This window comes from Sorangium sp. So ce394 (assembly GCF_051474665.1).
GTDB lineage: Bacteria > Myxococcota_A > Polyangia > Polyangiales > Polyangiaceae > Sorangium > Sorangium cellulosum_D.
The window spans coordinates 11838189-11894696 of sequence record NZ_CP150339.1 but is presented as its reverse complement, the minus strand read 5'-3'; the positions used below and the strand labels follow the sequence as shown (position 1 = coordinate 11894696).

Sequence of the window (56508 nt, the reverse complement as noted above, 5' to 3'; positions counted from 1 at the left end):
TGATGAGCGGGTTGTTCATCGCGCTCGTCCAGTGCTCCTCGGACTTGATGCCGAGCAGCGCCGCGATCTCGGCGACCGGGTGCACCGGTCGCTCGTCGTCGTTGCACACGCCGTGCTGGCGGCTCGCGCCGTAGGGGAAGAGCGTCTCATCGGGCCCTCGGCACGCGCTCACCCACTCGTCCGATCTGCACAGGCGCTTGCCGGACGCCGCGCACGCCCGCTTGGCCTGCAGCCCGCTGATGTAGCCCTGAGGGATGACGCCCGGCCAGGACACGGCGCGGACGCGGCGCTCGTTGCCGTCGATCGGATCGAAGGGCGACCACGGGCGCTCGCCGCCGGGCGTCAGCTCGACCAGGGAACCCTCCCAGCGGTCGACGCACACGCGATCTTCGACGAGGGCCATCTCGGCCGGACAGCGCGCGCTGCTCGTCGACGAGGACGCCGCGGCGGCGCTGGTCTCGGGCTCCATCACGGACGCGATCGCGGCGCTGTCCTTGACGGTCGAGAGCGCGCTCTCCTTCGCCTTGAGGGGCCGGTCCACGACGATGGCGGCGGCGCCCTCGAACGACGCTCGCGCCACCACGCGCGGCGTGATCTGCTCGGCGGTCGTCGACCCCGGCGCGCAGCCGGCCGACGCGACCACAAGTCCGAGCAGGACACCGCCGCGGTATGCACGCGCCCGCGACGAACGCGGAAGGGAAGTCGCCAGACGCGGGCGGGAGAGGTCCTTGGCCACGGCGGAGCCGAGGATCCCTTCCCGCCATCTTTTTTGCAACCGAATAGCGCCCTCGGGGGACCCCCGAAGGCGCGTACGGGGGAGGGTGCGGGCGCCGCAGCGCTAGGGTGGGCGCAGGCTGGGAACGGGCCCAGAGGTCATCGGATGTGCGTTGAACGGTGGGGGAAAAGAACCGCGAGAGCAGAGAGGGCGCTGCGCGCGCCCTCGGTCCCGCCTTCGCGCGGGGACCTGTTCAGAAGCTCATGACGGTCTCGTAGCAGTCGCGGTAGGCCGCGCCGCAGGTGAGGTTCTCATCCGCCTCGTTGATGCACTCGACGAGCTCGTCCACGCCGGCGGCGCTGAAGGGGTTCAGATCGGCGGCGCACTGCCCCTCGTTGAACGACTCATCGCATTGGTCGGCGATCCCGTCGCAGGTCGTGAGCGCCTGGTTCGGGCAGGCGTTCTCGTACATCTCGGTGAGGCAATCCTGGGCGGGCTCGAGATCGCACGCGTACTGCACGCCGATGTCCGCCAGGCAGTCAACCAGATCCGCCGCGTGGCTCCGGGCGAACAGGAGGAAGGCGCGCTTGCAGAGCCTGTAGCCGATGGGCTCCTCGTTGCGGTCGTCGCCGCACTGGCTCGTCGCCCCCTGCGCCGGCGCGATGTTCAGCCGCTCACATGCGTCCGCCGTGACGCTGCTGTTCCCGGCCTCGATGCACGCCGCTGCGCCGCCCTCGCCGCCCTCGCCGCCTTCTCCTCCGTCGCCGCCCTGACCGCCTTCTCCTCCGTCGCCCCCCTGGCCGCCTTCGCCCCAGTCGCCGCCCTCGCCGCCCTCGCCTCCGCCGGCCGAGGAGCTGTGGGTGACGCCGGGGCCGGTCGTCTGCTCCGGGTCGTTGTCCGTGTCCGCCGAGGTCACGACGCAGCCGCCGACGACGGCGGGCAAGATCAAGGTAAGCGCGAAGAAAGAATGGCGATGACGAGCAAGCATGGTCACGTTGCCTCCTACAATGTCGGGGAAGAGTTCCGCTGCCAGGTACGTTCGACTCAGCCTGGGGCTCTCCTATTCCCCTCGCAATCCTGTTCTTCGCCCCGGTCGAGCCGCAGGACGTCGATGCGCCGCGGACGCACCGGGCGCTGCCCCGCTCAGTCCGCCCGGACAGCCTGTTTCAGAAGTGTTTCGTGTACGTCAAGAACAATTTTCGAGATCGTGAACGGCCGAGCGCCTCCCGGAGGCCGGCCCGCCGGCGAGGGCGGCGACCGGACGCGGGGGCGAGGCCCTCCCGACGCCCGTTCAGGAAAGGCTGAAAAACTGCTCAGGTCGCTCGGGCGCGGGAAACAAACTGAAAGGACGCGGAAGGATCGCGCTTGCGTACGGCGTCTCCCGCTGGTAATCACCGCGCTCCGTTTTCCCGGGCGATCGGGTGTCCTCCCGGTCTCCCAGTAGAAGAGCCGTAACGGCGCTTCGATCTCAGCTCAGCCCCTTCGGCCGCCGCGGGAACCCCCCCGGTGACGCGAAGGGGGTCCGCGTCGATGGACGCCGGGCTGAGACCGGAAGCGTACGACGGTGCAACCGGTTCGCAGCGAACCGAAACCCGGTACGGAGTCACTCCGCCCGCCGGTGTCGCGAGGTGTCTCGAATGGTAAGCAAAGCCAGTGCGATGTTTTCGCGGATCGCCCCGCGCAAGGCACGCATGATCGCCGATCTCGTCCGAGGTCGCGACGCGGACGAGGCGATCCAGCTGCTCTCGTTCACGCAGAAGAGCGGCGCCCCCGTCCTGCGGAAGATCATCGAGAGCGCGGTCGCGAACGCCCAGCAGGCGGGCGCGGACATCGACGCGCTCTTCATCAGCAAGGCCACCGTCGACAAGGGGCCGAACAAGTTCAACCGCCGCTGGCGGCCGCGTGCGATGGGTCGTGCGACCCGGATCACCAAGGGCGTGTCGCACATCGTCATCGAAGTCGACGAGAGAAAGTAAGTAGAGGACCTGCCGATATGGGACAGAAGACCCATCCGTATGGCTTCCGCGTCGGTGTCATCAAGACGTGGAGCAGCAAGTGGTACGAGGACGGCGCCGCGTATCAGAAGTGGCTCCACCAGGACATCCGCATCAAGCGCGCGATCAAGCAGTACCTCTACAACGCGAACATCGCCGGCGTGGAGATCGAGCGCGCCGCGAACCGCGCGAAGGTGATCGTCTTCACCGCCCGCCCCGGCATGGTGATCGGCAAGGGCGGCAAGGGGATCGAGACGCTGAAGAGCGGCAACGTCGGCACGGCTTCCAAGGGCGAGACCCTCTTCCCCGGCGTGTCCTCGTTCACCGACAACGAGGTGTTCATCGACGTGCAGGAGGTCCGGAAGGCCGAGACCAACGCGCAGCTCGTCGCCGAGAACATCGCGACGCAGCTCGAGCGCCGGATCGCGTTCCGCCGGGCGATGAAGAAGGCGGTCTCCACCGCGATGAAGTTCGGCGCGAAGGGCATCCGCGTCCGCTGCGCCGGCAGGCTCGGCGGCAGCGAGATGAGCCGCGTCGAGACCTACCGCGAGGGCCGGGTGCCGCTGCACACGCTGCGCGCCGACATCGAGTTCGGCCTCGCCGAGGCGAAGACGAAGGTCGGCATCATCGGCGTGAAGGTCTGGATGTTCAAGGGCGAGGTCCTGCAGCGTAAGGCGCGCCGGATCCAGTAGAGGGATTGCAGAATGCTGTCTCCGAAGCGAACCAAGTTCCGCAAGATGCAGAAGGGGAACAACCGCGGCCTCGCCATGACGGGCAGCGACGTCTCCTTCGGCGACTTTGCGCTCCAGTGCGTCGAGCCTGCCCGCGTCACCTCGCGGCAGATCGAGGCGGCTCGTATGGCGATCCAGCGGCACGTGAAGCGCGCGGGCAAGCTGTGGATCCGCATCTTCCCGGACCGCCCGGTGACGAAGAAGCCGCTCGAGGTCCGCATGGGTGGGGGCAAGGGCGCGCCCGAGGAGTGGTGCGCCGTCGTGAAGCCGGGCCGCGTGATGTACGAGATCAGCGGCGTGAGCGAGGAGATCGCGAAGGAGGCCTTCCGCCTCGCGTCGCACAAGCTCCCGATGCAGTGCAAGTTCCTCGTCCGCGGGCTGACGTGAGGGAAGCGATGAAGGCGAAGGATTTGCGTGAACGCACCACCGAGCACCTGCGCGAGCTCGAGAAGTCGCTGGCGGCGGGCCTGTTCGAGGCGCGGTTCAAGAATTTCACGAATCGGCTGAACGACACGGCGACGATCCGCAAGGCGAAGCGGGATCTCGCGCGGGTGAAGACGATCCTCACGCAGCGCGCGCGTGCCGAGGAGAAGGCGTAGCCATGGCGACGAAGAAGAAGGCAGAGAACCAGCAGCCGGTCGCTGCGGCGCCCGAGCTGGCAGCCGCCGCGCCTGCGCAGGCCGAGACCGAGGCGAAGGCGCACGGCTTCCGGCGCAAGCTGGTCGGCAAGGTGACCAGCGACAAGATGGACAAGACGGTCACCGTCGAGGTCATCCGGAACGCGCTCGACCCTGTGTACAAGAAGTACGTCCGTCAGCGGGAGCGCTACAAGGCGCACGACGAGACGAACCAGTACAAGGTGGGCGACCGCGTCGAGATCACGGAGCACAGGCCGATCTCCCGCGACAAGCGGTGGCTCGTGACCAAGCTCGTTGCCCGGCCGGTGGAGGAGTAGCGCCATGATCCAGGTGTCGACGCATCTCGAGGTCGCGGACAACTCCGGCGCCCGAATCGTGAAGTGCATCAAGGTGCTCGGCGGCTCGCGCCGCAAGTACGCCGCGCTCGGCGACATCATCGTCGTGTCGATCAAGGAGGCGCTGCCGGGGACCAAGGTGAAGAAGGGGGAGACGGCGCGCGCCGTCGTCGTCCGCACCGCCCGGGAGTACCTCCGCTCGGACGGCAGCTACATCAAGTTCGATGGGAACAGCGCGGTCCTCATCAACAAGGAGAAGGAGCCGATCGGCACCCGCATCTTCGGGCCGGTCGCTCGCGAGCTGCGCGCGAAGAAGTTCATGAAGATCATCTCGCTCGCGCCGGAGGTCCTCTGATGAAGCGCCTCAGGGTCGGTGACCTCGTGCAGGTCATCAGCGGCAAGGAGCAGGGGAAGCAGGGCCGCATCACCAAGATCCTCGCCGACGAGGAGCGCGTGGTGGTGGAGGGCCTGAACACGGTGACCCGCCACCAGCGGCCTACGCCGCGCAACCAAGAGGGCGGGAAGATCACCAAGGAGGCGCCGATTCACGCCTCCAAGGTCATGCCGGTCGATCCGGCGACGGGCAAGCCGACGCGCGTGAAGATCCGCGTCGGTGAGGACGGCAAGAAGACGCGCGTCGGCAAGAGCGGCAGCGCGATCGGTGTGGGCTAGCCATGGCGGACAAGAAGGACAAGGACAAGGCGGCCAAGGACGGCGGCAAGGGCAAGGACAAGGACAAGCCCAAGCCGCAGCAGGCCAAGCCGCAGGCGCCCGCCAAGAGCAAGGAAGCCAAGGGCGCGAAGGGGAAGGGCGCGGAGGCCGAGGCCGCCGAGCCGACCGAGGCGCGCCCGCGCGACCCGAACTACACCCCGCGGCTGCGCACGCACTACCAGAAGTCCGTGACCGCCGCGCTCTCGAAGCGGTTCGGCTACAAGAACCCGATGATGGTGCCCCGCCTGCAGAAGGTGGTGCTCAACATGGGGCTCGGCGCCGCGGTGCAGAACCCGAAGATCATCGACTCGGCGGTCGAGGACATGCGGGCGATCTCCGGCCAGAAGCCGGTGGTGACCCGGGCCCGGAAGTCGATCGCGACGTTCAAGCTGCGCGAGAACCTGCCCATCGGGGTGATGGTGACCCTGCGCGCCGAGCGGATGTGGGAGTTCGTGGATCGCCTGATCTCGTTCTCGCTGCCGCGCGTCCGCGACTTCAAGGGCGTCAGCCCGAAGGGGTTCGACGGCAAGGGCAACTTCACGATGGGCCTGCGCGAGCAGATCATCTTCCCCGAGATCGACTACGACAAGATCGACGTCGTGAAGGGGCTCAACATCTCGTTCGTGACCACGGCGAAGACGGACGAAGAAGGACGCGCGCTCCTCACCGAGCTTGGCATCCCGTTCCGGCATTGAGGGATTTTCGATGGCCCGTGCAAAAGAGTTTGCGAAGCTGAACCGTCCGCCGAAGTTTTCTACGCGGCACAAGAACCGTTGCAAGGTGTGCGGGCGCTCGCGCGCTTACTACCGCGACTTCGAGCTCTGCCGTGTCTGCCTTCGGTTGTTCGCGCTCCGTGGTGAGCTCCCTGGTGTGATCAAGGCCAGCTGGTGATTCTATGATGACCGATCCCATCGCCGACATGCTGACCCGCATTCGCAACGCGGCGCTCGCGCGGCACGACCGGACCGAGGTCCCCGCGAGCCGCATCAAAGCTGCGGTCGCGGAGATCCTCAAATCCGAGGGCTTCATCGCCGACGTGCGCGAGACCGAGGGCGAAGGTCCCAAGAAGCTGACGATCGTGCTCAAGTACGGGCGCGACCGCCAGAGCGCGATCGACGGCGTGCGCCGCGTCTCCCGCCCCGGGCGCCGCGTGTACGTGCGCCACGACAGGATCCCGCGCGTGTTCAGCGGGCTCGGGATCTCGATCCTGAGCACGTCCCGCGGGCTCATGAGCGACAGGGATGCGCGCCGCCTGAAGGTGGGCGGCGAGCTGCTCTGCGAGGTGTGGTGATGGAAGCTCAGGCGAACACAGCCCAGCCTGCGAAGGGCAACGCGAACGGTGACAGCCGGCTCGCGACCAAGACGTCGCGCGTCGGCAAGCGTCCGATCGATCTGCCGAAGGGGGTCACCGCGACCGTCAACGGCCGGAAGATCGACGTCAAGGGCCCGAAGGGGCAGCTCTCCCGCGCGATCACCGACAAGGTGGACATCAAGCTCGAGGGGGCCAGGCTGCACGTGAGCTCGGTGGCGCCGGGGCGCGACGGGTCGCGCCTCCAGGGGCTCACGCGGGCGCTCGTGGCCGCGATGGTGAAGGGCGTCGCCGAGGGGTACGAGCGGACGCTCGAGCTCAAGGGGACCGGCTACCGCGTCGAGCTCAAGGGCACGACGCTGAACTTCGCCCTCGGCTTCTCCCACCCCGTGACGTTCGCGGTGCCGACGGGCCTGACCGCGACGATCCCGGCGGACTCGAAGGGCACGGTCCTCGTCCTGACGGGCGCGGACAAGGAGCTCATCGGGCAGACGGCCGCGACGATCCGCGGCTTCAGGCCGCCGGAGCCGTACGGCGGCAAGGGCGTGCGGTACCGCGGCGAGCGCGTGCGAGAGAAGGCTGGCAAGGCCGGCAAGGGCGGCAAGAAGTAAAGGCGAGCAGCGGCGGCGACGCCGCTGCACCGAGGGACGAGACGGTCATGGGCATGAAAATCGTCGGTCGGGAGCGCCGGAAGCTCCGCATCCGCAAGAAGGTCGAGGGGACGCCGGAGCGCCCGCGCCTCAGCGTCTTCCGCAGCTCGAAGCACATCTACGCGCAGGTCATCGACGACGTGAGCGGCAAGACCCTCGCCCACGCTTCGACGCTGTCGAAGGATCTGAAGGGCGCGCTCGACGAGGACAACAAGGTCGAGGCGGCGAAGAAGGTCGGGGCGCTGATCGCGAAGATCTGCAAGGAGAAGCAGATCGACAAGGTGGTCTTCGACCGCAACGGCTATCTGTACCACGGGCGCGTCAGCGCCCTCGCCCAGGCGGCCCGCGAGGCAGGTCTCGATTTCTGACTCCCACAGCCGCTGCCCTGATGGTGAGGGCGGCGGGCGCGGTCAACTGCCGCGGCGGAGAACGTGATAGAGGACGGTTATGGCGTTCGATCATGTCGACGAAGAGAAGCTGAAAGAGCGAGTCATCCACATCAACCGCGTCGCCAAGGTCGTCAAGGGCGGCCGGCGTTTCAGCTTCTCGGCGCTGGTCGTGGTGGGCGACGAAGCGGGGCACGTGGGCGTCGGCCTGGGCAAGGCCAACGAGGTGCCGGAGGCCATCCGCAAGGGGAACGACCAGGCTCGCAAGAACCTGTTCCGCATCCCGCTCGACGGTGTGACCATCCCGCACGACTCGTTCGGTCACGTCGGGGCGGGCAAGGTCCTGCTGAAGCCGGCCAGCCCTGGGACGGGCGTCATCGCCGGCGGCGCGGTGCGCGCCGTCGTCGAGTCGGCGGGGATCCACGACGTGCTGTCGAAGTCGCTCGGCACGAGCAACCCGCACAACGTCGTGCACGCGACCGTCGCGGCGCTCCGCGGGCTCAAGAGCCCGGAGAGCGTCGCCGGGAAGCGGTCGATGCAGCTCGACTCGCTCGACTACCAGCGCCGCGGCGGCACGACCACCGCGGGCCGCCGGCGCGCGAGCGTGGCGCCCCCCGGGCCGGGCGGCGCGCAGGGCGGCGGCGGTGAAGGAGGCTCGCAGTGAAGCTCCGCGTACGTCAGAAGGTCAGCAACATCGGCCAGGTCGAGCACACCCGCAAGGTCATCAAGGGGCTCGGCCTGCGCGGGCCGGGGTCCGAGGTGGTCGTCGCGAACACGCCCTCGTTCCGTGGCATGGTGAAGAAGATCCTTCACCTGGTCGAGGTGGAGGAGGTCGCCGACGAGGCAGCCTCCCCGAGGTCCTGAGAAGCGAGATCGTCATCCCCGCGGAGTTGCCGCGTACGGAAGTGTGAAACATGGACATCCTCTCTAAGCTTCAAGCCCCTGAAGGCGCCGTAACCAAGAGGCTCCGCGTCGGCCGCGGCGTGGGGTCGGGCTTCGGCAAGACCTCTGGCCGCGGACAAAAAGGGCAGAAGGCGCGGGCGGGCGGCAACATCAACAAGAAGCACTTCCAGGGCGGGCAGACGCCGATCCAGCGCCGCCTCCCGAAGCGTGGCTTCCGGAATCCGCTCGCGGACATCGTCGCCAACGTCAACGTCGGCGCCCTCGAGGCGTTCGACGACGGCGCCCAGGTCGACGTGGCCGCGCTCCAGGCGAGCCGCCTCGTGCAGGGCCGGTTCGACGTCCTGAAGATCCTCGGCAGCGGCGAGCTCACGAAGAAGCTCACGGTGACCGCGCATCGCTTCTCCAAGGGAGCGATCGAGAAGATCGAGAAGGCGGGGGGCAAGGCGGTCGTGCTCGCGTCGCCCGCCTCCCAGGACAACTCGACGGACTCCTCGTCCTCGTAGCCAGCGCGCACGCGCCCCCACCAAGCCGGAGTCCAGGATCGCCTATGGCCAGCCTCGCGGGAATCACCAACTTCCACAAGATCCCCGAGCTCCGGCGACGCGTGATCTTCACCCTGGTGATGCTCGCGGTCTACCGGGTCGGCGTGTTCGTGACGACCCCGGGCGTCGACCGGAACGCGATGCGGCAGTACGTCGCGAAGCAGTCCGGGGGGCTCATCGGCTTCTTCAACATGTTCTCCGGCGGAGCGCTGGAGAACCTGTCGATCTTCGCCCTCGGGATCATGCCGTACATCTCGGCATCGATCATCATGCAGCTCATGGGCATGGTGTACAAGCCCATCGACGAGCTGCGAAAAGAGGGCGAGCAGGGGCGCCGCCGGCTCGATCAGTACACGCGGTACGGCACGGTCGCGCTCTCGCTGTTCCAGGCATTCTCGATCGCGAAGATGCTGGAGGGCCTGTCGAGCAGCGAGACGGGGGCCGGCATCGTGAACCACCCCGGCATCGGCTTCCAGCTGATGACGGTCATCACGCTGACGACCGGGACCGCGTTCCTGATGTGGATCGGCGAGCAGATCACCGAGCGCGGGGTCTCGAACGGCGTCTCGCTCCTGATCTTCGCGAGCATCATCACGAGCATCCCCGGGCAGATCGGCAACTACTTCGCCCAGAACGCCGGCGATCTCCAGCCGCTGACGATGGCCGCGATCGCCGCGTTCATCGTGTTCGTCATCGGGGTCATCGCGTTCTTCGAGAACGGCAGGCGCCAGATCCCGATCGTGTACTCGCGGCGCCAGGTCGGCCGCCGCGTGTACGGCGGGCAGACGGCGCACCTGCCGCTCAAGGTGAACACCGCCGGCACCATCCCCCCCATCTTCGCGTCGTCGCTGCTGATGTTCCCGCAGACGCTCGCGAACATGAACGTGCCCGGGGCCGACGCGCTCCAGGCGATCATCAACCGGGGGGACTGGGTCTTCAACACCGGCTACGCGCTGCTCATCATCTTCTTCTGCTTCTTCTACACGAACGTCACGTTCCAGCCGGTCGACGTCGCCGAGAACCTGAAGAAGCAGCAGGCAAACATCCCCGGGATCCGGCCAGGCAAGCAGACGGCGGACTACATCCACCGGGTGATCCAGCGGATCACCGTGGGCGGCGCGCTCTACGTCGCCGCGGTGTGCGTGGTCCCCTCGATCGTCGGCAACCTGCTGCGTGTCCCCTTCGGCTTCGGTGGGACGTCGCTCATGATCGTCGTGGGCGTCGCGCTCGACACGGTGAACCAGCTGGAGGCGCACCTGATCACGCGGAGCTACGAGGGGCTGACGGGCCCCGGTGCCACCCGCATCCGCGGCCGCAGGCTGCCGGAAGCGTGATGGAGGGCAAATGATCTTGGTTCTGGTGGGGCCTCCTGGAGCTGGGAAGGGTACGCAAGCGAAGCTGCTGTGCTCGCGCTTCGGTATCCCGCAGATCTCGACCGGCGACATGCTGCGCGAGGCCAAGCGTGCGGGCACGCTGGAGAAGCGTTACCTGGACATCATGGACTCGGGCGGGCTCCTGCCGGATGAGGCCGTCATCGGTCTCATCGCCCGACGAACGGTCGAGCCCGATTGTGGCAACGGTTTCCTCCTGGACGGATTTCCCAGGACGGTGCCCCAGGCGACCGCGCTCGACGAGCTCCTCGCCAGCCAGGGCGGCAAGCGGATTGATGCGGTGCTCCAGCTGGACGTTCCGCGCCCCCTGCTCGAGGAACGGCTAATCCATCGCCGGACTGACAAACGCAGTGGACAGATATATCATCTCGTTTATAATCCGCCGCCCCCCGGTGCGGAGCTAGAGCATCGGGCCGATGATCGGCCCGAGGCTGTTGCCAAGCGGCTCGATGCCTACGATGCGATGACGGCTGCCCTTCTCCCGTTTTACGAGCAGAAGCAGCTGCTGCATCGCGTCGACGGGGTCGGGAAGCCAGAAGAAGTCACGCACAGGGTGCTGTCGGCCGTCGGCCGATCGGGCTCGGGTGGAGAATGAGGCGTAGCAAACAAGCCAGACCGCCGAAGGAACCGAAGGGCGACAAGCTCGAGTTCGACGGCGTGGTTCAAGAGGCCCTGCCGAACGCCATGTTTCGCGTGAAGGCGGACAACGGCCTGGGCGTCCTCGCGACCATCAGCGGCCGGATGCGGCAGTACTACATCAAGATCCTGCCGGGCGACCGCGTGACCGTCGAGGTCTCGCCGTACGACCCGAGCCGAGGCCGGATCACGTACCGGCACAAGTAACGTAGTTTTTTGAGGAATCTGGAGGCTCCCCGTGAAGGTGCGCCCGAGCGTCAAGAAGATTTGCGACAAGTGCAAGGTGGTGCGGCGGCGTGGTGTCGTTCGGATCATCTGCGAGAACCCCCGCCACAAGCAGCGCCAGGGGAACTAGCTCTTTCGGCGGAAGCCCGCCCTCGTTTTGGTTTGGAGTAACCATGGCTCGTATCGCTGGTGTCGATCTCCCGCGTCGGAAGCATGTCGCCTTCGCCCTGCCGTACCTCTACGGCATCGGGCGGACTCTCGCGTTGCAGATCTGCGAGAAGACCAACATCGCGCCGAACAGGCGCGTCGAGGAGCTCAGCGACGCCGAGGTGAAGGCGATCCGCGACCTGCTCGATGCCGAGTACAAGGTCGAGGGCGACCTGCGGCGCGAGGTGCAGCTCAACATCAAGCGGCTCATGGACCTCGGCTGCTACCGCGGGCTCCGCCACCGGCGTGGCCTCCCGGCGAACGGGCAGAGGACGCACACGAACGCGCGCACCCGGAAGGGTCCGCGCAAGGGCATGTTGCAGCGGCGTCCGGCCGCTACGAAGTGACGAGCGGGGATTAGGACGCCATGGCGCAAGCGAAGACGGCTGCCACCACCACCAAGGCCAAGCAGAAGAAGAAGGTCAAGAAGAATGTCGCCGCGGGCATCGCGCACATTCAGTCGACCTTCAACAACACGGTCGTGACGATCACGGACATCAACGGCAACGCGATCGCGTGGTCGTCCGCTGGCGCTCGCGGCTTCAAGGGATCGCGAAAGTCGACGCCGTTCGCCGCGCAGCTCGCGGCGGAAGAGGCCGCGCGGCGGGCGCAGGAGCACGGGATGCGTTCGGTCGCCGTGTTCGTGAAGGGCCCGGGGGCCGGGCGCGAGAGCGCGCTCCGCGCGCTCCAGACCGCTGGCTTCAAGGTGACGCTGATCCGCGACGTCACGCCGATCCCCCACAACGGTTGCCGGCCGCCGAAGCGGCGCAGGGTTTGAGGTAATTCACGATGGCTCGCTACATTGGTCCGGTCTGCAAGCTCTGCCGCCGCGAGGGGATGAAGCTCTACCTCAAGGGAGAGCGGTGCTACTCCGAGAAGTGCGCGTACACGCGGCGCCCGTATCCGCCCGGCCAGCACGGCCAGGGGCGCATCAAGCTGAGCGAGTACGCGGTGCGCCTGCGCGAGAAGCAAAAGGTGCGGCGCATCTACGGCGTGCTCGAGCGGCAGTTCAGCGGGTACTTCCAGGAGGCCAACCGGCGCAAGGGCCGGACGGGCGAGGAGATGCTCGCGCTCCTGGAGCGGCGCCTGGACAACGTGGTGCACCGGATGGGCTTCGGCTCGTCGCGCGCCGAGGCACGCCAGCTCGTGCGGCACGGGCACGTGCACGTGAACGGCAAGCGGCTGGACATCCCGAGCTACGTGGTGCGGGCCGGCGATCGGATCGAGCTCACCGAGGGGGCGCGCAAGTTCAAGAGCGTCCTCGCGTCGGTCGGGGGCGCGGACAAGCGCCCGGTCGCGAGCTGGATCGACGTGGATCGCGCGGCGTTCACCGGCGCGATCAAGGGCGCCCCGATCCGCGAGGATCTGAACGAGCCCGAGATCCGCGAGCAGCTCGTCGTCGAGTACTACTCGCGCTGAGCGCGAGGGCGGCGCGGAGGAGGGCAGCGCCACGAGCGCACCTTGCGGGGTGCGCTCGTTCGTTGCCGGCTCCCCTCCGCGTCGTCGTCCTGCGCGCGGGCGCGCAGGCGCATGGAGCCAAGGATGCGGGCAGGAGGCGGCGCCGACCGGTCGAGTGCGGCCGCGGCGTGAGACCTCCGCGCAAACCTCATGAAGGAAGGAGATCGCCATGACGATGAACAACCCGAACCTCACGATGATCGCCCGGAACTGGCGCGATCTGATCCGGCCCAAGGGCATCTCGATCGACGCGGAGAGCGGGACCCAGTTCTACGCCAAGTTCACGTGTGAGCCCCTGGAGCGCGGCTTCGGGATCACGATCGGCAACTCGCTGCGCCGGGTGCTGCTCTCCTCCCTTCAGGGGGCGGCGGCGACGGCCATCCGCATCGAGGGCGCGCTGCACGAGTTCACCACCGTGCCGGACGTGGTCGAGGACGTCAGCGACATCATCCTCAACGTCAAGGAGGTCGTCTTCAAGGCGGCGACCCCGAAGACGTACTCGGTGCGGATCGACCGCGAGGGCCCCGGGCCCGTGTACGCGCGCGACATCCAGCTCGTGGACGGGCTGTCGGTGCTCAACCCCGACCACCTCATCGCCGTGCTCGACAAGAAGGGGCCGCTCTCGATGGAGCTCACGGTGAACGTGGGCCGCGGCTACGTGCCCGCCGAGCGGAACAAGACGCCGACGATGCCCATCGGGACGATCCCGATCGACGCGCTGTTCTCGCCGATCCGCAAGGTGAACTACACCGTGCAGAACGCCCGCGTCGGGCAGGTGACCGACTACGACAAGCTCACGCTCGAGGTCTGGACCAACGGCTCGGTCTCGCCGGCGGACGCGGTCGCCTTCGCCGCGAAGATCCTGAAGGAGCAGCTCTCCATCTGGGTCAACTTCGAGGAGAGCGAGGAGACGAGCTACCAGGCCGTGATGAGCGACGACGAGCCGCTCAACGAGAACCTGTTCCGCTCCGTCGAGGAGCTCGAGCTCAGCGTCCGCTCCGCGAACTGCTTGCAGAACGCGAACATCACGCTCATCGGCGAGCTGGTGCAGCGGACCGAGCAGGACATGCTCAAGACCAAGAACTTCGGTCGCAAGTCGCTGAAGGAAATCAAAGAGATCCTCGCGAACATGGGGCTCTCGCTCGGGATGAAGATCGACAACTGGCCGCAGCTCCTCGAGCGCTGGAAGGCGCAGCAGGCGCAGGCGTGAGTCGGTACTGAGGGAACGTCATGCGTCACAAGAAAGCGGGCAGGCAGTTTGGTCGGGACACCTCCAGCCGCAGGGCGATGCTTCGCAACCTGACGGCGAACCTGATCACCCACGAGCGGATCGAGACCACCGACGCCAAGGCGAAGGAGCTGCGGCGCGTGGCCGAGCGGCTCATCACCAAGGCGACTCGGCTCGGCAAGGTCGCGTACACCGCGCACGCGGAGCTCAGCCCTGGCGACAGGGCGCGCCGGCTGCACGCCGAGCGGCTCGTGGGCAGCTACATCCCTCGCTGGGGGGTCGCGACCGATGGCAAGAAGGTCGACATCATCGCGAAGGTGATGATCGATCTCTCGAAGCGGTTCGAGGGGCGGCCGGGTGGCTACACGCGGATCATCAAGCTCGGGCCGCGCCGCGGTGACAGCGCGCCGATGAGCCTCATCGAGTTCATCGACGCGCCGCCGGTGGCGGACGCGCCCGCGCAGGCGGCCGAGCCGGTCGCCGCGGCGGAGCCGGCCACCCCGGCGACGACCGCCGGCTGAGCCGGAGGCAAGCCGGCGCCCAGCGGCGCCGGCGCAGCTGCAGAGAGAACGCCGGGAGAGCCAGGAGCTCGCCCGGCGTTTCTGCGTTGTGCGCCCGGCGCGCGCGGCGGCCGTGGTGTCGCGAGCTCACCGCGGATGATTCGGGTGGGGCGTGACGCACCCCCCCCCATACGTTGTAAAATTCTGCTGTGGATGCGGGTTCGGGCGCGGACCGTGGCTCAGCGGCCGAGCGTTCCGGCTTCAGGTGCGCCGTCGTCTCGCGGCTCCGCCGGCTCGATCGGCTGGACGTGAGGGGCAGGGCTTGCCTCCGACGCGGAGGCGGACAGCGCCGGGTCGGACGACGCCGTGGCCTCGCTGTCCTGCCTCGGGGACAGCGCCGGGTCGGACGACGCCATGGCCTGCCGAGAAGGAGCGCTGTCCTGTCCCGGAGAGGGCGCCGGATCGGACGACGCCACGGCCTGCCGAGGAGGAGCGCTGTCCTGCCTCGAGGACGGCGCGGGCGCGGGAGGCGCCGGCGGCTGCGGCGCGGCGCTGGGCTGCGCTCGAGGCGGCTCTGCACCGAGAGACGCCGGCGGCTGCGGCGGAGCGGCGCTGGGCTGCTTCGCGGACGGCGCCGGATCGCTCCTGCGGCGGGCGATGAAGAACATCGCGAGCAGGGCCGCGAAGCCCACCGCGCCGGCGGCGATGTAGCGGTTCTTCTGGCTCTTCCGCTCGGCGACCTTGTCCCCGAGGGACGCGAGCGCCGCCCTCGCCCCGGCGTGGCCCGGATCGAGCTCGATCGCCCGCTCGAGCACGAACTTGTCCGGCGTGCCGCGATCGATGAGGAGCGCGCCCTCGAGGTACGCGATCTCCGCCTCGATCTTCGGCGCGTGCTCGCCGGTCGGGTCGAGGCGCAGCGCCTTGCGCAGCATCGCGAGCGCGTCCTCGCGCCGATCGGCCGGCATCGACCTCGCGCGCTCGACGTAGGGCCCCACCATCTCCTTGCGGCGCTCGAAGAGCGGCGCGCGGGCGAGCACCCGGTCGAACGCGTCGGTCGCATCGGCGAGCTTGCTCGCGCTCGCCGCGGCGACGCCCTCGTCCATCAGCTTGTACACCTCGGCGAGCCGCGCGCGATCGTACGTCGCGAAGAGCTCGCGCGCGATCCGGTCCCACGACCACTCGCGCGGCGGCTTGTCGCCGGTGAGGTTCAGGTACGCGTCGCGGAGCTGCCAGACGCCGGGCTCGCCGATCGCGGCGATCGCCTCGCGGGCGGCGTCGCGCAGCCGCGCGCGATCGCTGTTGCAGAAGCTCAGGATCACGCGCATGGCGTCCACGTCCCGGACGCGGCCGTAGGCGCGGAGCACGTCGGCGAGGATCTGCGTGTCGTTCGACGCGATCGCCTCGCCGGGGATCGCCCGGCCGAGCAGATCGAGCTGCTTGTTGGCCCACCGCTGGACGATCTTGGCGTCGTGCTGGCGCGCCTCGATCAGCGCGGGGACCGCCTTGTCGCGCAGCTTGGCGACCTGTCGCTGAAGATCGATGCGGAGCAGCTCGCCGAAGTAGGCGTGCAGCGCGATGAGCTCGCGGACCGCCGGCGTCGTGCCGTCGGCGGCGAGCATCCGCACCATCGCGAGCAGCTTCACGACGTCGCGCCACGCGCTGTCGCGCGGCCGCGGCGTGGCGAGCATGAAGTCCAGCCAGTCGCCCTCGGCGTCGTCCTTCTCGTCGCCGGCGCCCTTCTTCGCGCCCTTGTCGTCCTTCTTGGCGTCCTTGGCGTCGGCGCCCTTCTTCGCGCCCTTGTCGTCCTTGGCGTCCTTCTTGGCGTCGCCCGCCCCCTTCTTTGCGTCGCCCTTCTTGGCGTCCTTGGCGTCGGCGCCCTTCTTCGCGCCCTTGTCGTCCTTCGCCTCCGCGCCCTTCTTCTTGCCGTCGGGCGCGTCGTCGCCGCCCTTGTCGCCCTTCAGCGCCTTGCGCCCCTCCCGGCGCGCCTCGGCGAGCACGCGGGGCGCCGCGTCGCGATCGATCGAGCCGCGGATGTCCTGCACGCGGAGCCGCACCGCGTCGACGATGCCGGAGATCGGCTCGTCGAGCGCCGCGCGGGCGTTCTCCCGCGCGCGGGCGTCCTGCGACGTGATCTGGTCGAGCACGCGATCGAGCTCGCGGACCGCGGTGATGTCGGGCTCGGGGCGGGCGATCGGGGCGAGGCGCGGGAGCTCCGGGAGCGCCGACGAGGCCGGCGCGGCGGCGCCGGCGTCGCGATCCACGGCGGCGTGCGCCAGGGGCGGCGCGAGCGGCGCGGCCGCGACCAGGCTGAGCAGGACGAGCCACGCGCACCGCGGGCCGCCCCGCGGCGACCGCCGCGCGCCCGCGCTCCTCGGATCCGACGCGCCGCGTGCCAAGCGCCTCAATCCGTGATGCGAAAGTCGAAGAAGTCGCCCGAGAAGCCGCGCCACCGGACGTCGACGCGCTCGACGCGTGCCGCGCTCGGGCCGCGGTTCGCCCAGGCGATGAGCTCCTTGAGCTCGTCCTCCTCCCCCTCGGCGAGCACCTCGACGCTGCCGTCGGAGCGGTTTTTCACCCAGCCGGTGAGGCCGAGCCGCTTGGCCTCGCGCTGCGTGGAGGCACGAAAGAAGACGCCCTGGACGCGACCGCGGACGAACAGCTGAACCTGTTTGAGCCCCATGGAACCAGCTTGACTTAGCCGCGCGTTCCGAGGGAGGCAACTTCGGGGAGCGCCGGGGCGCCGCCGGCAGTTCGCCCCCGCCGTTCCGCGCGAGCGCGGCGCGGTCGACCCCGCGGCCGTGCCTCCCGGCGCGCATTGACAGAGCAGACGCGCTTGATAGAGTCGCCGCCCGATCGGCAAGCGCAGCCCGCCGATCGAGCGACATGAACGTGAGGGCGCCGGTTGCGTGGCGAGCCCTCTTCCCCCTGGCGACCCGCCGACATCGACGACATGCTCGGCCCCGCCTCGGGCCCGACCCGCTAGACCCCCCCAACAGAAACCATCGACCGACGGCCTCCACGCCCTTGACAGGGCGCGCGCTGTCGCATCCTGGAGCTTTCCGACTCATGCACCTCAGGGAACTGAAGCAGAAACCGATGGCCGAGCTCGTCCAGATGGCGAAGGGGCTCAACATCGAGGGCGCTGCCGGGCTGCGCAAGCAGGAGGTCATCTTCGCGCTCCTGCAGGCCCACGCGGCGCAGGACCAGCCGGTCTACGGCGAGGGCGTGCTCGAATGCCTGCCCGACGGCTTCGGCTTCCTCCGGGCGCCGGACTACAACTACCTGCCGGGCCCGGACGACATCTACGTCTCGCCGTCCCAGATCCGGCGCTTCAACCTCCGCACCGGCGACAGCGTGAGCGGCTCGATCCGGCCGCCCAAGGAGCGCGAGGCGTACTTCGCGCTGCTCAAGGTCGACAAGATCAACGGCGAGCCCCCCGAGGTCGCCCGCGACAAGATCCTCTTCGACAACCTGACGCCGCTCTACCCGCAGCAGAAGTTCAACATCGAGAACGGGACGAAGAGCTTCTCGACCCGCATCATCGACATGCTCTGCCCGATCGGCAAAGGGCAGCGCTGCCTCATCGTCTCGCCGCCCCGCGCCGGCAAGACGGTCCTGCTCCAGCAGATCGCCAACGCGATCTCCTCGAACCACCCGGACACCACGCTGATCGTGCTGCTCATCGACGAGCGCCCGGAAGAGGTGACCGACATGCAGCGCACCGTGAAGGGCGAGGTGATCAGCTCGACCTTCGACGAGCCGCCGACGCGGCACGTGCAGGTGGCCGAGATGGTGATCGAGAAGGCGAAGCGCCTCGTCGAGCACAAGCACGACGTCGTGATCCTGCTCGACTCGATCACCCGCCTGGCGCGCGCCTACAACACGGTCGTCCCCCCGAGCGGCAAGATCCTCTCCGGCGGCGTCGACTCGAACGCGCTGCACAAGCCGAAGCGGTTCTTCGGCGCCGCGCGCAACGTCGAGGAAGGCGGGTCGCTGACCATCGTCGCCACCGCGCTCGTCGACACGGGCTCGCGCATGGACGAGGTCATCTTCGAGGAGTTCAAGGGGACCGGCAACAGCGAGATCCACCTCGATCGCAAGCTGATGGAGAAGCGGATCTTCCCCTGCCTCGACATCAACAAGAGCGCGACCCGCAAGGAAGAGCTGCTCCTCCCGGAGTGGATCCTCCAGCGCGTGTGGCTGCTCCGCCAGCTCCTGCATCCCCTCAACGTCATCGACTCGATGGAATTCCTCCTGGACAAGGTGAGCCGCACCGAAACCAATCAGGAATTCCTCGAGAGCATGAACCAGTAGCGGCGCGTCGTAGGGGCGCTCCCGGCGGACGTCGGGAGCGCTCTCTTCCGCGCGAACGGGTCGCGCAGGGGACCGCGCGCGCGCTCCTCCGGCCGAAGTCGTGTTAGCGTCTGCTGGTGACCGCGAAGGCGGAACAACGCACGAAAGCGCTTCAGGCTCGGGTACAGGAGCTCGAGGCGCGCCTTGCCCAAGCTGACAAGACCGTGCAGGCGCTCCGGGACGTCGGGCTCGCGCTCGGCAGCACCCTGGATCTCGACCAGCTCCTCGCGCTCATCCTGAACAAGATCACCGAGCTGCTCGACGCGGACAGGGCGACCCTGTACCTGCTCGACGAGCAGCGCCAGCGGCTGTACTCGCGCATCGTCATCGGCGAGGAGGCGCGCGCGATCGAGCTGCCCGTCGGCGCCGGGATCGCCGGCCACGTCGCCAAGATCGGGCGCACCGTCCGCGTGAAGGACGCCTACCGCGATCGCCGGTTCCAGCGCGACTGGGACGAGGTGACCGGGTACCGCACCCGCTCGATCCTCGCCGCGCCGATGAAGAACCACGTCGGCCGGACCATCGGCGTCATCCAGGTGCTGAACAAGCATGGGGGAGCGGAGTTCTCGGTCCACGACGAGGAGCTCTTGAGCGCGCTGGCGACGCAGGCGGCCGTCTCGATCGACAACTCGCGGCTGTTCCTCTCGGTGATCCAGAAGAACACGCAGCTCGTCGAGACGAAGGAGCAGCTCGAGCACCGCGTGAGCGACCTCAAGCTGCTCTTCGAGCTCGAGAGCGCGATGGGCCGCGCGACCAACATGGAGGACCTGGCGCGCGCGGTCATCACGTCCGCCGGCAGGGCGTGCGAGGCGCGCGCGGGCGGCATGCTCGTCGACGAGATCGAGGGCGGGCTGGTGCTCTACTTCTTCGATCTCGACGCGCTCGATGACGGCGTCCCGCCGCCCCGCGCGCCCGGCGACGAGCCGGAGGGCGTCGTGGTCGCGGCCCCCCCGAGGCCGGCGGTGAAGCGCATCGCGATGCGCCGCGGCGACGGGCTGGTCGGGCGCGCCATGGTGCACAACGAGGCCGTGTTCTACTCGAGCGAGGGCGGGGGCGACGAGCTCGACGACATGGACATGACGGTCTCGCACCGGCTCGCCCAGATGCTCGGCGGGGAGCTGGAGTCCGCGATCGCCGTGCCCCTCGAGGGCGAGGACGCGGTGCCGATCGGCGCCATGGCGCTCTACAACTCCAGGAAGCCCCACGGCTTCTCGAAGGACGATCGGGCGCTCCTGCGGCTCGTGTCGGCGAACGCGTCGACCGCGCTGCGGCTGTTCCGCTCGCGCCTCGAGCGGGAGCAGAGCGAGCGGCTCACGACGATCGGGCGCCTGCTCTCGGGGGTGATGCACGACGTGCGCACGCCGCTCACGGTGATCAGCGGCTACGTCCAGCTCATGGCCAGCGCCCCCGACGCGGCGACGAGGGAGGAGCACGCGCGGCTGATCCTGAAGCAGTTCGACGTGATCAGCGCGATGCAGCGCGAGGTGCTGGAGTTCGCGCGCGGCGAGCGGAGCATCCTCGTGCGCAAGGTCTACCTGACCAAGTTCTTCGGCGACATCGAGAAGCAGCTGGAGCACGAGCTCGCCGGGACCGGCGTGGCGCTCTCCCTGCAGCTCGAGGACCGCGGGACGGCGCGGTTCGACGAGGCGAAGATGACGCGGCTCCTGCACAACCTCGTCCGCAACGCGGTCGAGGCGATGCGGCCGCGCGGGGGCACGGTGACCATCCGCGCCTACCGCGACGGGGGGGAACTCGCGATCAGCGTCGCCGACACCGGCAAGGGGATCCCGAAGGAGGTCCAGGGCCGGCTCTTCCAGTCGTTCGTCACGTCGGGCAAGCGCGGCGGCACCGGGCTCGGGCTCGCGATCGTGAAGAAGATCGTGGACGAGCACGCCGGGACGATCGCGGTCGAGTCGTCCGACAAGGGCGCGAAGTTCACGATCCGCCTGCCCCAGGAGAGCGCGTCGAGGCCTCCGGCCCCGGTGGAGGGGCAGCCCAAGCTGCCGCCGGCCGACGGCGGCCCGGCGCCCAAGGCGGGGGTGGAGCCCTCGCCGGTCGTGCACGAGGGCGTCCCTCGCCGCAGGCCGACAGGCTCATCGACGCCGGTGAACGAGCGCGGCAGGCGCTCGTCGAGCAACGGCTCGGACGCGTGACGCGCCCCCGCCGCTTGCGCGAGGCGCACCCGATGGAGAGACTCAACCGGTGTCCCAGCTCCGCCTGAAGCTCCTCGAGCCGCACCGGACGTCGCTCGAGAAGTGCGTCTACTGCCCCAAGCTCTCCCGCGCCGCCTGCCCCGTGTCGAACGTCGAGGCGAACGAGACGGTCACGCCGTGGGGCAAGATGTCGATGGCGTACTTCGCCGCGCGCGGCGACGTACCGCTCGACGCGCCCCACGCGGATCCCGCCTGGGCGTGCTCGGCCTGCTACGCGTGCCGCGAGCGCTGCGATCACAAGAACGAGGTGGCCACGGTGCTGACCGACGCGCGCGCCGAGCTCTTCGCGCGCGGCCTCGAGCCGGAGGGGGCGCGGCGCGTCGCGGCGCGCTTCCGGGCCCGCGAGGACGGCCGCGCCGGCGAGCGCGACGGGCAAGCCCAGCCGGACCCGGCCGCGGTGCAGGTGCTGGTCGGCTGCGGCTACGAGCGCCACGCGCCGGACGTGGCCCGCGACGCGCTCGAGGCGACCGAGGCGCTGACGGGCGCGCCGGTCCGCCCGGTGCGCGCGTGCTGCGGGCTGCCGCTCCTCTACGCCGGCGATCGGCCGGGCTTCGAGGCCGCCGCGCGTCGCCTCGCCGCCGAGGTCGCGGCGGGAGAGCGCTTCGTCGCGGTCGACCCCGGGTGCGCGCGCGCCGTCCGCGTCGAGTACGCGCGCGCGGGCGTGAGCGTGGAGAGCCCGGAGCTGTTCGTCGATCTCGCGCGGGCGTCGCTCGACCGGCTGCAGCGGTCGACGTCGGAGCGGCGGGTGCGCTACCACGACCCCTGCCAGCTCGGGCGCGGCCTCGACCGCTACGACGCGCCCCGGGAGATCCTCGCCCGCATCACGGGGCGGCCGCCCGAGGAGTTCATCCACCGCCGCGAGCACGCCGACTGCAGCGGCGGCGGCGGCCTCGTGCCCGCCACGCGCCCCGCCTCGTCCGCCGCCATCGCCGACGGCAGGATCGCGGAGCACCGCGCGCTCGGCGGCGGGCTGCTCGTGACCCACTGCGCGCAGAGCCTCCGGCGGTTCAGGACCCGGGGCGAGCCGGCGGAGGACCTCGCGAGCCTGGTCGCGCGGGCCGTCGCGCCGCGATGACCGCGCCGGGGCCTGCCGTGGACGAGGCGCGCGGCGGCGCCGCGGGCCAGGAGGGGCCGGCGCGCCACAAGCGGCGCACGGTCGCGGGGAGGCTCCTCGCGAGCTACCTCGTGGTGCTCGCCGCCTTCGCGCTGACGGTGGGCTGGAGCGTCCAGGCCCTGCGGGCGGCGTCGCGCGACGCCCAGCTGCTGCGCGCCGGGTACGTCCCGCTGCTGCTCCGCATCGGCGAGGTCCTGGCCGAGCAGAACGTCTTCAACGCCCAGCTCAACCACATCACCGCCGCGAAGAACCCCGGCGACGTGCGCGAGTGGCTCGAGACCGCCCGCCGGACCCGGCCGCTCGCCTTCTCGATCGTCAAGGACGCCGCCAGGGCGCTCGCCGGCGCCGACGAGGTGCAGGGCGGCGCGGGCGCCGGCGTCGGGCAGGCGGCCGGCTCGTCGGGCGTGCGCCGGTTCAGCGACGAGATCGCGGCCGAGGTGACGGCGATCGAGCGGCTCGTGGGCGCCAGCCCGGAGCGGTTCTCGCAGCTGTTCCAGGCGCTCTCCGTCGGCAACCGCGAGCTCGCGGAGCGCACGCGCGACGAGCTGGTCAAGCGCGAGGTCGAGGGCGCGCAGCGGCTCAGGGCCATCAAGAGCCGCGTCGAGGAGCAGATGGAGAGCCTCACCGTCGAGGCGCGGCGGCGGGAGGAGCGCTCGATGCACCTGCTGCTCGGGCTGGGCGTGCTGACGCTGCTCGTCGGCGCGGTGATGTCGCTGTACGCGCGGCGCGTGCTCGCCCCGCTCACCGCGGTCACCGAGCGGGCGAACGCGGTCGCGCGCGGCGACCTCACCCCGAAGCAGGTGCTCGCGACGAACGACGAGATCGGCGAGCTCGCGACGACGTTCGAGGGCATGGTCGCCGCCATCCGCCGCGCGCGCGCCGAGCTCGTGAACGCCGAGCGGCTCGCGGCGATCGGGAAGATGGCGGCGCACGTCACGCACGAGATCAGGAACCCGCTGTCGTCCATCGGGCTGAACCTCGAGCTGCTCGAGGAGGAGGTGGCGCGCGCCTCCGCCGCGGACATGCCCGACGCGGAGCTCAGGCCCGTGATGAAGGAGTCGGCGCAGCTCGTCGCCGCGATCCGGGCCGAGGTGGATCGCCTGTCGCGCATCGCGGAGCAGTACCTCAGCGTCGCCCGCCGCCCTCGCCCGCAGCTCGTGCCGGAGCGGGTGGACGACCTGGTGCAGGAGCTCGTGGCGTTCGTGCGGCCCGAGCTCGACCGCGCCGGCGTCGCGGTCCGCGTCGAGGTGGAGGAGGGGCCCGAGATCCTCCTCGACGAGTCGCAGCTCCGGCAGGCGCTCCTGAACCTGCTCCGCAACGCGCGCGAGGCGATGCCCAAGGGCGGCGAGATCGTGGTGAGCGTCAGGTTCTCGGGCGGGGCCGCGACCATCGCGGTCGACGACACGGGCCCCGGCGTGCCGGAGGAGCTGCGGGCGTCGATCTTCGACCCCTTCTTCACGACCAAGCAGCGCGGGACGGGGCTCGGGCTCGCGGTGACGCGGGACATCGTCGAGGCGCACGGCGGCGCGATCTCTTGCGAGCCGCGCGAGGCGGGGGGCACGCGGTTCCGGATCGTCCTGCCCGCCGGCGGCGCGCCGGCCCAGGGCCGCGCCGCGGAGGCGCACGCGGCGCTCTGAGCCGCGCCTGCCGCGGGGGCGCGCGCGGCGACGGCGGCGCGCAGGCCCGGCGCCGCGGCTACTTGGGCAGGTGCTCGAGGATGATCCCCATGGCGAGGAAGCCCACGACGGCGAACACGAGCGCCGCCAGCACGTAGAAGAGGGTCCGGAGCGTCCGCGCCGGGGGCGCGCGCGGCGGCTGCTCGAGCGGCCCCGGCTCGCCGGGGACAGGCAGCCCCGAGCTGACCGAGCCCAGGGTCGGCCGCGTGGGCCTGTAGACGAGCGTCGGACCCTGGCTGGTCGGCCCGGGCGAGCTGTCCTCGGAGAAGTCCGGGAGCGTCCGCGGCGACACGGGGGGCGACACGGCCGGGGGCGCGAGCTCCATGGCCGCGTTGTTCAGCACCATGGTGCCGTTCGGGCCGGTCCAGGGCATGGGCTGGTGCATGGGCTGGACCGCCGGCAGCCCGCCCGCCGCGTGAGAGGGACGCTGCCCCTCGCCCAGCGCGTGCGCCGGATCGCCGAGGAAGTGGTGGGCCGCGAGCGCAGGGTCGCTGGGCTGGCGCGCCGGGGCCTCCACCGGCGGATGCGCCCCTGGATCGGTGGCCGTGCGGATCAGGATGGGATCGGCCGGCGGCACCGGGAGCTTGAGCGCGCCCGAGGACGGGGGCTTGTAGGTCGGGTGCGGGGGCGGGAGGGGCGTGCCGGGCGCGTGGCCCGACGCGCCGCTGCCGGGCGCCCTGGAGCTGCGTGGGTTGACCGCCGGCTGGCTCGAGCCCTGCGCGGGCCGCAGCTCGCGCCACGCGGTGAGCCCCTCGAGCGCGCTCTGGAAGCGGTCCGCAGGCTCCCGCGCCAGCCCCTTCGCGAGGAACGCCTCGAGCCGCGGATCGACCGGCCCGTCCATCGCGTCCGCGAGCCTCCGCGCGTCGGTCTTCTGCTTCATCTCGACCATGATGAGCAGGTTGCGCGCCTGGTAAGGCAGCTGACCGCTCATCGACTGGTAGATCATCGTGGCGCAGGCGTAGATGTCCGCGCGGTGGTCGACCGTCTTCGCCTTGCCGATCTGCTCGGGCGGCATGAACGAGAACGTGCCGAGGCTCTGCCCCATCTCGGTGAGGGTCTCTCCTCCCATCTCCTTCGGCAGCTTGGAGATGCCGAAGTCGAGGATCTTGACCCGCGTGGACCCGTCGGGGCGCGCCTCGAGGTACACGTTCGACGGCTTCAGATCGCGGTGGATGATCCCGGCGCGGTGCGCGTCGGCGAGGCCCATCCAGACCTGCTCGATGATCGGGTGCAGCTCCTCGAACGCGATCGGCCCCGTCCGCTTCAGCCGATCGATCAGCGACTCGCCTTCGAGCAGCTCGAAGACGAGCACGATGCCGAGCTCGGGGTCCTCCTCGACGTCGAGGATCTCGGTGACGTGGTCGCTGTTGATGGAGCCCGCGGCGCGCGCCTCGCGCCGGAACCGCTCGACGGCGGACGACTTGGCCTTCGAGTCGGCGCGAAGGAGCTTGACCGCCACCTGGCGGCCGGTGCGGATGTTCTCCGCGGCGAACACCTCCCCCATCCCGCCACGGCCGAGCTGGCGGATGATGCGGTACCGGTTCGCAACGACGGTTCCAGCTTCGAGCTCCAAAAGCGCCTCGCCACAGATTATCCCCCGCGCCGACGCGGGCGATCAAATTCTCCGGCGCGAACGGGGTAAGTCGACCATGGGCGATGGGCCGCCGGCCGCGGGCCGCCGCGGCCTCGCCCCGGCAGAGGACGGCGAAAGAGCCGCAGAATCGAGCTCTTCCGTGGGCCCTCCGCCCCTCCGGTGATGCGCCAGCGCTCCCCCCTCACGCGCGGCGTCTCGCGCCGGTCGCGGGGGCACGGTCGCGCCCCCGCGCCGCCGCGGCGCTCACTCGTCTTCCTGCTGCCGGAGCTTCGCCACGACGCTCAGGTCCTCGAGCGTCGACGTGTCGCCGGTCATCTCGCGGCCGGCGGCGACGTCCTTCAGCAGCCGGCGCATGATCTTGCCGCTGCGGGTCTTCGGCAGCGCGTCCGCGAAGCGGATGGCGTCGGGGCGCGCGAACTTGCCGATCTCCTTGGCGACGTGCTCGCCGAGCTTCGCCTGGAGCTCCGGCCCGGCCGAGAACCCCGGCCGGAGCGAGACGAACACCACGAGCGCCTGCCCCTTGAGCTCGTCCGGTCGGCCGACCGCGGCCGCCTCGGCGACGGCGGGGTGAGAGACGAGCGCGCTCTCGATCTCGGCCGTCCCGATGCGGTGACCGGCCACGTTCAGCACGTCGTCGATGCGGCCGACGACCCAGTAATAGCCGTCCTCGTCGCGGCGAGCGCCGTCGCCGGTGAAGTAGCAGCCCTCGACGTCGCTGAAGTACTGCTTGCGGAAGCGCTCGTCGTCGCCCCACACGGTGCGCAGCATCGACGGCCACGGCGTCTTCAGGACGAGCAGCCCGCCCTCGCCCGCGGGGACCGGCTTGCCGTCCTTCGTGACGACCTCGGGCACGACGCCGAACATCGGCAGCCCGGTCGACCCCGGCTTCGACGGCGAGGCGCCGGGCAGCGTGGTCATCATGATCGCCCCCGTCTCCGTCTGCCACCAGGTGTCCACGATGGGGCAGCGGCCGCCGCCGATGGTCCGGTGGTACCAGATCCACGCCTCGGGGTTGATCGGCTCGCCGACCGAGCCGAGGAGCCGGAGGCTCGACAGATCGCTCTTCGCGGGCCACTCGTCGCCCTGCCGCATGAAGGCGCGGATGGCCGTGGGGGCGGTGTAGAGGATGGTGACGCCGTGCTTGTCGATGAGCCGCCAGAAGCGGCCCCAGTCGGGGAAGTTCGGCGCGCCCTCGTACATGAGGCACGTCGCGCCGTTCGAGAGCGGGCCGTACACGATGTAGCTGTGGCCCGTCACCCAGCCGACGTCGGCGGTGCACCAGTAGACGTCGTCGTCGCGCAGATCGAAGACGTACTTCGTCGTGACGTGCGCGCCGACCAGGTAGCCGGCGGTCGTGTGGAGCACCCCCTTGGGCTTCCCGGTCGAGCCGCTCGTGTAGAGGATGAACAGCGGGTGCTCGGCGTCGACGATGGTGGGCTCGCAGGAGGGCGCGGCCTGGGCGAGCAGGTCGTGCCAGAAGACGTCGCGGCCCTCGGTCATCTGCACCTCACAGCGCTCGCTGCCGAGGTGCTGGTACACGATGACGCGCGTCGCGCTCTTCGCCTCCGGCTGCGCGAGCGCCTTGTCGACGGTCGCCTTCAGCGGCACGACCTGCCCGCGCCGGTACGCGCCGTCCTGCGTGATGACGAGCTTGGCCTGGCTGTCGTGGATACGGTCGCGCAGCGCGTCCGCGGCGAAGCCGCCGAAGACCACCGTGTGCACCGCGCCGAGGCGCGCGCAGGCGAGCATCGCGACGGCGACCTCGGGGACCATGCCCATGTAGATCGCGACCCGATCCCCCTTCTCGATGCCGAGCTTCTTGAGCGCGTTCGCGAGCAGCAGCGTCTCGCGGTGGAGCTGGGCGTAGGTCAGCGTGCGCGTGGCGCCGTGCTCGCCCTCCCAGATGATCGCGGCCTTGTTCTTGGTGGCGGTCGTGAGGTGCCGGTCGAGGCAGCTCTCGGTGACGTTGAGGGTCGCGCCGACGAACCACTTGGCGTGCGGCAGGGACCAGTCGCTGGTGGTGGTCCACGGCGTGCGGAACACGAGATCGCCCGCCTCCCGGCGCCAGAACGCGTCCGGCTGCTCGATGCTCTCGCGGTAGAGCGCCTCGTAGGCCTCCCGCGCGCCGACGCGCGCACGACGCGAGAACTCGGCCGGCGGCTCGAACCGGCGCGTCTCCTTCAGCAACGACGTGATGGCATCCTGCGACATGGTCACCCCTGCGTTGGAGGGGACGGCGGAGGCCGACCCCCGATCGCTGTTCCCCCGCTGGAGAGGACGGCGAACCATCTACGACTCACCGCGAGGGCGTGCGAGGATACATCCGCCGAGCGGCAGAACAAGGACGGAACGGGCGGGCGCCCGGGCTCGGCCCGCTCACCAGAACGCGTAGCCGGCGTGCAGGCTGCCTCCCAGCTGCAGCAGCACGGAGGAGTAGAGGGGAATGTCGTCGTCGCCGTCCTTGTAGCTGATGCCGCGCGACGACTGGAAATAGCTGTCCAGCGAGAACCCGAGGAGCACGCCGCTGAGGTCCAGCTCGACGCCGACCTCGGAGAACACGAACGCGTTCACCCCCCGCGCGTGCTTGCACCGGCCGTCGCAGATGTCGCCGCCGGGCCCCTTGATGCTGTCGAAGCTCACGTCGTCGTAGGTGAGGCCGCCGCCGATCGAGCCCACGAAACGCCAGGTCTGCCCCGGGGTCATCAGGCGGACGTTCAGCCCGACGCGCGTCGACCCGAGCGTGTAGCTCGCGTTCGGGTAGCTGGGGTGATCCGACCCGGTGGCGATGTTCGCGTACTGGAACATCACGTCGAACGCCGCGGGGGTGTTCACGCGGTAACCCACCCGGATCGAGCCGGCGCCGCCGCTGTTCGCCTCCGGCAGCTGGAACCCGCGCGGGTGGCCGAGCGGCCAGAGCAGCGACGCCGCGCCGATCACGTAGTACCCCTGCGGCGCGAGCGAGAGCGGCACCGGCCGCGGCGGCGGCGGCGGCGGCGGGGGCGTGTACGGCTGCGGCGCCGCGATCGCGGGGGGCTTCTCCGGGGCCAGCGTCAGCTTCACCCGCTTGTCGCGCTCGCCGCTCACCACGGTGACGCTCTGCTCGACGCTCGCGTGGCCATCGGCGCGCGCGCCGATGCGGTGCACCCCCGGCCCGAGCTCCACGACCCGCGTCCCCGACGACGCGGGCGGCTGCTCCTCCCCGTCGATGAGCAGCGCGGCGTCCGGCGGGCTGAGCTCGATCGTGAGGTGGGCGAGCAGCGCGCGCATCTCCTCGATGGCGCTGCGCGCCGTCCGCTCGTCGCCCTCGTCCATCGTGTCGCGGTGCTGCGCGAGCGCGCGCTCGAGCGCCGCGATGGCCCGCGGGTAGTTGAAGAGGGCCTTCTCGGCGAGCGCGATGTTGAAGAGCGGGCTGGCCTTCGGCTTCGCCTCGTAGGCCGCCTCGAACTCGACGATCGCCGCCGGGTAGTTCCGGTCCTGGAACAGCTTGATGCCGTTCTCCATGTGCTGCCGGTACGGCTCGACCTGCGCGAGCGCCGGCGAGAGCTGCGCTGCCAGGCCGAGGAGCGCCGCGCAGAGCGCGACCTGGAGTCGTCCGTGCGATCTGCCCAAGCCCGCCTCAGTCGACCTTCAGCTGCAGACCAGCCGCGACCCCCGCCGGCTTCGACGCCGCGACGTCCGGCCCGACCGGACCCGACGCGGCGGCCTTTGCGCCGGCGCCCGTCGCCCTGGGGCGCGCCGCGAAGGGGAGCGTCGCCGTCTTCTTCGCGCTCGGCGCGGCCTTGGGCGCCGGGGGCGGCGCGGCCTTGGGCGCCGGCTCCGCGGTGGGCGCCGGCTCCGCGGTGGGCGCCGGCTCGGCGGCGGGCACCGGCGCGACCGCCGCCGGCAGCGGGTGGAGCAGGACCTCGATGGGGGCCCTGCCAGCCTGGAGCGTCACTTCCTTGTCCACGGTCGTATATCCGGAGGCCTCGATCCTCACCCGCTTCGTCTCGCCCGTGCGGCCGCGCAGCGTGCGATCGGCCAGCGCCACGCCGTCGACGGTGAAGCGCGCGCCTTCGGCGTTCGTCCGGAGCTCGACGGAGACCTGGGCGGGCGGCGCAGGCGCGGCGGCCTCGGCGCTCTCCGCCGGCGAGCGGCGCGCGTGGAAGGCGGCGCCCGCGAGCCCGCCGACCAGCGCGACGAGCGCTGCCCCGGCGAGCGCGAGCCGCCGCGGCCCGCGCGCGCCCGCGCGCCCGTTGCTCGCCCAGCCCACCTTCGAGCCGGTGCCGGGCACCTCGAGCGTCGGATCCATCGCGATGTTCGGGTCGCCCGGCGTGAGCTTCACCGGCGTGTGCCCGGACACGCCAGGCGCGCTCGTCGTGTGGGCCCCGAGCTCGTCGCTCGAGCTGCGCCGCGCGCCGAGGAGCCCGCCGGCCCCGGCGACCAGCGCGTCCAGGAAATCCCGCGCGGACGAGAACCTCGCGTCCCTGTCGCGCGTGAGCGCCTTGGCGATGACGCGCGCGATCGGCTCGGGGACGGCCGGGTTGCTCATCCGCACGTCCTGGGCGTCCTTCATGCAGATGTTGACGATCACCTGCTCGTACGAGCTGCCGCTGTGCGGCGGGTGCCCGGTGAGGCACTCGTAGAGGATGGCGCCGACCGCCCAGAGATCGGTCCTGCCGTCGACGTCGGGCAGCGCCTGCGCCTGCTCGGGCGACATGTAGAACGGCGTGCCGAGCACCGTGCCCTGCCGGGTCAGCGTGTGCGCCGGGGCGCCGTCGGTGCGGCGCACCTTCGAGATGCCGAAGTCGAGGATCTTCGCGAAGTTCGGGTCGTCGTCGCGGTCGACCAGGAAGATGTTGTCCGGCTTGAGATCGCGGTGGACGATGCCCGCCTCGTGCGCGCGGTGGAGGCCGCGGAGGATCTGCGCGGTCACGTGGAGCGCCTCGCCGAGCTCCAGCCGGCCGCAGCGCCGGATGCGGTGGCCCAGGTCCTCGCCGCGGAGCAGCTCCATGACCAGGAACGGGACGTCGTCGGCGAAGCCGGCGTCGAAGATCTCGACGATGTGCGCGCTCTCGACGGCGCTCGCCGCCTGCGCCTCGCGGTGGAACCGGGCGACGGCGTCCTTGTTCCGCGCGAGCTCGGCGTCGACGAACTTCATCGCGACGCGCTTGCCGATGGCGGTGTTGACCGCCTCGTAGACCGTGCCCATCCCGCCACGACCGATCGTCCGTACGATTTCGTACTTCTGGACCCGCTTTCCGACGAGCGCGCCCTCGACCGGCTGAGTCGCTGCGGCGGTGGTGTCGGTGCTGCTAGGCATGGCGGTTGCGACTCGCGAGGGCGGGGCGGGCGAAGCGCTATGAGGCCCGATGGACGAACCGTATCAAAGAAAGCTGCGCCCCTTCCCTGCGCGGCAGCTTATCACCTACCCCCGCCAGGGTGCACCTTCGCCGGCGGGGGCGGCCAGGGGTGCGCCGGGCGAGGGGCGCCGTCGCACATCGGCCGCTCCTCTCAGCGCGGCAGGGCGGCGGCGTCCGGGCTCGGCGCCTCGGCGAGGCGCGGATCGAGCTGGCCCTGCTTCTCCAGGGCGGACAGCTCGCTGAACCCGCCGATGCTGACGCCGTTGATGAAGATCTGGGGGACCGTGCGCTGCCCGGAGGCCTTGACCAGCCAGGCGCGGAGGTCGTCCCGGCCCTCCACGTTGATCTGCGTGAACTGCACCTGCTTCTGGCTCAGCAGGCGCTTCGCCATGGTGCAGTACCCGCAGTACTCGGTGACGTAGATGGTGACGTCGGCTGCTTGCATGGGCATCTCGTCCTCTTTCCTTTCTCGGGACGGTCGAAGATGCAAGCGCACAGGGCTCCACCTTGCGGTAGGCTGCGCGCATGGCCGAGAAAGAGGGGACGATTCACCTCGATCGCTACACCAGCGACGCGAAGCAGGTCGTCGCCGGCGCCCAGCAGATCGCGGACGAGCGCCAGCACGCCGAGGTCACGCCGCTGCACTTGCTGATGAGGCTGCTGGAGCGTGATCGGGGGGTATCCGAGGTGTTTCGGCGGGCCGGGGCCGACCCGAACGAGGTGCTCCAGCTCGCCGAGAACGCGCTGAAGAAGCTGTCCAAGGCGGGCAACGGCGTGGCGTACGTGAGCCCGCGCCTGCTCGACCTCCTCGGGCGCGCCGAGCGGGAAGCGACCCGCGACAAATCGGCGAACGTCGGCATCGAGCACCTGCTCCACGCGCTCGCGCAGGAGATCCGCGGGCCTGCGGGGGAGATCCTCTCCTCGTTCGGCGTCGGCCCCGGCGCGTTCCGGCCGCACCTCGGCGCGCTCGAGGCGGCCTCGCGCGAGCCCTCGCCCGCGGCGTCCAGCGCGTCGGAGCCCGGGCAGCCGGCGCCGTACACCCGGGACCTCGTCGCCGACGCCCGCGAAGGGCGGTTCGATCCGGTCATCGGTCGCGACGTCGAGGCGCGGCGCCTGCTGCAGATCCTCGAGCGGCGGTTCAAGAACCACCCGCTCATCGTCGGCGAGCCCGGCGTGGGCAAGACCGCGCTCATCCGGGGCCTGGCCGACCGGATCGCCCACGGCGACGTGCCCACGAACCTCGCGGGCGCCCATCTCTACGAGCTCGACACCGGCGCGCTCGTCGCCGGGGCGAAGCTCCGCGGCGAGATCGAGCAGCGCCTCAAGGTCCTGGTCGACCGCCTGCGCGGCGCGCAGGACGCCGAGAGCATCCTCGTCGTCGAGGACCTCGACGCGCTCTTCGGGCAAGGGGTGCAGGGCGCCGGCGTCGGCGAGCTCCTGAAGCCGCTCCTGTCGCGCGGGGAGATCCGGATCATCGCCACGACGACGCCGGAGGGCGTGCGCAAGATCAACGAGCGCGACCCCGGGATCATCCGCCGCTTCTCGACGATCACGCTGGAGGCGCCGAGCATCGATCAGGCGACGGAGATCCTGCGCGGGATCGCGACGAAGTACGAGGCCCACCACCGCGTCCGCGTGGGGGAGAGCGCCATCGCCTCGGCGGTCGCGCTGGCCAAGCGGTACATCTCGGACCGCGCGCTCCCCGACACGGCCGTGGACCTGCTCGACGAGACGTCGGCCCGCAAGCGGGTGGAGGTCGACGGCGTGCCGGCCGAGCTCGACGCCCTGAGCCGGCGCGTCGACGCGCTCCGCGCCCAGATCGCCGCGCTCGCCGACGACGACGACAAGCTCAGCGTCCAGACCCGCGCGCGCCTGGAGGCGGAGCTCGCGGAGATCGAGCCGAAGGCGTCGGCGATGCGCAGCCGCAACGCGTCGCGCCGCGGCGTCATCGCCGCGTGCCAGGCCATCCGCCGGGAGCTCGTCGCCGCGACCGACGCGCTGAAGGCGGCCCAGCGCGACAAGGCGTTCGCCAAGATCGGCGAGCTCGAGCACGTGACCATCCCGGAGATCAAGCGGCGGCTCCAGGCCGCCGAGGAGGCCGCGCAGCGGGAGGGGGTCGCGCCGACCTCGAACGTCGTCGGCGAGTCGGACGTGGCGGCGACGCTCAACGACTGGACCGGCATCCCGGTGGCCAAGATGCTCGAGGGCGAGGCCGAGAAGCTCCTCAAGATGGAGGAGCGGCTCGCGCAGCGGGTGGTGGGCCAGGACGAGGCGGTGCGCGCCATCGCGAAGGCGGTGCGCCGCGGGCGCGTGGGCCTGCGCGATCCGGGCAAGCCGATCGGCTCGTTCCTGTTCCTCGGGCCGAGCGGCGTCGGCAAGACGGAGCTCGCGAAGGCGCTCGCCGAGTTCCTGTTCGACGACGAGCAGGCGCTGACGCGCATGGACATGAGCGAGTTCATGGAGCGCCACATGGCCCAGCGCCTGATCGGGGCGCCCCCGGGCTACGCGGACAGCGAGCAGGGCGGCTTCCTCACCGAGGCGGCCCGGCGCCGGCCGTACAGCGTGCTCCTGTTCGACGAGGTCGAGAAGGCGCACGCGGACGTGTTCAACCTGCTGCTCCAGATCCTCGACGACGGCCGGCTCACGGACGGCCGCGGGCGGCTCGCCGACTTCTCGAACACGGTCGTGATCATGACCTCGAACATCGGGTCGAAGCGCGTGCTCGAGACCGACGCCAAGCTGTGGACCACGGAGGACGGCCGCGAGGCGATCCGCGACGTCCTGCTCGAGGAGCTGCGCGGGTTCTTCCGCCCGGAGTTCCTGAACCGGATCGACGACATCGTCGTGTTCAAGGCGCTCAGCAAGGACGACCTCCGGGGCATCGTGGACATCCAGCTCCGCCGCCTCGAGCAGCTGCTCACCGACAAGGACATCCGCCTCTCGCTCACGGACGCCGCGAAGGCGCGGCTCGTCGAGCTCGGCTACGAGCCCAGCCTCGGCGCGCGCCCGTTGAAGCGGGCGATCCTGCGCGAGCTCCAGAACCCGCTCGCCGAGACCATCCTGGCCGGCGGATACCAGCCCGGCCAGACGATGCGGGTCGACGTGAGCGACGAGAAGTTCGTCTTCACCAAGGCGTGAGGGGAGCGCGCCAGGCCCGAGGCGGGCGCGCGACGGACGCGGCCGGGGCCGGCGCCGCAGGGCCGGCGCCGCAGGGCACGGCGGGGTGCTGCGCGACCGCGGCCCGATCGCGGCCGGCGCTCGGCCTGAGCCGCGGCGGCGGGCGATTTTCGGGCTCTACAGCGTCGCGGCGTACGGTCGGCTCTCCGGGGCGAAGAACCTGGGCGGACGGCGCTGCGAACCTCTTGCCAAGCGAAACAAGGTCCGTATACTGCCGCTCCCTCGCTCACCGGGCCCTCGGCTCGAGGGCCAATGCGTGGCGTAAGGTGAGGGATCGCGGTCCCCAGGTTGAGGAAGACGCACCATGTACGCGGTCATCAAGACGGGCGGCAAGCAGTATCGGGTCGCCGAAGGTCAGAAGCTCCGGGTCGAGAAGCTTGCCGGCAATGCCGGTGACAAGGTCACCTTCAGCGAGGTGCTCCTCGTCGGCGGCGACTCCCCCAAGATTGGCAAGCCCCTCGTGAGCGGCGCCTCCGTCGCAGCCGAGATCACCGGGCAGGACCGCGGCAAGAAGATCGTGGTCTTCAAGTTCAAGCGCCGGAAGAACTACCGCCGCAAGAACGGCCACCGTCAGCCGTACACCGAGCTCAAGATCACCGGCATCACCGCCTAGCAGGAGAAGTAGACATGGCTCACAAAAAAGGCGGCGGCTCCTCCAGGAACGGCCGCGACTCGAACGCGCAGCGCCGTGGGGTGAAGGTGTACGCCGGCGCGCCGGTGCGCGCTGGCAACATCCTGGTCCGGCAGGTCGGTTCCTCGATCCACGCCGGCCACAACGTCGGCACCGGCCGCGACTTCACGCTCTTCGCCCTCGTCGATGGCGTCGTGACGTACGAGTGGAAGTCCAACACCAAGAAGCAGGTGTCGGTCTACCCGGCGTCCTGAGCTCTCCGCACCGGGACGGCCTCATGAGCCGTCCCCTCGCGTCCCGCCTGTTGCGCTCCGCGCGCTCACGTTTCACCCCAACGCGGTGACGACCTACAAGCTCCTCGCCCTCGACGTCGACGGGACCCTCGTCCGGCGCGACGGCTCCATCCACGACGAAGACCTCCTCGCCATCCAGCGGCTCCAGAGCGCCGGCATCCCGGTCTCGATCGCGACCGGGCGCCTGTACTCCGGGACGCGCGAGGTCGCGCGGCGGGTCGGCGTGCTCGGCCCCATCGCGTGCGTCGACGGCAGCCACATCGTGCACACCGAGGGCGACGCGCACCTGTACTCGCGCACGATCTCCGGCGCCCACGCGGCCCTGCTGCGCTCGATCACCGAGCGGCACGCGACGGCGTCGTTCCTCTTCGCGCAGGACAGCATCGTCCACGACGCGACCGGCACGCCGCACGTCCACTACGTCCGCGGTTGGTCGCACGCGATCGCCGAGGTCGAGCGCGTCTCGTCGCACCCGTACTGGGAGCACGAGCACGGGCTGCTCGCGCTGGTGGCGATCGGGACCGAGCTGCAGGTCATGGCCGCCGTCGAGGAGGTCCGGTCCGAGCTCGGCGAGGCGGCCTTCGTCATCTCGTTCCCGTTCCTGCGCGACGGTCACACGAGCCTCTGGGCCATGATGGTCCGCGCGTCCGGGTCGACGAAGGGGACGGCGATCGCGTGGCTCGCGGAGCACTACGGCTGCGCGACGTCGGACGTGGTCGTCGTCGGCGACTGGCTCAACGATCTGCCGATGTTCGAGGTCGCGGGGCGATCGTTCGCGATGGCGCAGGCGCCCGAGGACGTGAAGCAGGCCGCGACCGACCGCCTGGAGGCCGACGGCCTGCGCGGCGGGGGCATCGCCGAAGCGATCCGCCGCGCCTTCGGTCGCTGAGCCGAGCGGCAGAGGGCGCCGAAGAGCAGCGGGGGGAGCGCCGCTCGGCGCTCCCCCGCGCGAAGCGCTGTGTCAGGCCTTGCGCTGCGCCGGCTGGGACGCGGCGGCGAGCTGCTGCTGCTGCTGCTGCAGGTACTGCGCGACGGCGCGCGAGCGCTCGATGGCGAACTGCTTGACCTCCTTGTTCGGAGAGCCCGCGAGCGCGTTCAGCAGCTTGGTCACCTTCTCGAGCTGGCGCGACTGGAACAGCGCCTCGAAGTAGTTGTTGGCCAGGCGCACGTCGCGGCTCATCTTCGCCTCGTGCGGCTGGAGCAGGCGGACCACCGCCTCGAGGTCGTTCTTCTGCCCGTACAGCGCCGAGAGACAGAGCAGCGCCAGCGGGTTGTCCGGGTTCAGCGCGACCGCCTTCTTGGCGTACTCGACCGCCTTGTCCCGCGTCTCCTCGTTGGCCGCGTAGAAGCCCTGGATCGCGATGTACGGCGCCGGCGTCTTCTTGTCGGCCGAGAACTTCTCGATCTCGGCGACCGCGCTCGCCTCGTCGCCGCGCTGCTTCAGGTACTGGAAGAGGTAGGCCCACGCGTCGATGCACTCGACGTCGATCGCGATCGCCTTCTCGATGAACTCGCGCTCCTTCGCGTCTTCCTTGCGCGCCTGGTAGAGCTTCGCGAGGTGCAGCGACGGGTAGGGGTTGTCCTTGAGCAGGTTCTGCGCGCCCTTCAGCGTCCCCTCGGCCTTGTCGTGCTTGTCCTGCGAGAGCTGCGCGATGCCGAGCGCGAGCCAGTCGTCGCCCGTGCCGCCCTTCGCGACCACCTTCGAGAGCACCTGCTCGGCGCGCTGCAGCCGGTTGTGCTTGAGGAGCTCCTGCGCGTAGATGCGCCCGCGGTTCAGATCGTCGGGCTGCTCGGTCCAGTGCTTCTCGAGGCCGGCGAGCAGGTCCTCCAGGCCGATCGCGATCGGGCGCCCCTGGTCGTCCTGCACCTGGACCGCCGGCCCGTTGAAGCCGAGGAGCTGCCACATCTGATCGAGGGTCACCGCCGCGGGGCCCTTCTCGATCAGACCCTTCAGCTCATCGGTCGGCTTGTTGACCGGGATGACGATGAGCGCGTTCCCCGGCACGCCGTTCGGGAACGCGCTCACGGGCGCGACGATCGCTGCCCCTCCCGCGATATTGAGCCCAGCCGCCTGCTGCTGTCCGTTCGTCGTCATCGTCGATGCTCCGAGATCTCTTCCCCACGCGCGCCGAGGCGCAGGCATCACCCAGCCTCGCCCCGGTACCCTGCGCGCCAAATTGATGGGGGCCGTAGTTCGTGTAGAAGGGGCGCGAACGCTAGCAGGGAGGGCCCACCCGGGCAACGGGGGAGCTCGGAGAGCACGGCCCCGCGCCGCGGTCTGTCCGCCCGGGTTTACGCCCGAGCTTCCACCCGAGTTTCCACCCGTGATTCCAGTGAATTTCGCCGCGCTCGCCGCGCTCCGGACCTGCCGCGCTGCGGCTTGCGTCGCCGCTGCCGTCGCTGCGCCGCGCGGCTCGCTGTCGCTCGTGGGATCGCTGTCGTGCTCGCTGTCGCTCTCGCCGTCACGGACGCTCATCTCGCTCGCCCTCTCCCTGCTCCGCGCGCCGTCCTAGTCGAGTCGCGGGCCGGCGGCGAGGGCCGGCTTGAGCTCGCGCGCCGGCCCGGAGCGCGCCGGCGCCGCGCTGCGCAACCGCTCCGCCAGGTGGGTCCGGCGCTCCTCCTTCCGGGTCTCCGCCAGCGCCAGCGACACGGCCCGCGGATCCGCGACGAGCACCACGAGCCGCTTGCCGCGCGTCACCGCCGTGTAGATGAGGTTCCGCGAGAGCATCACGAAATGCTGGGTGAGGATCGGCACGATCACCGCCGGATATTCGCTCCCCTGGCTCTTGTGGATGCTCGTCGCGTAGGCGAGCGTCAGCTCCTCGAGCTCCGCTTCTTCGTAGCTGACCTCGCGATCGTCGAAGCGCACCTGGAGCTTCCGCTCCTCGGCGTTCACCTCCGTGACGAACCCCACGTCGCCGTTGTAGACCTCGCGGTCGTAGTCGTTGCGGAGCTGCATCACCTTGTCGCCGAGCCGCAGCGTCCGCGCGCCGCGCGTGACGGTCGGGCCCTCGGGGTTCAGCGCCGCCTGCAGCCGCGCGTTCAGGGCGATCGCGCCGGCCTCGCCCTTGTGCATCGGCGTCAGCACCTGCACGTCCCGCCGCGGGTCCAGCCCGAACCCCTTGGCGATGCGCTCGGTCACGAGGTGGAGGATCAGCTCCGCCGCCGCCTCGGCCTCGGTCCGCTCGATGACGTAGAACTCGCCGCCGGGCCCGCGCGCGCCCTCCGGCGGCTCGCCGTCGTGGATCCGGTGCGCGTTCCGGACGATGAGGCTGCCCTCGGCCTGCCGGAAGATCTGCGTGAGCCGCACCGTGGGCACCTCGCCGGAGGCGATCACGTCCCGCAGCACCGCGCCCGGCCCGACCGACGGCAGCTGGTCGACGTCGCCCACCAGCACGAGCCGCGCCGCGTCGGACGTGGCCTGGAGGAGCGCGTCGGCGAGCGCCAGATCGAGCATCGACGCCTCGTCGACCACGATCGCCGCCGCCTCGATCGGGCGGCCCCGCTGGCGGCCGAACTTGCGCTGCTTCGGGTCGAACTCCAGGAGGCGGTGGAGCGTGACCGCCTCGCGCCCGGTCGCCTCGCTCATCCGCTTGGCGGCGCGGCCCGTGGGCGCGGCGAGCCGCACCGGCAGCCGGGCGCGGTCGAAGAGCGCCAGGATGGCCCGGACGATGGTCGTCTTGCCGACGCCGGGGCCGCCCGTGATGACCAGCACCTTGTTCCGCGCCGCCTGCTCCACGGCGCTGCGCTGCGCGGGCGCCAGCGAGACCTTCGTCTTCTCCTCGAACGCGGCGATCGCCGCGTCGACGCCCTCCGCGAGGCGCGCGTCGCCGGCCGCGCCGTCGTCGTCGTCCCCGAGCAGCGAGCGCATCCGGCGCGCGAGCCGCACCTCGGCCTCGTAGAGGTCCTTCGGGTAGACGGCCACCTCGCCGGTCGACAGCGCCTCGACGCGCACGTGGCCGCTCGCCGCGAGCGCGTCGATCGCGCCGTCGACCTCGGCGGCGTCGCGCTCGAGCATCGCCGCGGCGAGCTCCGCGAGCTCCGGCCGCTCCGCCAGCGTGTGCCCGCGGGTCGACAGGTCGACGAGCGTCTGCAGCACGCCCGCCTGCGCCCGCTCGGGCGAGTCGGCCCGGACGCCGATCGAGCGCGCGATCCGGTCGGCGGTCTTGAAGCCGATGCCCCACACGTCGAGCGCGAGCCGGTACGGGGAGCGGGAGACGATGTCGATCGCGTGGGGGCCGAACCGCTTGTAGATGCGGCTCGCCAGCGCCGGGGAGGCGCCGTGCGCCTGGAGGAAGATCATGATGGCCCCGATCGCCCGCTGCGCCGCCCACGCCTTCGCGACCGCCTGCGCCCTGCGCTGGCCGAGCCCGGGGACCTCGGCGAGCCGCTCCGGCGACCGGTCGAGGATCTCCAGCGTCTCGGCGCCGAACGCCTCCACGATCCGCTTGGCGTACGCGGGCCCGATGCCCTGCACCATGCCCGACCCGAGGTAGCGCTCGAGCCCGTCGAGCGTGGCGGGGGCGATCGGCAGCAGGGTCTCGACCTTGAGCTGCTCGCCGTGCTTCGGATCGCGCTCGTAGCGCCCCGTCGCGCGCACGCGCGTGCCGGGGACGACCTGCGGGAACACCCCGACCCAGACCTCCGGGGCGGCGCCGGGGGCGACCTCCACCCGCAGCACCCGGAAGCCGCTCGACTCGTTCTCGTAGGTGACGCGGGCGACCTCGCCCTCGACCGTCGCGGGCCCGTTGCCCGCCGCCTCCCTGGCCGAGAAGAGCCGCTGCTGGCCCCCGCCGCCCGGCGGGCGCTCGCCGGCCCCGCCGGGGCGCTCGCCGGCCCCGCCGGGGCGCTCGGCGCGCTCGTGCGGGCGCGGCGCGCCGTCCGGCGGCGGCGCGGCTGCCCCCCGGGCTGCCCGATCGGGGCGGCCGCTCCGCTGGGACCCTTGCACGAGGGCAGCATGTAGCCGCCGGCCCGCCGGCGGCAACGCCCTCGTGCGCCGCGGCGCGTGATACTCCTCGCGGGTGCCGGAGCTCCCCGAGGTCGAGCACGCCGCCGCCTCGCTGCGCCGCTTCCTGGCGGGCGACCGGATCGCGTCCGCCGAGGGCGACCGCACCCGCCTGTTCCGCGGATCGAGCCGCGACGCTTTCGAGCGCGATCTCCCGGGCCGCGCGCTCGAGCGCCTCACGCGCTTCGGCAAGTACCTTACGCTCGAGCTCGACGCCGGCGTGGTGCTGCTCAGCCACCTCGGGATGACCGGCAAATGGGTGCGCCGCTCGCCGGGCGAGCCCGCGCCGGCGCACAGCCGCGCCCGGCTGCTGCTCGCCTCGGGGAGCGTGCTCCACTACAGCGATCCGCGGCTCCTCGGCCGCCTCGCGGTCCTGCGCGGCGTCTCGCCGGGCGAGATCCCCGAGATCGCCGCGCTCGGCCCGGATCCGCTGCGCGACGGGATCGACGTGGACGCCCTGGCGCGGCGCGCGCGGGCGAGCGCGCGCGCCGTGAAGGCGATCCTCATGGACCAGGCGGTGATCGCCGGCCTCGGCAACATCCAGGCGACCGAGGCGCTCTTCCGGGCCGGCGTGCACCCGGCGCGGCCAGGCCGATCCCTCTCGCGCGAGGAGGTGGCCGCGATCGCCGCCGGCGCCCTGGGCTCGATCGCGCACACGCTCCGGGCGATCGGCGGCGGGGAGATCGCTTACCTGTCCGAGTCCGGCGCGACGCCGAACCCGTTCCTCGTCTACGCGCGCGCCGGCCAGCCGTGCCCCCGCTGCGGCGCGGCGCTGGAGACGCGCGCGATCGGCGGCCGCTCCAGCGCCTTCTGCCCGCGCTGCCAGCCGGAGCGCGGCCGCGCGCGGGCGCGAGCAGGGCCGCGCAGGGCGCCCCGGCGCTGAACACCCGTCGCGCGAAGGGATTTGCGCCGCGGGCCCGCGGTTGGCGTGACATCTTCGTGCCGGTATAGTGGCCCCGCGATGGGCCGCAGCACCTTGCTTTCCGTCCTCTGCGCCCTCGTTCTCGCGGGCTGTGCCGGGAGCGCGCCGGAGGCGGCGCGGTCCAAGGACCGCCTGCTGCGCGCGACCGCCTCGGTCGCCGTGGAGCCGGGCGCCGGCGCGCCGGCGCCCGGGGCAGCGGCGGAGGACGCCGCGCACGCGGACGCGCACGAGCACGAAGACGAGGTGGACGAGGACGGCGCCGAGGCCGACGACGGCCTGGATCTGCGGGTGGATCCGGGCGCCGGCACGCGCGCGCACTCGCCGCTCGCGGCGATGACCGAGGCCCAGATCGAGGAGCTGCTCGCGAAGGACCCGGCGGCGCTGGGGCCGATGTCGGTGGGCGCCACCAACGCGGGCGCGCTGTTCAACGGCATCCGGATGCCCGAGAGCGACCGGTGGGAGCTCGTCGATCCGGGCCACGCCTGGGGGACGCGCGAGACGGTCGACGCGCTCGACCGGGCGATCGCGGAGGTGCACCGGCAGTTCCCGGGCAGCCCGAAGCTCTACATCGGGCACATCAGCGCCCGGGACGGCGGCCGGCTCTCTCCGCACAAGAGCCACCAGGCCGGGCGCGACGTCGACATCAGCTATTTCCTTGACGCGCGGCACCGCTGGTACCAGCGGGCCACGGCGGCGAACCTCGATCGAGAGCGCACCTGGGCCTTCGTCCGGGCGCTCATCACCGAGACCGACGTGGAGCTCATCCTCATCGACAGCAGCGTGCAGCGGCTGCTCAAGGAGCACGCGCTGAAGATCGGCGAGGACAAGGACTGGCTCGACGAGGTCTTCCAGTACGGGTCGAGGAAAGCGCGCCCGCTCATCCGCCATGCCCGGGGGCACGCGAACCACATCCACATCCGGTTCTACAGCCCGGTGGCGCAGGAGTCGGCCGTGCGCGCGTACCCGCTGCTCGTGAAGCGCGGGGCGATCAAGCCGACGGCGCACTACGTGCGGCACACCGCGAAGAAGGGGCAGACGCTGGGCTCGCTGGCCCGGCAGTACGGCACCACGGTGGAGGCGATCAAGCGGGCGAACGGCCTGCGCTCGACGGCGATCCAGGCGAAGCGCGTCTACAACATCCCGCGGCCGTCGAGCGGCCCCGCCGCCCCGCCGAAGCACGTCGTCGTGCCGCCGCGCCGGCTGCCCCCGCCGCGGGCCGCGGAGGCGTCGCCGCCGGTGCGCCACGACGAAGCCGGGCCGGCGCTGGGCGGCTGAGAGCCGCGGGAGGGGCTCCGCCGCCGGCCCTCCGGGAGCGCGGTCGGCCTGCGGGCGCGGCCTCGGCCCCGCTCAGTGCTTCACGTCGACGACGAGCCGCGCCGGCTTGGTCAGCTCGAGGACGCGGTACTTGTTCGGCGACGAGACCCCGAGCACCCACGTCACCTCGGCCTCGAAGTCGCACGTCCGCTCGAGCTCCAGCGCCACGCCGAGCGCGAGCTTCCGCTCGCGGAACGGGATCGTGGCCTTCCCCTCGTCCGTGTGCGCCGCGGCGGGGGTCATGCGCACGGCGAGCCACCCGTCGCCGGCGATCTCGGTCGCCTCGCCCGAGCCGCACTGCCGCACCGGCTTGTCGATGTAGTCGACGTGGTAGCCCGGCACCGCGTCCCCCTCGAACTCGAACACGACGCGGTCGTAGTGCTCGTGCCGGGCCGCGCGCACGTCGCGCAGGACCGCGACCTTCGCGCCGGCGCGCGGCTTGTCGGTGGCGCCCGCGGTGCCCTCGAACGTGTCGGTGCTCGTGGGATCCGCCGCCTTCGGAGGCCGCGGCGTGGGCGGCTCGTCGTCCACGGCCGGCCCTTCGGGGCGCGTGTCGATCGGCGTCACCTGCGGGACGGGCTGAGCAGGCTCGCTGCCGGCGCCGCCGCGGCAGCCCGCGGCGAGCGACACGGTTGCGGCGGCGAGCAGGAGGTCGGCGGTCCTCATGAGAGGGCATTCATGGCGCCACGGCCGCCGAACGTCCACTGCGACGACGCGGCGCGCGCGCCGCCGCGGGCATCGCGGGGGGCGGCGCTTCCTGCGCGCGCCGCCGAGGATCACCGCGAGGGCGCCCGCGCCCTGGCCAGGATCGCCGCGAGCCGGGGCACGATCTCGTCCACCGCGCGCTCGCCCTTCACCGACCCCTCGATGCGGAGGCGCGTCCCCCGGCCGTCCTCGCCGGGCACGACGAACAGCGGGATCATCTTCGACGCGTAACCGGCCTCGGCGAGCCGATCCCGGTCGCGGTCGAGGTCGAACTCGAGCAGGCGCAGCGCCGGGAAGGCCGCGTCGAGCTGGCCCGCCTTCACGGCGTCGTGGAACCTCGTGCACGGCTCGCACCACGGCGCGCCCACGTAGACGACGAGCTCGCGCCCCTCCCGCCGGGCGCGCTCCCGCGCCGCTTGCACCAGCGCCGGCACCTCGCCGCCGTCCGGCGCGAGCTCGACCTCGGCCCGCAGCGCCGCCGGCCGCGCGACGCCGCTCCCTGCGGCCGGCGCGGAGGTCTCCTCCCGCGAGCAGCCGAGGAGCGCCGCGAGACAGAGCACCAGCCCGGCGCCAGCCGACCCCTTCCGGCCATGACCGTTCACGTCGTCGTCTCCCTCTCGGGCACGGTCTTGCTCACGGCGGCCGGCTGCGCCAGCGCCTCAGGGGAGCACGAGCTTGATCGAGAACACGTAGTCGACGTTGACCGGCCGGCCCTGGTAGGTGACCGGCTTGTAGCGGCTCGCCGCGAGCGCCTCGAGGACCGCCTCGTTCATGTGGGGCACGCCCTTGACGATCCGGCAGCCGGTGAGGCTGCCGGCCGTCGTCACCACGCACTTCGCGAGGACCGTCCCCTCGACCCGCGCCTGCCGCGCCTGCCGCGTGTAGACGACCGCGGGCGCGGCGATCGGCACGGGGCGCGTCATCCCCTCCTGGAACGGCAGGATCTCGGGGGCGGCTGGCGCCGGCGCGGCCGGCGCCGCCGCGGCCCCGGCCGCCGGAGGCTCCGGCGCGGCGATCGCGGCCGGCTGGGCGGCGCTCGGCCCGGCAGCGACGGGCCCGGCGCTCGGCGACGGCCCATCGCTCGGCGGCCCGGCGCTCGGCGGCTCCGCCGGGGGCGCCGGCTCCGGGAGCGCGCTCGCCGCGGCGTGCGGGCTCGGCGCCGGCGCCGCCGCGGCGAGCGCCTCGAGCTCCGCCGAGGCGGTCTCGTCCTCGGGGCGGACGACCAGCACGGCCGGCTTGTAGCCGGGCTTGGTCAGATTGAGCCGGTACTCGGCCGTGGTCCCGGCGCCCTGCAGCACGAGCCGGCACGGGGTCGAAAGGCAGACCTCCGTCCCGCGGTCGGACACGCGGGCCCCGGGCGGGGCGCTCTCGATCCTCACGATCCTGAACTCGGCCGCGGCGCTGGGCTCTCGGCCCACCGAGGCCTCGACGGGCATGGCGAGCGGCACCGGGGCGGGCTGCGCGGCGGCCGGGGCGCTCGCGGCGTCCGGAGCGCGCCCGCGCACGTGCCCGGTGAGCGCCAGCACGAGCCCCCCGCCGACGATCGCCGCGACGAGCGCCACGATGTAGACGGACACCGGCGCAGGACGAGCAGGGCCGACGGAGCCGCCGACCGTCGGCGGCGCCTGGGCCGGAGAGAGCGAGTCGCCCTGCGGCTGGCGGATCGGCGCGGCGGGCTCGCTCGCCCCGGCGCGGGGCGGCGCGTCCAGCTCGCTCGGCGACGGCGAGAGGGCCGAGAGGCGCGGCCCCGAGTTCGACGGCGCCGAGGGCAGCGCGCCGCCGAGCTGCGCCACGGACAGCCGCTCGGGCGCCGAGGCCCGCGCGAGATCGATCGGCTCGCCGGCCGCGCTCTTCAGCGCGATGAGACACTCCTTCATCGACTGGAAGCGCCTGTCCGGGTCCTTCTCGAGACACCGCATCACGATGGCTTCCATCGCCGGCGACACGAGCGCGCCCTGAGCGCTCCCGGCGAGCGGCGGCGGCGGCTCGCTGACGTGGGCCATGAGGGTCGCCGTGGGCACCTTCTTGTCGAACGGCACCTTGCCCGAGAGCATCTCGTAGAGCAGGACGCCGAGCGCGTAGATGTCCGCGCGCGGCGAGAGCTCGTGGCCCATCGCCTGCTCCGGCGCGGTGTACTTGGGAGAGCCGATGAACAGGCCCTTCTGGGTCAGATCGTCCAGGTCCTGCCCCGAGACGTCCTTGACCAGGCCGAAGTCGAGCACCTTGACGAAGTCCTTCTCGTCCCCCTGGTCGACGAGGAGCACATTGCTCGGCTTGAGATCCCGGTGCACGAGGCCGAGGCCGTGCGCCTCGATGAGCGCGCGGCAGATCTGCCGCGCGATCCGGCTCGCGCGCGCCTCGGGGAGCGCGCCCTCGTCGTGGAGCACACGGTGCAGCGTACGGCCAGCGATGTACTCCATCGCGATGAAATAAATGCCGCGCGGATCGTCCCTGCCGTAATCGAAGACGGTGACGGAGTTCGGGTGGGTGAGCCGCGCCGCGGTCGCGGCCTCGCGTGAAAAGCGCCGGAAGAACTCCGGATCTTGCTCGTGGCGTTCGTCGGGCACGAGGAGCTTGAGGGCGCAGATCCGTCCCAGGGCCGATTGCTCTGCCCTGTACACCTTGCCCATACCCCCGCGCGCGATGAGCGATACGATCCGATATCGACCGGCGATCGTCGCGCCGATGAGCGGGTCTTGACCGCTGCTCCTGGTCGCACCCATGCCGTTCATCATACGCACGACGGCGGGGGCGCGGCTACCCCAACGCCCGTTGTCTCGCGCGTCTTGTCGTCTCGTTGGATTGCGCACCTCGCGATCCCCGCGCGGCTCCGCTCGTTCGACGGCGCGGAGCGGCCGTGTCTGGTGCGCTGTCGGCGGCGCTCGATCGTGTCTTCCCGCTGCGCGGCGCGGTTCATCAGAGAGCACCGGAAGTTTACGGCTGTGTTTCGCGACGACTCGATGTCTGTTGGCCAACCGCGCGCATCGCATCGAGGTGGCCTTCGCACATACACCGCGGCGCGGACGTCGGCGCCTGCCCCTCCGAGGTGGCGCGCTCCGCGAGGGCCGGGGCGAGCCGCCGCGCCGAGCGGCGCGGGGTCGGGCCGGCAATCTGGAGTTCATTCAACGCCCCGGGCGCGATCTCGCCGCTGAAAATCGCGTGGCGGGTCCGGAACCTGGGGCCGGGGGCGCTGTCGATCCCGGGCGTGGACGCGGTGCTCCGCGGCGCACGCAGAGAGCGGTGAAGCTCGCCGCGCGTGCGCCGGGGAACGCCAGAGCGCGGGCCCTCGCGGGCTCGCTCCATTCAGACCGCTCGCTGCGCGGTCCACGCCGCACGCGGGAGCAGGGAAAGGCCTGGCTTCAGATGGATACGTTCAAGTTGGCTCCGAGCATGGCATCCCCGAATCCGTTTCTCGGCAACCCGCCCTTCGGCGCGTCTCCGGCCCGCGATCCCGAGGTGACCGCGGACGCGCCGGAGGGCTCGTACACGTACGCGCTGGTCAAGAGCGCGCCCGAGCTGCCCGCCGCGGAGTGCGAGACCGAGGCGCTGTCCGTCGAGGTGCTGATCCGCTGGGGGAGCAACCTGATCCACGTGGCGCACCTGACCCCGCCGCGCTCCTTCCACGTGGGCGAGCAGGACGGCGCGGAGGGCGCGTGCGACTTCTTCCTCCCGGCGGAGCGGCTGGGCGCGGCGAGGGCGCCGCTCGTGCTCGTCGGCGACGACGGCGAGGTGAGCGCCGTGATCCCGCCGGGCGCGTCGGGGATGATCGAGATCGGGAGCTGCACGATGACGGTCGCGCAGGCGATCGCGACGGGCCGCGCCGCGGCGGACGCCGCGCTCGGCGGGGCGCGGCGGGTCGCGCTGCCGCTCGGCGCGCGTGCGCGGCTCGACCTCGGCGACTTCGGCTTCGAGGTCGCCGTGGGCAACGCGGGCCGCCGCGTCGCGGGCAAGGTGAGCCTCGACCGCCGGAGCCTGCCGTTCGCCGCGCTCTCGACGCTGGTCCATGTCGGCCTGCTCGGGGCCATGGCCGCGTTCATGCCCCCGCTGGCGATGGCCGACGACGGCGGCGTGAGCGCGGAGCAGGCGTACCTCATGGCGCAGGCGCTCGCGGCGACCGCGGAGCGGGAGCTGCCCGAGGCGACCGAGGGCGCGGAGGCGACCCGCCCGAACGACACCGAGGGCGGCTCGGGCGCGGCCGCGATCGGCGAGTCGGGCAAGGCCGGGAGCGCGACGAGCCGGAAGACCAACGGGCGCTTCGACATCGAGGGGCCGAAGGACAACGCCGACGTGCGGATCTCGCGGGCGCAGGCGCTCGACGACGCGGCCCGCTTCGGCATGATCGGCATGCTCCAGGCCGGCCTCGGCGATCCGAACGCGCCCTCGGCCCCCTGGGGCGGCGTCGACACGCTCGGCAACGGGGCGAAGAGCGTGATCGGCAACCTGTGGGGCGAGACGATCGATGAGTCGGGCGGCGCCGGGGGCCTCGGGCTGACCGGCGTCGGCGAGGGCGGCGGCGGGCGCTTCACCGGCATCGGGATGGGTCCCCTCGGCACCATCGGCCACGGCAACGGGCTCGGCGACGGGCAGGGCTTCGGCCCGGGCGGCGGCGCGTCGCGCTTCATCAACGGACCCGGCCACAAGGTGCGCGCGCCGCGGATGGGGGTCGGGTCGACCACGGTGTCTGGCCGGCTCCCGCCCGAGGTGATCCAGCGCATCGTGCGGCAGAACTTCGGCCGATTCCGGCTCTGCTACGAGAACGGGCTGCGCAACAGCCCGAACCTCGCCGGGCGCGTGGCGGTCGGCTTCACGATCGGCCGTGACGGCGCGGTCTCCAGCGTCCAGAACGGCGGCTCCGACCTGCCGGACGCCGGCGTGGTCGCCTGCGTGGTGCGCTCGTTCTACGGGCTGTCGTTCCCGCCGCCGGACGCCGGCATCGTGACCGTGACCTATCCTATCCTCTTCAGCCCTTCCGGCGGCTGACTCGCCCCTTCCGGCGGCTGACCTTCGGTGTCGCCCCGGCGAGTGGTATGCTCTATCGTGCGTGCGTGATCGCCCTATCCCGAATCCTGAGCACGCTCGGGCGCGCGCGGCGCGCGCCCGAAAAGACCCTTCAAAACCCCTTTCTCGAAGGGAATTACGCCCCTTTCCGGAGCGAGACGGAGTGCGCCTCGCTCGAGCTCGTGTCGGGAGAGGTGCCGGCGGCGCTCGCCGGCGCGCTCTACCGGATCGGGCCCGCGCCGCGGTTCGAGCCGCTCGATCCCGCCCTCTATCACTGGTTCGAGGGCGACGGCATGGTGGACGCGTTCCGTTTTGAAGGCGGGCGTGTGGCGCACCGCCGCCGCTGGGTCCGCACGGACAAGCTCCGCTGGGAGGAGCAGGCGGGCCGGGCGCTCTTCGGCGGCCTCCGCGGCTTTGGCCGGCGCACCTCGGCCGACGGCTGGAAGGCGCTCGGCTTCACGCCCTCCGAGCTCATCGAGCTCCGCGTGCGCGGGCTGCTCGGGCTGCCGCCGCGCGAGGATCAGGTGCGGCGGATCATGCGGGCGCAGGACCGGAGCAACACGAACGTGCTCAGGCTCGCCGGCAGGCTGCTGACGCTCGTCGAGAACTCGGCCGCGCACGAGATCGACCCCGAGACGCTCGCCACGCGCGGGCGCTTCACGTTCGGCGGCGTGCTGGAGGCGCGCCGCATGGTCGCGCACCCGAAGGTCGATCCGGAGACGGGCGACATCTACACCTTCGGCGCCTCGCCGCGGCCGCCGCACCTGACGTATTACGCCTTCTCCGCGGACGGCTCGCTCCGCTTCTCGCGCGACATCGACGTGCCGTTCCCGGCGATGATGCACGACTTCGGCGTCACGGCGACGCGGGCGATCCTCTATCACCTGCCCGCGACCATGCGGTACGAGAACTTCAAAACCTCGAACCCGGTCCGGTGGGAGCCCTCGGAGGGCGCGCGCCTCATCGTGGTCCCGCGGGACGAGCCGGGCGCGCCCGCGCGCACGGTCGATCTCCCCGCCTGCTTCGTCTTCCACACGATGAACGCCTTCGACGACGGCGGCTCCGTCGTGCTCGACGTGGTGCGGTACCCGCGCCTCCCGCTCTTCGATCTCGGCGGGGAGAACCCGAACCCGCCGCTCACGGAGAACCCGGAAGGGCGGCTCACCCGCCTCCGGATCGATCCCGACAAGGGCGCCGTCAGCGAGACCCTGCTGGACGAGGCGCCGGCCGAGTTTCCGATCGTCGATCCGCGGTTCACGGCGCGGCCGTACCGCTACGGCTGGATGGTGTGCAGGCGCGGCGACAGCGACGGCCGGGGGCACCACAACGCCATCGCCCTGGTCGACCACGTCGAGCGGCGCACGCGCTATCACGAGCTCGGTCGATCGAGCTTCACGTCAGAGCCGGTGTTCGTGCCCCGCGGCGAGGGAGCGCCGGAGGGGGAGGGGTGGCTGCTCGCCGTGGTGTACCGCGCCGGGACGGACCAGAGCGACCTCCTCGTCCTCGACGCGCTCGACGTCGAGCGCGAGCCGGTCGCGGTGCTGCGCTGCCCGCACCGGATCCCGTACGGCTTTCACGGCTCGTGGGTGGCGCGCGGCTGACCGCCGCGCCCCCGCCTGCGCGCCTCCGGGCCGCTACCGTCCGCCGCCCGAGGCGACCTGGCCGACGGCGCGCTCCGCCTCCGCGATCTCCTGCGCTCGCTGCTGGATCATCACCCCTTGCGGCGGGCCCTGGAAGCGGCGGCGCTCCAGCGCGAACCAGATGATCGCCGTCAGCGCGAACACGATGAGCATGATGACAAGGGCCTTGTCGTTCGGGGGCTGGACGCTCACCACGATGAGCATCAGGCACGCGAGCACGCTGATGACCGCGAGCGGCCGGTACAGCCGGCCGAGGTCCCATGGCCCCATCGTCACCCACGTGCGGCCGTAGGCGCGCACGCCCGCCATCGTGGGCATGACATAGGAGATGTAGAGGAAGATCACGCACACGGCCGTGATCGTCGAATAGACCGGCGTGTACACGGTGAAGGCGATCGTCAGCGCGCTGACGACCCAGATCGCGGTCGCCGGCGTGCGGAACTTCGGGCTCACCTTGCGGAGCTGCTCCGAGAGCGGCAGCCCCCCGTCGCGGGCGAACGCGAAGGTCATGCGCGAGGCGGACGTCACCGTGGCCAGCCCGCAGAGGTACTGGGCGATCGAGATGCCGGCGTAGAGCGCGATCCGCAGCTTCTCCGGGATGACGCTCTCCATGATCCAGAAGAAGACCCCGCCGCCCTTCGACGCGGCCTGGTCCATGTCGGGGATCGCGAGCACGATCGCGCTCAGCATGAGCCAGCCGAAGACGCCGGAGACGAGCACCGCCCGGACGATGCCCCGCGGGACGGTCTGCGCCGCGCCGATCGTCTCCTCCGAGGTGTGCGCCGACGCGTCGTATCCGGTGATCGTGTACGCGGGCAGGAGGAAGCTCAGGAGGAACAGCATCGTCATGCTGTCCGTCTCCGGCCACACGTCGCCCCCCTTCGCCCCGCTGTAGTTCGTGAACGTGACGAGCCGCCCGAGGTCGACCTGGGGCGCGTAGAAGAGCATCGCGAGCGTGAGGATCACCGAGACGACGAGGATGAGGTATCCGCTGAAATCGGTGAGCAGGGTTGTGACGCGGATCCCCAGGTGGTTGAAGAGCGCCTGTGTCCCCGTGATGAGCGTGACCCCGACGATCTGCGTCAAGAGGGCCTGATCCGGGGACATCGTCGCGATGTCGACGCCGAACAGCGGGCCGAGCGAGCTCATGATGAACAGGTAGGCGCCGACGTTGATCGCCGCGAGGACGGTGACGAGGCCGATCAGGTTGAACCACGCCGTGGCCCAGCCGAAGCCCCGGCCGCCGAGGATCGAGGCCCAGTGGTACAGCCCCCCGGCGGTCGGGAACGCGGACGCGACCTGTCCCATCGTGAGCGCGGTGCAGAGCGAGAGCGCGCTGCAGACCGGCCAGCCGATGCCGATGCCGGCCCCGCCGACGCTGCAAAGCCCCATCTGGAACGAGGTGATGCCGCCCGCGATGATGCAGATGATCGAGAACGAGATCGCGAAGTTGGAGAAGCCCCCCATCCGGCGCAGGAGCTCCTGCGCATAGCCCATGCTGTGGAGCGTCTTCACGTCCTCGGCGATCACGCCCTCCACGCTGCGCGGCTCGTCGCCGGAGCGCGCCCCGACGTCCCCCTTCGTCTCACGGCTCATGAGCGGTCCCTTTCCTCGACGGTCTTGCGCTCGTGACCGACGGAGCCCGTCGGGATCGGCGCGCCTCGCCGGTGCGCGCCCCTCTCGGGGAGCCCACCCGCGCAGACGAGCGTACATGGGGGCGCCGGCGACTGACCAGCGCATGCGCCGGAGCCACAACGAGCACGGTGCGGCGGCCGCCGGCGGTGACCGCCTGCCCCCGCTGCTACCCTCGCCGCGCATGTCCACGACGACGCCCCCCTCGCTCTCGCGCCGGCGCGCCCTGCTCGGCCTCGCCGCGCTCGCCGCGTCGTCGTGCCGGCGCAAGAGCTCGCCGCCCCCGCCGGGGCCCGCGGCGGCGGAGGCGGCCCCCTCCCGCTGGAAGGAGCTCGCCTTCGAGCCGGCCGAAGGGGGCGAAGGCCCGCAGCGCGCGCTGCTCCTCGCGCCCGAGGCCGCGGCGCCGCTGCCGCTGCTCGTCGCGCTGCACGGCCGCGGCGAGGCGGTGCGCGGCCCCGAGGCCGGCGCGCGCGGGTGGCGCGACGACTACCGCCTCGACGCGACCCTCCAGCGGCTCCTCGCGCCGCCGCTCGCGCCGGACGACCTCGGGCAGATGGTCACGCGCGAGCGGCTCGCGCAGCTCAACGCCTCGCTCGGCGAGCACCCCTACCGCGGGCTGTGCATCGCCACGCCGTTCGCGCCCGACCTCCGCGACCGCTCCGTCGAGGGGGCCGCGGCCTTCGGGCGGTTCGTCGTCGAGCGGCTCCTGCCGCGGGCGCGCGCCGAGAGCGGCTGCCTCACGGCGCGCGAGGCGACCGGGATCGACGGCGTGAGCCTCGGCGGCCGCCTCGCGCTGCTCGTCGGCCTGTCGCACCCCGAGGTCTTCGGCGCGGTCGGCGCCCTCCAGCCGGCGGTGCGGGCGAGCGAGGCCGAGATGTTCTCCGCCCTCGCGCGCCGGGCGCGACGGACCACCGAGCGCCGCGCGCTCGCGCTGCGGCTCGTGTCGAGCGAGGCCGACCCCTTCCTGCCCGCCATCCAGGCGATCAGCGATCGGCTCCGGCAGGACGGCGTCGCCCACGAGCTGCTCATTGTGCCCGGACCGCACGACTATGCCTGGAACCGCGGTCCCGGAGGCGTGGAAATGGTGCTCTGGCACGAGCGCGTCCAGCGCGGGTTGCGCGCGCCGTGATCGCGGCGGCCCGGGCGTCACAAGCCCCTGACCAGGCCGCCGAACCGTGTTACTTCCTCGGCAACGACGTGGCCGACCCGACACGCATCGCCCGCGCCGAGAGCGCGACCGACCCGCCCTCCGTGCGCGAGTGGCTGAAGCCGCTCGAGAGCGCCGGCCAGCGCCGCAGCACGAGCGCGAAGCGCGTCGGCGGCAAGGCGGCCTCGCTCGGCCGCCTGCTGCGCGACGGCTTCCCGGTGCCGCGCGGCTGGGTGCTCGACGCGCGGTGCTTCACGGAGCTCGTCGACCGGCAGCTGCCGCGCGGGCACGACCTCGCCACGCTGATCCGGCTCTCGGGCACGAAGGTCGGCGTCGACCGGGCGGCGCGGGCGCGCGACCGCATCCTGAGCGAGCCGCTGCCGGAGACGCTCTCGGCCGCGCTGCAGGCGCTCTGGCAGACGATCGCGCCGGAGGCGCCGTGGGGGCTCGCGGTGCGGTCCAGCGCCACCTGCGAGGACAGCGACGAGACGTCGATGGCGGGGCTCGCGACGTCCGTGCTCGGCGTGCGCGGCGACGCCGAGCTCGACGCCGCGATTCGGCAGGTCTGGGCGAGCGCCTTCCTGCCGCGCGCGCTCGCGTACCTCGCGCACGCCGGCGTCCGCGACGTCGCGATGGGGGTCGTGCTGCAGGTGATGGTGCGCGCCGAGGCCGCGGGCGTGCTCTTCACCGCGCCCCCGGCCGGGCTCGAGGGCGAGCACTGGCGCGCCGGCGAGCGGCTCGTGAACGCCACGCTCGGGCTGGGCGCGCCGGTCGTCGACGGCGCCGTGGCGGCCGACACCCTCCGGATCGCGCGGGGCGGCGGCAAGGTCGTCGCGTCGGCGGTGGCGCAGAAGCGGCGCGCGCTCGTCGTGGGCGCGGCGGGGCTCGAGGAGGTCGCGGTGCCCGCGGCGCGCGCCGATCGGCCGGCGCTCGGCGAGGCCGCGCTGCGGCAGCTCGCCGAGCTCGCCGAGCGGCTCGAGCAGGGCGGCAAGGGCCCGTTCGACGTGGAGTTCGCGGTCGAGGGGGAGGACCCCGGCCGCCTCGCGGACGACGCCGCGGTCGAGGGGGAGGACCCCGGCCGCCTCGCGGACGACGCCGCGGCGGAGGGCGCGCCGGCGGAGGGCGCGCCGGCGGAGGGCGCGCCGGCGGAGGGCGCGCCGGCGGAGGGCGCGCCGGCGGAGGGCGCGCCGGCGGAGGGCGCGCCGGCGGAGGGCGCGCCGGCGGAGCCGCGCGTGTGGCTGCTCCAGGTGCGTCCGGTGAGCGGCGGCGGCTTCCCCGAGGGGGGCGGCGCCGACACGATCTGGTCGCGCGCGAACGTGGGCGAGGCGCTCCCCGGCGCGGCGACGCCGCTCACCTGGTCGGTGGCGCGCGCGTTCTCCGACCGCGGCTTCCGCGAGGCGTTCGCCGCGCTCGGCTGCCGCGTGCCGCGCGGCGCGCGCCTCGTCGCCAACGTGCACGGGCGCTTCTACCTCAACCTGACCGCCTTCATGCAGATCGCGGCGCAGGTCCCGGGGCTCTCGCCGCGGGCGCTGCTCGGCATGAGCGGCGGGGCGAGCGACCAGCTCATCGCTCGGCTCGCCGAGCAGAGCGCGGGCGTCTCGCGGCGCCGCTTCTACACGCGGCTGCCGCTCACCGGGCCGCGGCTCCTCCTCCGGCAGGCGCGGCTCGAGCGCGAGGTCGCGGCCTACGAGGGCGAGGCGCTCTGGGCCCAGCGCGCGCTCTCCGAGCTCGACATGACGCTCCTGCCGGACGACGCCATCGGCACCACGCTGCGGAGCGTCTTCCTGCTGCTCGAGCGGACCGGCACGCTGATGCTGCACTGCGCGTCGGCGTCGCTCGCGAGCCACCTCGCGCTGTGCAAGGCGCTCGAGCGGGTCGCGGGCCGCCGCGCCTCGGCGCGCTCGGCCTCGGGCGAGGCGCCCCTCGACGGCCCGGCCGGGCGCGCGGAGACCAACGTCGAGCACCTGGCGCAGGTGCTCGCGGGCGGCGTGCGCGAGCTCGACAGCGCGGGGCCGGGCATCGAGCTCGCCCGGGTGGCCGAGCTCGTCATGCTCGATCGCGCGTCGCGCGAGCGGCTCCTCGCCGGCGAGGTGAGGGGGCCGCGCGATCTGCCCGAGGGGCCGGCGCGCGACGCGCTCGGGCGGTTCCTCGACGCGTACGGCGACCGCGCCGTGCGCGAGGCGGAGCTCGCGACCCCGCGCTGGCGGGAGGACCCGGCGCCGGTCATCGCGATGCTCACCGCGTCGCTGCGCGGGGCGCCCGGCGATCCGGAGCGCGCCCTGGCGCGCGCGCGGGCGCTCGCCGACCGGGAGATGGCGATGCTCGAGACGCGCGTCTCGCGGGTGGAGCTCGCGCTCCTCCGCACGCTGGTCGGCCGCGCGCAGCGCTACGTGCGCCTGCGGGAGCGCATGCGCACGTGGGTGACCCGCGTCCTCGGCATGCTGCGGAAGGTCGCGCTCGACATCGACCGGCGCCTGCTCCGCATCGAGCCCTCGCTGCTCCCCGGGAGCGTGTTCTTCTGCACCTACGAGGAGCTCGTGACGGCGCTCTCCAGCGGCCGCGCCGACGTGGGCCACGTCGTGCGGCTGCGCCGCGCCGAGCACCTGCGCGACGCCGCGCGCCCCGATCCTCCGGCCACGTTCATCGGCCGGCCGCCGCCGGTCGTGCTGCCGCCCGCGTCGGGGGTCCGCCTGCTCGGGCTGCCGGCGAGCCCTGGCGTGGTCGAGGGGCGGGCGCGCGTGCTCGAGCCGGGCGCGCCCTCGCTCGACGCGGTGGCGCCCGGCGAGGTGCTCGTCGCGCGCACGACCGACATCGGCCTCTCGCCGCTGTTCCTCGTGGCGGCCGCGGTCGTGACCGAGCTCGGCGGCCCCATGTCGCACGCCTCGATCGTCGCGCGCGAGTACGGCATCCCCGCGGTGGTGAACGTGCCCGGCGCGACGCTGGCGATCAAGACGGGCGACCGGCTGCGGGTCGACGGCGATCGCGGCGTGATCGAGCGGCTGAACGAGCGCGACGAGCGCGCCGCGCCGCCGTCGCCGAACGGCGCTGCCGGCGGCGCGCAGGGCGACGGCGCGGCGCCGCTCGCCGCGCCGCCCGAATGACGCCCGTATGACGACCGCGCGCTTCCGGGTCGGCCCGTCCGACGGCCCCACGGTGGCGGACGTCCTCGAGCGCCTGGGCGGCGCGTCGCCGGGCCTCGCGGGCGCGGCGGCGGAGGGGCGCGCCTTCCTGAACGCGCGGCGGGCGCGGCCGGACGACGCGGTGGCCCCCGGCGACGAGCTCGCCGTGTGGCCGGCGCGGCGCGACGCGCCGGGGGCGCCGCCGGTGGAGGTGCTGGCGCGCTGGGGGGAGATCCTCGTCGCGTCGAAGCCGGCGGCGTTGCCGACGGAGCCGGAGCGCCGGGGCACGCGCTCGCTGGTCACCGAGGTCGCGGAGCTGCTCGGCCTGCGCGCGCCGCCGCACGCGGCCTCGCGGCTCGACGTCGGCGTGAGCGGCGTGGTGCTGTGCGCGACGGGCCCGCGGGGCCAGCGGCACCTCGCGGCGATGCGCGAGGCGGGGCGCGTCGCGCGGGTGTACGTCGGCATCGCCGGCGGCCGGGTCGAGGGGGCGGGCACGTGGGACGCGCCCATCGGCGCGGCGCGGTCGCGCGGGCGCAGCCTGCCGGCGGTGGGCGGGGCCGGCGCGAAGGAGGCGGCGACGCGGTACCGCGCGGTCGCCTCGGCCGGCGGCGGCGCGGCGCCGGCCACGCTGCTCCGCCTCGATCCGGTGACGGGCCGCATGCACCAGCTCCGGGTGCACGCGGCGCATGCGGGGGCGCCGCTCCTCGGCGACCGCGACCATGGCGGCGCGCGGTCCGTGACCACGGCGCGGGGCCGTGTGCTCCCGCTCGCGCGCGTCGCGCTGCACGCCTTGCGCGTCGCGGTGCCGGACGAGGCCGGCGAGGAGCGCGCGGCGCTCGCGCCGGTCCCGGACGAGCTGCGGGATCTCTGGGGGGCGCTCGACGGCGACGGCTCCGCGTGGGAAGAGGTGCTGACTGGGACGCCCGAGGCGGCTTTGCCGCTGGCGGCTCCTTCCGGTGGTGCCCGATGACCTCGCCTCGCCCTCTCGCCCGTGCCGCCCTGGCGGCCCTCGCCGGCCTCGCGTTGGCTGCCGCCGGCGTGATCGCCCTGGCGGAGCCCGGGGCTCCGCCGCCCCGC

The 56508-nt window shown here is 72.1% G+C and carries 55 protein-coding genes and 1 pseudogene (2 of these 56 running past the window's edge); 41 read left to right on the top strand and 15 right to left on the bottom strand.

All coding sequences use genetic code 11. The features are described from left to right. Both WMF33_RS43985 and WMF33_RS43980 read right to left on the bottom strand, forming a co-directional pair. On the bottom strand, window positions 1–643 hold the 5' portion of the coding sequence (locus WMF33_RS43985) for an SUMF1/EgtB/PvdO family nonheme iron enzyme (protein ID WP_437334175.1). The gene continues 251 nt to the left of window position 1, outside the view; the window shows 643 of its 894 coding nt (coding positions 1–643); it begins with the start codon at window positions 641–643; its stop codon lies beyond the left edge, outside the window. Between the two features lie 325 nt (window positions 644–968). Beyond that, window positions 969–1664, bottom strand: a complete 696-nt coding sequence (locus tag WMF33_RS43980; RefSeq protein ID WP_437334174.1) for a hypothetical protein — start codon at window positions 1662–1664, stop codon at window positions 969–971. Between the two features lie 688 nt (window positions 1665–2352). Here WMF33_RS43980 and rplV point away from each other — a divergent pair. The 24 genes and pseudogenes from rplV (at window position 2353) to rplQ (ending at window position 14580) form a co-directional block, all read left to right on the top strand. Beyond that, window positions 2353–2691 carry a 50S ribosomal protein L22 gene (rplV, locus tag WMF33_RS43975; protein WP_012240567.1) on the top strand — a complete coding sequence of 113 codons (339 nt, stop codon included), beginning with the start codon at window positions 2353–2355 and terminating at the stop codon, window positions 2689–2691. 17 nt (window positions 2692–2708) lie between these two features. Beyond that, complete coding sequence (gene rpsC / locus WMF33_RS43970; protein ID WP_020740980.1) at window positions 2709–3401, top strand: 30S ribosomal protein S3; 693 nt, start codon at window positions 2709–2711, stop codon at window positions 3399–3401. A 12-nt stretch (window positions 3402–3413) separates the two neighbouring features. Continuing rightward, window positions 3414–3827: a 50S ribosomal protein L16 gene (gene rplP, locus WMF33_RS43965; protein ID WP_020740979.1), complete on the top strand. Its 414-nt coding sequence runs from the start codon at window positions 3414–3416 to the stop codon at window positions 3825–3827. Window positions 3828–3835: 8 nt separating this feature from the next. Next, the gene (rpmC, locus tag WMF33_RS43960; protein ID WP_012240564.1) at window positions 3836–4039 is read left to right on the top strand and encodes a 50S ribosomal protein L29; all 204 of its coding nucleotides are present in this window, start codon (window positions 3836–3838) and stop codon (window positions 4037–4039) included. A gap of 56 nt (window positions 4040–4095) precedes the next feature. Continuing rightward, window positions 4096–4395 (top strand): 30S ribosomal protein S17, encoded by a 300-nt coding sequence (gene rpsQ, locus WMF33_RS43955; protein ID WP_061628603.1) that lies wholly within the window; start codon window positions 4096–4098, stop codon window positions 4393–4395. Between the two features lie 4 nt (window positions 4396–4399). Beyond that, entirely contained in the window at window positions 4400–4768 is a 369-nt protein-coding gene (gene rplN / locus WMF33_RS43950; protein ID WP_437334173.1) for a 50S ribosomal protein L14, read from the top strand. Continuing rightward, window positions 4768–5085 carry a 50S ribosomal protein L24 gene (gene rplX / locus WMF33_RS43945; RefSeq protein WP_437334172.1) on the top strand — a complete coding sequence of 106 codons (318 nt, stop codon included), beginning with the start codon at window positions 4768–4770 and terminating at the stop codon, window positions 5083–5085. Before rplN ends, rplX begins: the two co-directional genes overlap by 1 nt. Before the next feature lie 2 nt (window positions 5086–5087). Then, complete coding sequence (gene rplE / locus WMF33_RS43940) at window positions 5088–5819, top strand: 50S ribosomal protein L5 (RefSeq protein ID WP_437334171.1); 732 nt, start codon at window positions 5088–5090, stop codon at window positions 5817–5819. Between the two features lie 10 nt (window positions 5820–5829). Beyond that, window positions 5830–6015 (top strand): type Z 30S ribosomal protein S14, encoded by a 186-nt coding sequence (locus WMF33_RS43935; protein ID WP_080682593.1) that lies wholly within the window; start codon window positions 5830–5832, stop codon window positions 6013–6015. Window positions 6016–6019: 4 nt separating this feature from the next. Continuing rightward, window positions 6020–6415, top strand: a complete 396-nt coding sequence (gene rpsH, locus WMF33_RS43930; protein ID WP_061609602.1) for a 30S ribosomal protein S8 — start codon at window positions 6020–6022, stop codon at window positions 6413–6415. After that, window positions 6415–7044, top strand: coding sequence for a 50S ribosomal protein L6 (rplF, locus tag WMF33_RS43925; protein WP_437334170.1), 630 nt, complete (start codon window positions 6415–6417; stop codon window positions 7042–7044). Before rpsH ends, rplF begins: the two co-directional genes overlap by 1 nt. 47 nt (window positions 7045–7091) lie before the next feature. After that, a complete protein-coding gene (gene rplR, locus WMF33_RS43920; protein WP_020740972.1) occupies window positions 7092–7451 on the top strand; it encodes a 50S ribosomal protein L18 in 360 nt (119 codons plus the stop codon). Between the two features lie 79 nt (window positions 7452–7530). Continuing rightward, window positions 7531–8010, top strand: a pseudogene (gene rpsE / locus WMF33_RS43915) (30S ribosomal protein S5); the annotation flags it as partial. Between the two features lie 119 nt (window positions 8011–8129). Beyond that, window positions 8130–8333, top strand: coding sequence for a 50S ribosomal protein L30 (rpmD, locus tag WMF33_RS43910; RefSeq protein WP_437334169.1), 204 nt, complete (start codon window positions 8130–8132; stop codon window positions 8331–8333). A gap of 50 nt (window positions 8334–8383) precedes the next feature. Beyond that, window positions 8384–8875 (top strand): 50S ribosomal protein L15, encoded by a 492-nt coding sequence (gene rplO / locus WMF33_RS43905; RefSeq protein ID WP_061628596.1) that lies wholly within the window; start codon window positions 8384–8386, stop codon window positions 8873–8875. Between the two features lie 44 nt (window positions 8876–8919). After that, window positions 8920–10248, top strand: coding sequence for a preprotein translocase subunit SecY (secY, locus tag WMF33_RS43900; RefSeq protein WP_061628595.1), 1329 nt, complete (start codon window positions 8920–8922; stop codon window positions 10246–10248). A gap of 10 nt (window positions 10249–10258) precedes the next feature. Next, on the top strand, window positions 10259–10900 hold the full coding sequence (locus tag WMF33_RS43895) for an adenylate kinase (protein ID WP_437334168.1): 642 nt from the start codon (window positions 10259–10261) through the stop codon (window positions 10898–10900). Further along, window positions 10897–11148: a translation initiation factor IF-1 gene (gene infA / locus WMF33_RS43890; protein ID WP_020740966.1), complete on the top strand. Its 252-nt coding sequence runs from the start codon at window positions 10897–10899 to the stop codon at window positions 11146–11148. The genes WMF33_RS43895 and infA overlap by 4 nt, the downstream gene beginning before the upstream one ends. Window positions 11149–11179: 31 nt before the next feature. Then, a complete protein-coding gene (rpmJ, locus tag WMF33_RS43885; protein WP_012240549.1) occupies window positions 11180–11296 on the top strand; it encodes a 50S ribosomal protein L36 in 117 nt (38 codons plus the stop codon). A gap of 43 nt (window positions 11297–11339) precedes the next feature. Then, complete coding sequence (rpsM, locus tag WMF33_RS43880; protein ID WP_020740965.1) at window positions 11340–11720, top strand: 30S ribosomal protein S13; 381 nt, start codon at window positions 11340–11342, stop codon at window positions 11718–11720. Window positions 11721–11740: 20 nt separating this feature from the next. Further along, a complete protein-coding gene (gene rpsK / locus WMF33_RS43875; RefSeq protein WP_020740964.1) occupies window positions 11741–12151 on the top strand; it encodes a 30S ribosomal protein S11 in 411 nt (136 codons plus the stop codon). Between the two features lie 11 nt (window positions 12152–12162). Next, window positions 12163–12792, top strand: a complete 630-nt coding sequence (gene rpsD, locus WMF33_RS43870) for a 30S ribosomal protein S4 (RefSeq protein ID WP_020740963.1) — start codon at window positions 12163–12165, stop codon at window positions 12790–12792. Window positions 12793–13000: 208 nt separating this feature from the next. Then, the gene (locus tag WMF33_RS43865; RefSeq protein ID WP_020740962.1) at window positions 13001–14041 is read left to right on the top strand and encodes a DNA-directed RNA polymerase subunit alpha; all 1041 of its coding nucleotides are present in this window, start codon (window positions 13001–13003) and stop codon (window positions 14039–14041) included. Window positions 14042–14061: 20 nt separating this feature from the next. Further along, on the top strand, window positions 14062–14580 hold the full coding sequence (rplQ, locus tag WMF33_RS43860) for a 50S ribosomal protein L17 (RefSeq protein WP_437315946.1): 519 nt from the start codon (window positions 14062–14064) through the stop codon (window positions 14578–14580). 218 nt (window positions 14581–14798) lie between these two features. On the opposite strand, the gene WMF33_RS43855 is transcribed toward rplQ, so the two are convergent. Together WMF33_RS43855 and yccX are read right to left on the bottom strand one after the other, a co-directional pair. Then, window positions 14799–16955, bottom strand: a complete 2157-nt coding sequence (locus tag WMF33_RS43855) for a hypothetical protein (protein ID WP_437334167.1) — start codon at window positions 16953–16955, stop codon at window positions 14799–14801. Window positions 16956–16960: 5 nt separating this feature from the next. Continuing rightward, window positions 16961–17239, bottom strand: coding sequence for an acylphosphatase (gene yccX / locus WMF33_RS43850; RefSeq protein WP_012240542.1), 279 nt, complete (start codon window positions 17237–17239; stop codon window positions 16961–16963). Between the two features lie 386 nt (window positions 17240–17625). Here yccX and rho point away from each other — a divergent pair, with 386 nt between their 5' ends. The 4 genes from rho (at window position 17626) to WMF33_RS43830 (ending at window position 23876) form a co-directional block, all read left to right on the top strand. After that, a complete protein-coding gene (rho, locus tag WMF33_RS43845) occupies window positions 17626–18873 on the top strand; it encodes a transcription termination factor Rho (RefSeq protein WP_044986941.1) in 1248 nt (415 codons plus the stop codon). A gap of 203 nt (window positions 18874–19076) precedes the next feature. Further along, window positions 19077–21065, top strand: a complete 1989-nt coding sequence (locus WMF33_RS43840) for a GAF domain-containing protein (protein WP_437334166.1) — start codon at window positions 19077–19079, stop codon at window positions 21063–21065. Window positions 21066–21114: 49 nt separating this feature from the next. After that, the gene (locus WMF33_RS43835) at window positions 21115–22200 is read left to right on the top strand and encodes a (Fe-S)-binding protein (RefSeq protein WP_437334165.1); all 1086 of its coding nucleotides are present in this window, start codon (window positions 21115–21117) and stop codon (window positions 22198–22200) included. Next, the gene (locus tag WMF33_RS43830; RefSeq protein WP_061628588.1) at window positions 22197–23876 is read left to right on the top strand and encodes a sensor histidine kinase; all 1680 of its coding nucleotides are present in this window, start codon (window positions 22197–22199) and stop codon (window positions 23874–23876) included. Before WMF33_RS43835 ends, WMF33_RS43830 begins: the two co-directional genes overlap by 4 nt. A gap of 58 nt (window positions 23877–23934) precedes the next feature. On the opposite strand, the gene WMF33_RS43825 is transcribed toward WMF33_RS43830, so the two are convergent. From WMF33_RS43825 to grxC, 5 genes are all read right to left on the bottom strand, one after another. Further along, window positions 23935–25488: a protein kinase domain-containing protein gene (locus WMF33_RS43825; RefSeq protein ID WP_437334164.1), complete on the bottom strand. Its 1554-nt coding sequence runs from the start codon at window positions 25486–25488 to the stop codon at window positions 23935–23937. A 264-nt stretch (window positions 25489–25752) separates the two neighbouring features. Beyond that, on the bottom strand, window positions 25753–27720 hold the full coding sequence (gene acs / locus WMF33_RS43820) for an acetate--CoA ligase (RefSeq protein ID WP_437334163.1): 1968 nt from the start codon (window positions 27718–27720) through the stop codon (window positions 25753–25755). 165 nt (window positions 27721–27885) lie between these two features. After that, window positions 27886–29118 carry a hypothetical protein gene (locus WMF33_RS43815; protein ID WP_437334162.1) on the bottom strand — a complete coding sequence of 411 codons (1233 nt, stop codon included), beginning with the start codon at window positions 29116–29118 and terminating at the stop codon, window positions 27886–27888. A 7-nt stretch (window positions 29119–29125) separates the two neighbouring features. Beyond that, on the bottom strand, window positions 29126–30808 hold the full coding sequence (locus WMF33_RS43810; RefSeq protein WP_437334161.1) for a serine/threonine-protein kinase: 1683 nt from the start codon (window positions 30806–30808) through the stop codon (window positions 29126–29128). Between the two features lie 191 nt (window positions 30809–30999). After that, window positions 31000–31299 (bottom strand): glutaredoxin 3, encoded by a 300-nt coding sequence (gene grxC, locus WMF33_RS43805; RefSeq protein ID WP_437334160.1) that lies wholly within the window; start codon window positions 31297–31299, stop codon window positions 31000–31002. 74 nt (window positions 31300–31373) lie between these two features. Here grxC and WMF33_RS43800 point away from each other — a divergent pair, with 74 nt between their 5' ends. The 4 genes from WMF33_RS43800 (at window position 31374) to WMF33_RS43785 (ending at window position 35838) form a co-directional block, all read left to right on the top strand. Beyond that, window positions 31374–33986 (top strand): ATP-dependent Clp protease ATP-binding subunit, encoded by a 2613-nt coding sequence (locus tag WMF33_RS43800; RefSeq protein WP_437334159.1) that lies wholly within the window; start codon window positions 31374–31376, stop codon window positions 33984–33986. Between the two features lie 343 nt (window positions 33987–34329). Then, window positions 34330–34638, top strand: a complete 309-nt coding sequence (gene rplU / locus WMF33_RS43795) for a 50S ribosomal protein L21 (protein ID WP_020740951.1) — start codon at window positions 34330–34332, stop codon at window positions 34636–34638. Between the two features lie 14 nt (window positions 34639–34652). Then, window positions 34653–34910 (top strand): 50S ribosomal protein L27, encoded by a 258-nt coding sequence (gene rpmA / locus WMF33_RS43790; protein ID WP_012240530.1) that lies wholly within the window; start codon window positions 34653–34655, stop codon window positions 34908–34910. An 85-nt stretch (window positions 34911–34995) separates the two neighbouring features. Next, window positions 34996–35838, top strand: a complete 843-nt coding sequence (locus WMF33_RS43785; protein WP_437334158.1) for an HAD family hydrolase — start codon at window positions 34996–34998, stop codon at window positions 35836–35838. Window positions 35839–35910: 72 nt separating this feature from the next. Here the strand turns inward: WMF33_RS43785 and WMF33_RS43780 are convergent, their stop codons facing one another. Beyond that, window positions 35911–37044: a tetratricopeptide repeat protein gene (locus tag WMF33_RS43780; RefSeq protein WP_437334157.1), complete on the bottom strand. Its 1134-nt coding sequence runs from the start codon at window positions 37042–37044 to the stop codon at window positions 35911–35913. Between the two features lie 229 nt (window positions 37045–37273). On the opposite strand from WMF33_RS43780, the gene WMF33_RS43775 reads away from it, so the two are divergent. Then, window positions 37274–37462 carry a hypothetical protein gene (locus WMF33_RS43775; protein ID WP_437334156.1) on the top strand — a complete coding sequence of 63 codons (189 nt, stop codon included), beginning with the start codon at window positions 37274–37276 and terminating at the stop codon, window positions 37460–37462. On the opposite strand, the gene recD2 is transcribed toward WMF33_RS43775, so the two are convergent. Beyond that, entirely contained in the window at window positions 37459–39897 is a 2439-nt protein-coding gene (gene recD2, locus WMF33_RS43770) for an SF1B family DNA helicase RecD2 (RefSeq protein ID WP_437334155.1), read from the bottom strand. The two genes, WMF33_RS43775 and recD2, sit on opposite strands and share 4 nt — an antisense overlap. A gap of 73 nt (window positions 39898–39970) precedes the next feature. Between recD2 and mutM the strand changes: the two genes are divergently transcribed. Both mutM and WMF33_RS43760 read left to right on the top strand, forming a co-directional pair. Further along, a complete protein-coding gene (gene mutM / locus WMF33_RS43765) occupies window positions 39971–40837 on the top strand; it encodes a bifunctional DNA-formamidopyrimidine glycosylase/DNA-(apurinic or apyrimidinic site) lyase (RefSeq protein WP_437334154.1) in 867 nt (288 codons plus the stop codon). Window positions 40838–40915: 78 nt separating this feature from the next. After that, on the top strand, window positions 40916–42151 hold the full coding sequence (locus WMF33_RS43760; protein ID WP_437334153.1) for a LysM peptidoglycan-binding domain-containing protein: 1236 nt from the start codon (window positions 40916–40918) through the stop codon (window positions 42149–42151). A 72-nt stretch (window positions 42152–42223) separates the two neighbouring features. Here the strand turns inward: WMF33_RS43760 and WMF33_RS43755 are convergent, their stop codons facing one another. The 3 genes from WMF33_RS43755 to WMF33_RS43745 all read right to left on the bottom strand — a co-directional run bounded on the left by WMF33_RS43755 (window position 42224) and on the right by WMF33_RS43745 (window position 45618). Continuing rightward, the gene (locus tag WMF33_RS43755) at window positions 42224–42856 is read right to left on the bottom strand and encodes an AMIN-like domain-containing (lipo)protein (RefSeq protein WP_437334152.1); all 633 of its coding nucleotides are present in this window, start codon (window positions 42854–42856) and stop codon (window positions 42224–42226) included. Between the two features lie 110 nt (window positions 42857–42966). Further along, window positions 42967–43497: a thioredoxin family protein gene (locus WMF33_RS43750; protein ID WP_437334151.1), complete on the bottom strand. Its 531-nt coding sequence runs from the start codon at window positions 43495–43497 to the stop codon at window positions 42967–42969. A 57-nt stretch (window positions 43498–43554) separates the two neighbouring features. Then, complete coding sequence (locus WMF33_RS43745) at window positions 43555–45618, bottom strand: TonB family protein (RefSeq protein WP_437334150.1); 2064 nt, start codon at window positions 45616–45618, stop codon at window positions 43555–43557. Window positions 45619–46285: 667 nt separating this feature from the next. Here WMF33_RS43745 and WMF33_RS43740 point away from each other — a divergent pair. Both WMF33_RS43740 and WMF33_RS43735 read left to right on the top strand, forming a co-directional pair. After that, window positions 46286–47875, top strand: a complete 1590-nt coding sequence (locus WMF33_RS43740; protein WP_437334149.1) for an AgmX/PglI C-terminal domain-containing protein — start codon at window positions 46286–46288, stop codon at window positions 47873–47875. Window positions 47876–47940: 65 nt separating this feature from the next. Then, entirely contained in the window at window positions 47941–49494 is a 1554-nt protein-coding gene (locus tag WMF33_RS43735) for a carotenoid oxygenase family protein (protein ID WP_437334148.1), read from the top strand. A gap of 33 nt (window positions 49495–49527) precedes the next feature. On the opposite strand, the gene WMF33_RS43730 is transcribed toward WMF33_RS43735, so the two are convergent. Further along, window positions 49528–51129, bottom strand: a complete 1602-nt coding sequence (locus WMF33_RS43730; protein ID WP_437334147.1) for an amino acid permease — start codon at window positions 51127–51129, stop codon at window positions 49528–49530. A 220-nt stretch (window positions 51130–51349) separates the two neighbouring features. On the opposite strand from WMF33_RS43730, the gene WMF33_RS43725 reads away from it, so the two are divergent. The 4 genes from WMF33_RS43725 to WMF33_RS43710 form a co-directional block, all read left to right on the top strand. After that, on the top strand, window positions 51350–52294 hold the full coding sequence (locus WMF33_RS43725; RefSeq protein WP_437334146.1) for an alpha/beta hydrolase: 945 nt from the start codon (window positions 51350–51352) through the stop codon (window positions 52292–52294). Window positions 52295–52362: 68 nt separating this feature from the next. Next, window positions 52363–55413: a PEP/pyruvate-binding domain-containing protein gene (locus WMF33_RS43720; protein WP_437334145.1), complete on the top strand. Its 3051-nt coding sequence runs from the start codon at window positions 52363–52365 to the stop codon at window positions 55411–55413. A 7-nt stretch (window positions 55414–55420) separates the two neighbouring features. Further along, window positions 55421–56401: a pseudouridine synthase gene (locus WMF33_RS43715; protein WP_437334144.1), complete on the top strand. Its 981-nt coding sequence runs from the start codon at window positions 55421–55423 to the stop codon at window positions 56399–56401. A 68-nt stretch (window positions 56402–56469) separates the two neighbouring features. Continuing rightward, window positions 56470–56508, top strand: partial view of a hypothetical protein gene (locus WMF33_RS43710; RefSeq protein ID WP_437334143.1) — the beginning only. It continues 708 nt past the right edge of the window; only the first 39 of its 747 coding nucleotides appear in the window; its start codon is at window positions 56470–56472; the stop codon falls past the right edge of the window.

Bases quoted from the DNA above. Each gene is read 5' to 3' on its own strand.
- rplV (WP_012240567.1), top strand. From the start codon at position 2,353: ATGGTAAGCAAAGCCAGTGCGATGTTTTCGCGGATCGCCCCGCGCAAG.
- rpsC (WP_020740980.1), top strand. From the start codon at position 2,709: ATGGGACAGAAGACCCATCCGTATGGCTTCCGCGTCGGTGTCATCAAG.
- rplP (WP_020740979.1), top strand. From the start codon at position 3,414: ATGCTGTCTCCGAAGCGAACCAAGTTCCGCAAGATGCAGAAGGGGAAC.
- rpmC (WP_012240564.1), top strand. From the start codon at position 3,836: ATGAAGGCGAAGGATTTGCGTGAACGCACCACCGAGCACCTGCGCGAG.
- rplN (WP_437334173.1), top strand. From the start codon at position 4,400: ATGATCCAGGTGTCGACGCATCTCGAGGTCGCGGACAACTCCGGCGCC.
- rplX (WP_437334172.1), top strand. From the start codon at position 4,768: ATGAAGCGCCTCAGGGTCGGTGACCTCGTGCAGGTCATCAGCGGCAAG.
- rplE (WP_437334171.1), top strand. From the start codon at position 5,088: ATGGCGGACAAGAAGGACAAGGACAAGGCGGCCAAGGACGGCGGCAAG.
- WMF33_RS43935 (WP_080682593.1), top strand. From the start codon at position 5,830: ATGGCCCGTGCAAAAGAGTTTGCGAAGCTGAACCGTCCGCCGAAGTTT.
- rpsH (WP_061609602.1), top strand. From the start codon at position 6,020: ATGATGACCGATCCCATCGCCGACATGCTGACCCGCATTCGCAACGCG.
- rplF (WP_437334170.1), top strand. From the start codon at position 6,415: ATGGAAGCTCAGGCGAACACAGCCCAGCCTGCGAAGGGCAACGCGAAC.
- rplR (WP_020740972.1), top strand. From the start codon at position 7,092: ATGGGCATGAAAATCGTCGGTCGGGAGCGCCGGAAGCTCCGCATCCGC.
- rplO (WP_061628596.1), top strand. From the start codon at position 8,384: ATGGACATCCTCTCTAAGCTTCAAGCCCCTGAAGGCGCCGTAACCAAG.
- secY (WP_061628595.1), top strand. From the start codon at position 8,920: ATGGCCAGCCTCGCGGGAATCACCAACTTCCACAAGATCCCCGAGCTC.
- WMF33_RS43895 (WP_437334168.1), top strand. From the start codon at position 10,259: ATGATCTTGGTTCTGGTGGGGCCTCCTGGAGCTGGGAAGGGTACGCAA.
- infA (WP_020740966.1), top strand. From the start codon at position 10,897: ATGAGGCGTAGCAAACAAGCCAGACCGCCGAAGGAACCGAAGGGCGAC.
- rpsM (WP_020740965.1), top strand. From the start codon at position 11,340: ATGGCTCGTATCGCTGGTGTCGATCTCCCGCGTCGGAAGCATGTCGCC.
- rpsK (WP_020740964.1), top strand. From the start codon at position 11,741: ATGGCGCAAGCGAAGACGGCTGCCACCACCACCAAGGCCAAGCAGAAG.
- rpsD (WP_020740963.1), top strand. From the start codon at position 12,163: ATGGCTCGCTACATTGGTCCGGTCTGCAAGCTCTGCCGCCGCGAGGGG.
- WMF33_RS43865 (WP_020740962.1), top strand. From the start codon at position 13,001: ATGACGATGAACAACCCGAACCTCACGATGATCGCCCGGAACTGGCGC.
- rplQ (WP_437315946.1), top strand. From the start codon at position 14,062: ATGCGTCACAAGAAAGCGGGCAGGCAGTTTGGTCGGGACACCTCCAGC.
- yccX (WP_012240542.1), bottom strand. From the start codon at position 17,239: ATGGGGCTCAAACAGGTTCAGCTGTTCGTCCGCGGTCGCGTCCAGGGC.
- rho (WP_044986941.1), top strand. From the start codon at position 17,626: ATGCACCTCAGGGAACTGAAGCAGAAACCGATGGCCGAGCTCGTCCAG.
- WMF33_RS43830 (WP_061628588.1), top strand. From the start codon at position 22,197: ATGACCGCGCCGGGGCCTGCCGTGGACGAGGCGCGCGGCGGCGCCGCG.
- acs (WP_437334163.1), bottom strand. From the start codon at position 27,720: ATGTCGCAGGATGCCATCACGTCGTTGCTGAAGGAGACGCGCCGGTTC.
- WMF33_RS43810 (WP_437334161.1), bottom strand. From the start codon at position 30,808: ATGCCTAGCAGCACCGACACCACCGCCGCAGCGACTCAGCCGGTCGAG.
- grxC (WP_437334160.1), bottom strand. From the start codon at position 31,299: ATGCCCATGCAAGCAGCCGACGTCACCATCTACGTCACCGAGTACTGC.
- WMF33_RS43800 (WP_437334159.1), top strand. From the start codon at position 31,374: ATGGCCGAGAAAGAGGGGACGATTCACCTCGATCGCTACACCAGCGAC.
- rplU (WP_020740951.1), top strand. From the start codon at position 34,330: ATGTACGCGGTCATCAAGACGGGCGGCAAGCAGTATCGGGTCGCCGAA.
- rpmA (WP_012240530.1), top strand. From the start codon at position 34,653: ATGGCTCACAAAAAAGGCGGCGGCTCCTCCAGGAACGGCCGCGACTCG.
- WMF33_RS43780 (WP_437334157.1), bottom strand. From the start codon at position 37,044: ATGACGACGAACGGACAGCAGCAGGCGGCTGGGCTCAATATCGCGGGA.
- WMF33_RS43760 (WP_437334153.1), top strand. From the start codon at position 40,916: ATGGGCCGCAGCACCTTGCTTTCCGTCCTCTGCGCCCTCGTTCTCGCG.
- WMF33_RS43755 (WP_437334152.1), bottom strand. From the start codon at position 42,856: ATGAGGACCGCCGACCTCCTGCTCGCCGCCGCAACCGTGTCGCTCGCC.
- WMF33_RS43745 (WP_437334150.1), bottom strand. From the start codon at position 45,618: ATGGGTGCGACCAGGAGCAGCGGTCAAGACCCGCTCATCGGCGCGACG.
- WMF33_RS43740 (WP_437334149.1), top strand. From the start codon at position 46,286: ATGGCATCCCCGAATCCGTTTCTCGGCAACCCGCCCTTCGGCGCGTCT.
- WMF33_RS43730 (WP_437334147.1), bottom strand. From the start codon at position 51,129: ATGAGCCGTGAGACGAAGGGGGACGTCGGGGCGCGCTCCGGCGACGAG.
- WMF33_RS43725 (WP_437334146.1), top strand. From the start codon at position 51,350: ATGTCCACGACGACGCCCCCCTCGCTCTCGCGCCGGCGCGCCCTGCTC.
- WMF33_RS43715 (WP_437334144.1), top strand. From the start codon at position 55,421: ATGACGACCGCGCGCTTCCGGGTCGGCCCGTCCGACGGCCCCACGGTG.